The sequence below is a fragment of the Streptomyces sp. NPDC043908 genome (assembly GCF_056435525.1).
Window position 1 is genome coordinate 374,094 of the sequence record NZ_JBWKEI010000005.1, and the last position, 57,671, is coordinate 431,764.

45 protein-coding genes (1 of these 45 only partly in view) are annotated in these 57,671 nt (G+C 74.0%); 22 read left to right on the forward strand and 23 right to left on the reverse strand.

Translation table 11 applies throughout. From position 1 onward, the window contains the following. Positions 1 to 195: 195 nt before the first annotated feature. Together AC069K_RS14580 and AC069K_RS14585 are read right to left on the reverse strand one after the other, a co-directional pair. A complete protein-coding gene (locus AC069K_RS14580; protein WP_365114241.1) occupies positions 196 to 2,082 on the reverse strand; it encodes an AAA family ATPase in 1,887 nt (628 codons plus the stop codon). 360 nt (positions 2,083 to 2,442) lie between these two features. Beyond that, entirely contained in the window at positions 2,443 to 3,072 is a 630-nt protein-coding gene (locus AC069K_RS14585; RefSeq protein WP_478615782.1) for a uridine kinase family protein, read from the reverse strand. 174 nt (positions 3,073 to 3,246) lie between these two features. Between AC069K_RS14585 and AC069K_RS14590 the strand changes: the two genes are divergently transcribed. The 6 genes from AC069K_RS14590 (at position 3,247) to AC069K_RS14615 (ending at position 9,421) form a co-directional block, all read left to right on the forward strand. Next, entirely contained in the window at positions 3,247 to 4,629 is a 1,383-nt protein-coding gene (locus AC069K_RS14590) for a peptidase C39 family protein (RefSeq protein ID WP_478615785.1), read from the forward strand. A 91-nt stretch (positions 4,630 to 4,720) separates the two neighbouring features. Continuing rightward, positions 4,721 to 4,882, forward strand: a complete 162-nt coding sequence (locus tag AC069K_RS14595; protein WP_358836246.1) for an SCO1431 family membrane protein — start codon at positions 4,721 to 4,723, stop codon at positions 4,880 to 4,882. 103 nt (positions 4,883 to 4,985) lie between these two features. Next, entirely contained in the window at positions 4,986 to 5,609 is a 624-nt protein-coding gene (locus tag AC069K_RS14600) for a TetR/AcrR family transcriptional regulator (protein WP_478615789.1), read from the forward strand. 244 nt (positions 5,610 to 5,853) lie between these two features. After that, positions 5,854 to 7,026: an acyl-CoA dehydrogenase family protein gene (locus AC069K_RS14605; RefSeq protein WP_358836248.1), complete on the forward strand. Its 1,173-nt coding sequence runs from the start codon at positions 5,854 to 5,856 to the stop codon at positions 7,024 to 7,026. A 107-nt stretch (positions 7,027 to 7,133) separates the two neighbouring features. Beyond that, entirely contained in the window at positions 7,134 to 8,255 is a 1,122-nt protein-coding gene (locus AC069K_RS14610) for an Rv3169 family protein (RefSeq protein ID WP_478615793.1), read from the forward strand. A gap of 59 nt (positions 8,256 to 8,314) precedes the next feature. Next, positions 8,315 to 9,421: a phosphotransferase family protein gene (locus AC069K_RS14615; protein WP_478615796.1), complete on the forward strand. Its 1,107-nt coding sequence runs from the start codon at positions 8,315 to 8,317 to the stop codon at positions 9,419 to 9,421. On the opposite strand, the gene AC069K_RS14620 is transcribed toward AC069K_RS14615, so the two are convergent. Next, positions 9,418 to 9,858: a hypothetical protein gene (locus tag AC069K_RS14620; RefSeq protein WP_478615799.1), complete on the reverse strand. Its 441-nt coding sequence runs from the start codon at positions 9,856 to 9,858 to the stop codon at positions 9,418 to 9,420. The two genes, AC069K_RS14615 and AC069K_RS14620, sit on opposite strands and share 4 nt — an antisense overlap. Positions 9,859 to 10,061: 203 nt before the next feature. Between AC069K_RS14620 and AC069K_RS14625 the strand changes: the two genes are divergently transcribed. From AC069K_RS14625 to fxsA, 4 genes are all read left to right on the forward strand, one after another. Then, positions 10,062 to 10,502, forward strand: coding sequence for an Lrp/AsnC family transcriptional regulator (locus AC069K_RS14625; protein ID WP_067155585.1), 441 nt, complete (start codon positions 10,062 to 10,064; stop codon positions 10,500 to 10,502). Between the two features lie 9 nt (positions 10,503 to 10,511). Beyond that, positions 10,512 to 12,191 carry an amidohydrolase gene (locus tag AC069K_RS14630; protein WP_478615803.1) on the forward strand — a complete coding sequence of 560 codons (1,680 nt, stop codon included), beginning with the start codon at positions 10,512 to 10,514 and terminating at the stop codon, positions 12,189 to 12,191. A 412-nt stretch (positions 12,192 to 12,603) separates the two neighbouring features. After that, a complete protein-coding gene (locus AC069K_RS14635) occupies positions 12,604 to 13,371 on the forward strand; it encodes a polyprenol monophosphomannose synthase (protein WP_358837701.1) in 768 nt (255 codons plus the stop codon). A gap of 82 nt (positions 13,372 to 13,453) precedes the next feature. After that, positions 13,454 to 14,035 carry an FxsA family membrane protein gene (gene fxsA, locus AC069K_RS14640; RefSeq protein WP_478615806.1) on the forward strand — a complete coding sequence of 194 codons (582 nt, stop codon included), beginning with the start codon at positions 13,454 to 13,456 and terminating at the stop codon, positions 14,033 to 14,035. A gap of 139 nt (positions 14,036 to 14,174) precedes the next feature. Here the strand turns inward: fxsA and AC069K_RS14645 are convergent, their stop codons facing one another. The 4 genes from AC069K_RS14645 to yczE form a co-directional block, all read right to left on the reverse strand. Beyond that, the gene (locus tag AC069K_RS14645; RefSeq protein ID WP_067155573.1) at positions 14,175 to 14,549 is read right to left on the reverse strand and encodes an RNA polymerase-binding protein RbpA; all 375 of its coding nucleotides are present in this window, start codon (positions 14,547 to 14,549) and stop codon (positions 14,175 to 14,177) included. A gap of 254 nt (positions 14,550 to 14,803) precedes the next feature. Then, entirely contained in the window at positions 14,804 to 16,156 is a 1,353-nt protein-coding gene (locus AC069K_RS14650) for an MFS transporter (protein ID WP_478615942.1), read from the reverse strand. 56 nt (positions 16,157 to 16,212) lie between these two features. Beyond that, positions 16,213 to 16,977, reverse strand: coding sequence for a glycerophosphodiester phosphodiesterase family protein (locus tag AC069K_RS14655; RefSeq protein WP_478615811.1), 765 nt, complete (start codon positions 16,975 to 16,977; stop codon positions 16,213 to 16,215). Next, positions 16,974 to 17,690: a membrane protein YczE gene (yczE, locus tag AC069K_RS14660; protein WP_478615814.1), complete on the reverse strand. Its 717-nt coding sequence runs from the start codon at positions 17,688 to 17,690 to the stop codon at positions 16,974 to 16,976. Before yczE ends, AC069K_RS14655 begins: the two co-directional genes overlap by 4 nt. A gap of 63 nt (positions 17,691 to 17,753) precedes the next feature. Between yczE and AC069K_RS14665 the strand changes: the two genes are divergently transcribed. Continuing rightward, positions 17,754 to 19,250 carry an SCO1417 family PLP biosynthesis transcription factor gene (locus AC069K_RS14665; RefSeq protein ID WP_365109864.1) on the forward strand — a complete coding sequence of 499 codons (1,497 nt, stop codon included), beginning with the start codon at positions 17,754 to 17,756 and terminating at the stop codon, positions 19,248 to 19,250. Positions 19,251 to 19,476: 226 nt separating this feature from the next. On the opposite strand, the gene AC069K_RS14670 is transcribed toward AC069K_RS14665, so the two are convergent. Together AC069K_RS14670 and AC069K_RS14675 are read right to left on the reverse strand one after the other, a co-directional pair. After that, positions 19,477 to 21,030 carry a hypothetical protein gene (locus AC069K_RS14670; protein WP_365109861.1) on the reverse strand — a complete coding sequence of 518 codons (1,554 nt, stop codon included), beginning with the start codon at positions 21,028 to 21,030 and terminating at the stop codon, positions 19,477 to 19,479. Positions 21,031 to 21,067: 37 nt separating this feature from the next. Then, positions 21,068 to 21,262, reverse strand: coding sequence for a hypothetical protein (locus AC069K_RS14675; RefSeq protein WP_067155558.1), 195 nt, complete (start codon positions 21,260 to 21,262; stop codon positions 21,068 to 21,070). Between the two features lie 320 nt (positions 21,263 to 21,582). Here AC069K_RS14675 and AC069K_RS14680 point away from each other — a divergent pair, with 320 nt between their 5' ends. The 3 genes from AC069K_RS14680 (at position 21,583) to AC069K_RS14690 (ending at position 27,386) form a co-directional block, all read left to right on the forward strand. Then, the gene (locus AC069K_RS14680) at positions 21,583 to 21,975 is read left to right on the forward strand and encodes an ankyrin repeat domain-containing protein (RefSeq protein WP_358836108.1); all 393 of its coding nucleotides are present in this window, start codon (positions 21,583 to 21,585) and stop codon (positions 21,973 to 21,975) included. A gap of 259 nt (positions 21,976 to 22,234) precedes the next feature. Further along, positions 22,235 to 23,653, forward strand: a complete 1,419-nt coding sequence (locus AC069K_RS14685; RefSeq protein ID WP_365109858.1) for a HEAT repeat domain-containing protein — start codon at positions 22,235 to 22,237, stop codon at positions 23,651 to 23,653. 157 nt (positions 23,654 to 23,810) lie between these two features. Further along, positions 23,811 to 27,386 carry a hydantoinase B/oxoprolinase family protein gene (locus AC069K_RS14690; protein WP_478615821.1) on the forward strand — a complete coding sequence of 1,192 codons (3,576 nt, stop codon included), beginning with the start codon at positions 23,811 to 23,813 and terminating at the stop codon, positions 27,384 to 27,386. On the opposite strand, the gene AC069K_RS14695 is transcribed toward AC069K_RS14690, so the two are convergent. From AC069K_RS14695 to AC069K_RS14710, 4 genes are read right to left on the reverse strand one after another with little or no spacing between them, the layout of a single operon-like run. Next, positions 27,374 to 28,267, reverse strand: a complete 894-nt coding sequence (locus AC069K_RS14695; RefSeq protein WP_478615824.1) for a 5-oxoprolinase subunit C family protein — start codon at positions 28,265 to 28,267, stop codon at positions 27,374 to 27,376. The two genes, AC069K_RS14690 and AC069K_RS14695, sit on opposite strands and share 13 nt — an antisense overlap. Next, positions 28,264 to 28,884 carry a 5-oxoprolinase subunit PxpB gene (gene pxpB / locus AC069K_RS14700; protein WP_478615945.1) on the reverse strand — a complete coding sequence of 207 codons (621 nt, stop codon included), beginning with the start codon at positions 28,882 to 28,884 and terminating at the stop codon, positions 28,264 to 28,266. The genes AC069K_RS14695 and pxpB overlap by 4 nt, the downstream gene beginning before the upstream one ends. A 14-nt stretch (positions 28,885 to 28,898) precedes the next feature. Further along, positions 28,899 to 29,669 (reverse strand): LamB/YcsF family protein, encoded by a 771-nt coding sequence (locus AC069K_RS14705; RefSeq protein ID WP_358835709.1) that lies wholly within the window; start codon positions 29,667 to 29,669, stop codon positions 28,899 to 28,901. After that, positions 29,666 to 30,943 (reverse strand): MFS transporter, encoded by a 1,278-nt coding sequence (locus AC069K_RS14710; protein WP_478615828.1) that lies wholly within the window; start codon positions 30,941 to 30,943, stop codon positions 29,666 to 29,668. Before AC069K_RS14710 ends, AC069K_RS14705 begins: the two co-directional genes overlap by 4 nt. A gap of 190 nt (positions 30,944 to 31,133) precedes the next feature. Here AC069K_RS14710 and AC069K_RS14715 point away from each other — a divergent pair, with 190 nt between their 5' ends. From AC069K_RS14715 to AC069K_RS14730, 4 genes are all read left to right on the forward strand, one after another. After that, positions 31,134 to 31,838: a GntR family transcriptional regulator gene (locus AC069K_RS14715; RefSeq protein ID WP_365109847.1), complete on the forward strand. Its 705-nt coding sequence runs from the start codon at positions 31,134 to 31,136 to the stop codon at positions 31,836 to 31,838. Between the two features lie 100 nt (positions 31,839 to 31,938). Continuing rightward, positions 31,939 to 33,462 carry a hypothetical protein gene (locus AC069K_RS14720; RefSeq protein WP_365109844.1) on the forward strand — a complete coding sequence of 508 codons (1,524 nt, stop codon included), beginning with the start codon at positions 31,939 to 31,941 and terminating at the stop codon, positions 33,460 to 33,462. A gap of 461 nt (positions 33,463 to 33,923) precedes the next feature. Continuing rightward, positions 33,924 to 34,769 carry a hypothetical protein gene (locus tag AC069K_RS14725; RefSeq protein ID WP_478615948.1) on the forward strand — a complete coding sequence of 282 codons (846 nt, stop codon included), beginning with the start codon at positions 33,924 to 33,926 and terminating at the stop codon, positions 34,767 to 34,769. Positions 34,770 to 34,824: 55 nt separating this feature from the next. Further along, positions 34,825 to 39,486 carry a hypothetical protein gene (locus AC069K_RS14730; protein WP_478615833.1) on the forward strand — a complete coding sequence of 1,554 codons (4,662 nt, stop codon included), beginning with the start codon at positions 34,825 to 34,827 and terminating at the stop codon, positions 39,484 to 39,486. Between the two features lie 52 nt (positions 39,487 to 39,538). On the opposite strand, the gene AC069K_RS14735 is transcribed toward AC069K_RS14730, so the two are convergent. The 8 genes from AC069K_RS14735 to AC069K_RS14770 all read right to left on the reverse strand — a co-directional run bounded on the left by AC069K_RS14735 (position 39,539) and on the right by AC069K_RS14770 (position 50,766). Beyond that, entirely contained in the window at positions 39,539 to 41,089 is a 1,551-nt protein-coding gene (locus AC069K_RS14735; protein WP_478615951.1) for a GMC family oxidoreductase, read from the reverse strand. 46 nt (positions 41,090 to 41,135) lie between these two features. Beyond that, the gene (locus AC069K_RS14740; RefSeq protein ID WP_365109834.1) at positions 41,136 to 42,731 is read right to left on the reverse strand and encodes an APC family permease; all 1,596 of its coding nucleotides are present in this window, start codon (positions 42,729 to 42,731) and stop codon (positions 41,136 to 41,138) included. Positions 42,732 to 42,833: 102 nt separating this feature from the next. Continuing rightward, positions 42,834 to 44,303 (reverse strand): aldehyde dehydrogenase family protein, encoded by a 1,470-nt coding sequence (locus tag AC069K_RS14745; protein WP_478615836.1) that lies wholly within the window; start codon positions 44,301 to 44,303, stop codon positions 42,834 to 42,836. 113 nt (positions 44,304 to 44,416) lie between these two features. After that, on the reverse strand, positions 44,417 to 45,568 hold the full coding sequence (locus tag AC069K_RS14750; protein ID WP_478615839.1) for an aromatic ring-hydroxylating oxygenase subunit alpha: 1,152 nt from the start codon (positions 45,566 to 45,568) through the stop codon (positions 44,417 to 44,419). Continuing rightward, positions 45,565 to 46,764 carry an N-methyl-L-tryptophan oxidase gene (gene solA, locus AC069K_RS14755; protein ID WP_478615842.1) on the reverse strand — a complete coding sequence of 400 codons (1,200 nt, stop codon included), beginning with the start codon at positions 46,762 to 46,764 and terminating at the stop codon, positions 45,565 to 45,567. The genes AC069K_RS14750 and solA overlap by 4 nt, the downstream gene beginning before the upstream one ends. Before the next feature lie 113 nt (positions 46,765 to 46,877). After that, entirely contained in the window at positions 46,878 to 49,343 is a 2,466-nt protein-coding gene (locus AC069K_RS14760; RefSeq protein ID WP_478615845.1) for a GcvT family protein, read from the reverse strand. 166 nt (positions 49,344 to 49,509) lie between these two features. Next, positions 49,510 to 50,313: an IclR family transcriptional regulator gene (locus AC069K_RS14765; RefSeq protein WP_478615848.1), complete on the reverse strand. Its 804-nt coding sequence runs from the start codon at positions 50,311 to 50,313 to the stop codon at positions 49,510 to 49,512. 18 nt (positions 50,314 to 50,331) lie between these two features. Continuing rightward, complete coding sequence (locus tag AC069K_RS14770) at positions 50,332 to 50,766, reverse strand: hypothetical protein (protein ID WP_358833939.1); 435 nt, start codon at positions 50,764 to 50,766, stop codon at positions 50,332 to 50,334. Positions 50,767 to 51,118: 352 nt separating this feature from the next. On the opposite strand from AC069K_RS14770, the gene AC069K_RS14775 reads away from it, so the two are divergent. The 4 genes from AC069K_RS14775 to AC069K_RS14790 are packed head-to-tail and all read left to right on the forward strand — an operon-like array spanning position 51,119 to position 55,346. Then, a complete protein-coding gene (locus AC069K_RS14775) occupies positions 51,119 to 53,860 on the forward strand; it encodes a nitrate- and nitrite sensing domain-containing protein (RefSeq protein WP_478615851.1) in 2,742 nt (913 codons plus the stop codon). Then, positions 53,857 to 54,297: a roadblock/LC7 domain-containing protein gene (locus AC069K_RS14780; protein WP_478615854.1), complete on the forward strand. Its 441-nt coding sequence runs from the start codon at positions 53,857 to 53,859 to the stop codon at positions 54,295 to 54,297. Before AC069K_RS14775 ends, AC069K_RS14780 begins: the two co-directional genes overlap by 4 nt. Before the next feature lie 10 nt (positions 54,298 to 54,307). Beyond that, positions 54,308 to 54,760, forward strand: coding sequence for a DUF742 domain-containing protein (locus AC069K_RS14785; RefSeq protein ID WP_365109811.1), 453 nt, complete (start codon positions 54,308 to 54,310; stop codon positions 54,758 to 54,760). Next, entirely contained in the window at positions 54,741 to 55,346 is a 606-nt protein-coding gene (locus AC069K_RS14790) for a GTP-binding protein (RefSeq protein WP_365109808.1), read from the forward strand. Before AC069K_RS14785 ends, AC069K_RS14790 begins: the two co-directional genes overlap by 20 nt. 102 nt (positions 55,347 to 55,448) lie before the next feature. Here AC069K_RS14790 and glpK read toward each other — a convergent pair whose 3' ends face one another. Next, positions 55,449 to 56,960: a glycerol kinase GlpK gene (gene glpK, locus AC069K_RS14795; RefSeq protein ID WP_478615859.1), complete on the reverse strand. Its 1,512-nt coding sequence runs from the start codon at positions 56,958 to 56,960 to the stop codon at positions 55,449 to 55,451. 336 nt (positions 56,961 to 57,296) lie between these two features. Continuing rightward, a protein-coding gene (locus AC069K_RS14800) for a lipid-transfer protein (protein ID WP_478615862.1) crosses the window boundary here: on the reverse strand, positions 57,297 to 57,671 show its 3' end. It continues 822 nt past the right edge of the window; only the last 375 of its 1,197 coding nucleotides appear in the window; its start codon lies beyond the right edge, outside the window; it ends in the stop codon at positions 57,297 to 57,299.

Here is a 57,671-nt window from a genome sequence, read left to right on the forward strand (position 1 = left end):
GCTCGGTCTTTGGCTGCGGGTTGTGGGTGGCTGAGCGCGCAGTTCCCCGCGCCCCCAACCGCCCAGGGGCGCGGGGAACTGCGCGAGCAACCCCCACCGGAGCCGCAGGCAAACAAGGGGTCTGGGGGCGAAGCCCCCCAGTATGCGAGCAACCCCCGCCGGAGCGCGGAGCCCCCGGGGCCCTGCCGCGGGGGACTACAGCGGGTCCACCGGGCCGCCTCGGCCCGACAGGACCTCCCCGTACGCTTGCATCAGATCCGGCAGCCGCAGCGTGGACAGGTCCTCGCGCCCCGGCGTCGTCGGATACGCCGACAGCCGCAGGTCCCGGTACGCGCAGCTCTTCTCGTACAGCGTGCGCAGAAAGCGGCCGTTGCCGAGTTCGTCGATCCAGCCCTGGTCCACCACATGGCCGCTGATCGAGCGGAGCTCGTCCAGCGCCTCCTCGTCCCAGCAGTCGCCGTTCTCCGCCGCCAGGACCTCCCCGATCGCGGTGAGCTCCAGGGGGCGGTAGGAGGGGAAGTCCACCCGGGTGGTGAAGCGGGAGGAGAGGCCGGGGTTGGTGGCGAGGAGGCGGTCCATGCCCTCGGGGTAGCCGGCGAGGATGACGACCAGGTGGTCGCGGTTGTCCTCGGCGCGCTTCAGCAGCACCTGGAGCGCCTCGTCGCCGTACGCGTCGCCCTTGCTGTAGCCGGAGTTGGAGAGGCTGTACGCCTCGTCCACGAACAGCACCCCGCCCAGCGCCGAGTCGATCAGCTCGTTCGCCTTGACCGCCGTCTGGCCGAGGAACTCGCCCACCAGGTCGGCCCGTTGCGCCTCGACGAGGTGGTCGCCGCCCAGCAGGCCCAGCGCGTAGAAGACCCGCCCCAGGATGCGTGCGACCGTGGTCTTGCCGGTGCCGCTGGGGCCGGAGAAGACAAAGTGACGTTTCGGCGGCTGGACGGGCAGACCCTGGCCGACCCGTAACCGGGCCATGTTCAGCTGCGCCGACAACGCCTTCACCTGGCGTTTCACCGGCTCCAGGCCCACCATCCGCTCCAGCTCCGCCAGGGCCTGGGCGAGCAGCGCCGAGTCGGTGGGACCGGCCGGCACCGGCGGCGGGGCGGGCTGGGCGGGGACGCCCGCCTTCTGCCGGACGCCGTCGGGCGGCGGAACCACCACCGCCGGACCGGCCAGCGGCACCCGCACCTCGCGTCCCTCCGGCGGTTCGAGCGGGGCGGCCTCGGGCTCGGCGCCGTCCGCGGAGCCGTCCTGGCCGAAGCCGGCCAGCGAGACGGCCGCCAGATCGGCCGGGTCCTCCGGCCCGTACGACCCGTCCAGGACGTCGGACTCGGTGATCGCGGCCAGCCGCGCCGAGGTGTCCATGAACGCCGGGTCGACCCGGTGCACCGCCCGGTACAGCGGAAGGGCGGCGGCGGAGCGGCCGGTGCCCTCGTGGGCGCGGGCCAGCCAGTAGCGCAGCTCCTTGCGCTGGGGCTGCTCGCTGCGGCAGCGCATCAGGGCCGCCGACAGGAGCGGCTCGGCCTGTCCGAACATCTCCAGGCGCACCCGGGCCATCCCGCCGAAGAGCCCGGCCTCGATCCCGAGCAGCGGATCGCCCAGTAACGGCTCGGTGTGCCGCACCAGTTGGTCCCAGTCCTTGACCAGGTACGCCCGGCAGGCGTGCAGGAAGCGGACCTGCGGGTCGGTGTCGACCGGCGGCAGCCCCGCCAGCGCCCGGTCCAGCTCGGGCACATGGCGCCCGTCCAGCCAGTGCGAGGCGTGTGCGAGCAGCAGATCGCGCGGGCTCTCCAGGACCGGCTGGACCCACCAGCCCAGCCAGTACCAGGAGTTGAGGGTGCGCCGGTGCCGGGCGCGCTGTTCGCCGAAGCGTTCCCGGTGGCGGTACATGCGCAGCAGCGCCGTGGTGGTGTCCACCCGCAGCGCGTGCAGTCCCAGCCAGCCGTCGACCATGCCCGGATCCATCCGCACCGCGGCCCGGAACTCCTCCTCGGCCTGCGGGTACGCGCCCATGGTGTACGCGTCGATGCCCCGCAGCCAGGCGAGATCGGCCGGGGCGTGCGCGCCCTGCGTGCCGAAGTCCATCACGTCCCCCACCACCGTGCCCCCGTGCTGAACCGCCAATTCACGGAAGGGAATGACCGAACGGAATTGACGGGAACTGACCGCACCACTCGCATCGTACCTGCGAGGGGGCCCCGGATCTAAGGGTGGCGCGGGGGGATCGAAAGCGTGACGCGGCCGGTGACCGAGGGTGAGCGAAAAGCGCTGACGTGCACGGTGAGAGGGCCGGAAAGGGCAGAACGAAGCCCCCGATCACGGGGGAACAACCGGGGGCTTCGCGTCCGCGGCGGCTCCGGAAAGCCGCACATTCAGAACGTAAGACCTGTACGGCCCCCGGGTCAAGCGGAGTTGGAGGAGTGCGGGGGGCGGTTTTCCGACGGTTCAGCCCAACGGGGGCTTGTCCTCACTCTCCGTGAGGGAACGGTGTGCGGGGGGTGCGAAATCGCGCCTCGGGAGCCACTCGTATCCCTCCTGACACTGCCGTACCAACGCATCCACATACGGAAGGGAGGGATCCGCAGCGAAATGGCGCATCTCCGCCTCCGTCCACTCGTCCCAGAAGCCGGAAAGCGCCGCTCCGTCCCGTCGGCGACCGCGCGCCCAGGACCCCTCGGCGTCCATTTCCATCCACAGCAGCAACGCCAGCCACGGCCGCACCTCGCGCCGGCCCGCCCCGACGCCCTCGATCAGCACCACGGGCGCGGGCGGCAGCGGGACCGGAGGGCCGAACCGGCGCGCGTTCCAGTCGTACGGCGTGACCCGCCCGGCCTCGCCCCGCGCCAGCGGGCCGGCGACCTGCGCGAGCAGCCGGGGCGTCCAGGCGAAGAACTCCTCATGGGTGGCGAGGTCGTCGAGGTGGAGGACCGGCGCCCCGCCGAGCGCGGCGGCCAGCCGTCCGGCGAAGGTGGACTTGCCGGAGCCCGCGTGCCCGTCCACCGCGACCAGCCGGACCGCCCCGCAGGAGGGCGGCAGGGCGCGCACGGCCGCCGCGATGCGGTCGATTTCTGCCATGCCTCCACCCTAGATCGCTGCTCCGGGCGGCCGCGCGAGCCATGCCAGTGGTCCAGACCCATATTGGTGGCGCGGCGCGGCGCGCGTCTCTGGCAGAAGTCGCCCGGGACCCGGGATAGTTGGGCCACGGCCGCGCCCACCCGCTCCATCCTCGTCCGACTGGGGGTCCCGCCCATGACCCGTCCCACCCCGCGCAGAACCGTCCTGGCCGCCGCGCTCGCCGCCGCGGCGGGCACCGCCGTCCCGGCCTCCGCGGTGGCCGCCCCGGCCCCCTCGGCCCCGCGGGCCGCCCCGAGCCGGCCCGGGAAAGGCGTCCCCTCCCTGGTGGACAACCATGCCTGGACCACGCACGCCGACTGGCGCTCGGGCGAGGCCGCCGGGGCGCGGGCCGTGCCGGGGCGCCGCCCGGGCCTGGTCATCGCCCGTCCCGCCGGCCGGATCGACTACACCGACCCGCACACCGGCAAGACGGCCGCCTGGGAGTACGCGAGCTGGACCTCGCCCGAGCACCGCTCGCCCGTCCCGGCCACCGAGGCCGTCGCCCACTGGAACGCGCACACCCCCGCCGGGACCTGGCTCCAGGTCGAGCTGCTCGGCACGTACTCCGACGGCACGGCGACGCCGGCGTACGTGCTGGGCCGCTGGACGGCGGGCGACGGCGACGGCGACATCCGGCGCACCTCCGTCGACGGCCAGAAGGACGGCAGGAGCACGGTCTACACCGACACCTTCGCCATCGACGACGCGGCGAGCGGGCTGCGCCTGGCCTCCTACCGGCTGCGCCTGACCCTCTACCGCGCCCCGGGCACCCGCCTCACCCCCACGGTGTGGCGGCTCGGCGCGATGGCCTCCGACATCCCGGACCGCTTCACGGTGCCCGCCTCCACCCCGGCGTACGCGGGCGAGCTGATCGTCCCCCGGTACTCGCAGGAGATCCACAAGGGCCAGTACCCGCAGTACGACAACGGCGGCGAGGCCTGGTGCAGCCCCACCTCCTCGCAGATGATCGTCGAGTACTGGGACCGCCGGCCCACGGCGGCCGACCTCGCCTGGGTGGATCCGGCCTTCGCCGACCCCCAGGTCTGCCACGCGGCCCGGTACACCTACGACTACCAGTACGGCGGCTGCGGCAACTGGCCCTTCAACGCCGCGTACGCCGCCACGTACCGGGACATGAGCGCGGTGGTCACCCGGCTGCGCTCCCTGAACGACCTGGAGACGCTGGTCCGGGCGGGCATCCCGGCCATCACCTCCCAGTCCTTCCTGAAGACCGAGCTGACCGGCGCCGGGTACGGCACCTCGGGCCATCTGATGACGGTGATCGGCTTCACGGCCGACGGCGACGTGATCGCCAACGACCCGGCCTCCCCGGGCGACCCGGAGGTGCGCCGGGTCTATCTCCGCCGGGAATTCGAGAACATCTGGCTGCGGACCAAGCGGTACAACGCCTCCGGCAAGGTCGTCTCGGGCACCGGCGGGGTCTGCTACCTGTACTGGCCCGCGCACCCGGGAGAGCGGCGGCGCGGGGCGCTGGCCTCGGTGGGCGTCCGGGCGTGACCAACGTCTCCCCCTCACCGGCCGCATCTGCTGGCACTCTGAAATGGCACCCGGGGGGACCGTCCACCGCCAGACGACCGAGTGAGATCCCATGACCCTGCACGCGACCACCGCCGACGACCCGCGCGCCCTGGCCGAGCTCCGCGCCCGCACCGGCGGCCCGGACGACGGTCCCAAGATCCTGGAGCACGTCCTCGGGTGGGTCCTCGTGGTGGTCCTGGCGATGCTGGTCACCCAGACCGGTCTGCTGTGACCCCGGGGCCGGCCTTCCGGGGCCGGCCCGACCCGTCCGGAAGCCCGTAGGGCGGTCTGCCATACTGCCGGGATCCTGTGGCAGTCGGAGACCAGGGACGGACTTGGACAAGAGCCGACAGCGAGGCGCGTCCGGGCGATCGCAGGGCCGTCGCTCCGAACTCATCGCGACGGGGCGGAAGTTGTTCGCCGACACGTCGTACGACGCCTTGTCGATGGACGACATCGCCCGGCACGCCGGGGTGGCCAAGGGCCTCATCTACTACTACTTCACGAGCAAGCGCGGCTACTACCTCGCCATCGTCGAGGACGCGGTGGCCGAGCTGGTCGCCCGCGCCGCCGGCGACACCGAGCTGCCGCGCGCCGACCGCGTCCACCGGACGATGGAGGGCTATCTGCTCTACGCCGAGCACCACCAGGCGGCGTACCGCACGATCGTCACCGGCGGCGTCGGCTTCGACACCCAGGTCCAGGCGATACGCGACGCCGTCCGCGAGGAGCTGATCGCCACCATCGCCGAGGGCGCCTACGGCAGACGGGACGTCCCGGTGCTCGCCCGGCTCGCGCTGCTCGGCTGGATGGGCTCGGTGGAGAGCGTGACCCTGGAGTGGCTGGGGACGGGCGCGCCGGAGCGCGCGACCGTACGCGAACTGCTGGTGCGGATGCTGCGCAGGACCATGGACACCATCGCCGAGTTCGAGCCGGACTGCCCCTCGCCCGGCGCGTGACGCGCGGGTGGCCCGACCGCACGTCCACGGCCGTCCGTTCGTGACCGCCGGATGCGCAATCCGTGATCTTGAAGCCAGTGACGGGACGCGTCCGATCGGGCATACTCACAGCGCCACAGCCACCAGCCTGCGACTTCCGTGATCCGGGAGGGTAGGCATCGGCTGTCCGGCAGAGTCACCGGCGGCGCCGCCACACCCTGCGCGCGCGACCGCCGAAGCGCCCGACAGGGAGGAGAGCGCCGCCATGCCCGACCGCGCCCCGCAGCCGGTGGACCGACAGCTGCCCACCGAGGAGGCCCGGGACCTTGTCGCACTGGTACGCGACATCGTCCAGCGGGAGATCGCCCCTCATGCCGCCGAGCAGGAGGACGCCGGACGCTTTCCGCGCGAGATCTTCTCGCTGCTGTCGGCCTCTGGGCTGCTCGGTCTTCCGTACGACTCCGCGTTCGGCGGCGGTGACCAGCCCTACGAGGTGTACCTCCAGGTCCTCGAAGAGCTCGCCGCCGCCCGTCTGACCGTCGGCCTCGGCGTCAGCGTCCACTCGCTGGCCTGCCACGGCCTCGCGGGCTACGGCACCAAGCAGCAGCAGGCCGACCACCTGCCCGCCATGCTCGGCGGCGGTCTGCTGGGCGCCTACTGCCTCTCCGAACCCGCCTCGGGCTCCGACGCGGCCTCCCTGCGCACCAGAGCGGTCAGGGACGGCGACGACTGGGTCATCACCGGCACCAAGGCCTGGATCACCCACGGCGGGGTCGCCGACTTCTACACCGTTCTCGCCCGCACCGGCGCCGAGGGCTCCCGGGGCATCACGGCCTTCCTGGTCCCCGGCGACGCCGAGGGGCTGACCCCGGCCGCCCCCGAGAAGAAGATGGGCATGAAGGGCTCGCCCACCGCCCAGCTGCACTTCGACGGGGTCCGGGTGCCCGACAGCCGCCGGATCGGCGAGGAGGGCCAGGGCTTCGCGATCGCCCTCTCCGCGCTGGACTCCGGCCGGCTCGGGATCGCCGCCTGCGCCATCGGCGTCGCCCAGGCGGCGCTGGACGAGGCCGTGGCGTACGCGACCGGGCGGCAGCAGTTCGGCCGGCCCATCGCGGACTTCCAGGGCCTGCGGTTCATGCTCGCGGACATGGCCACCCAGATCGAGGCGGGCCGGGCGCTGTACCTGTCGGCCGCGCGGCTGCGGGACGCCGGACGGCCCTTCTCCAAGGAAGCCGCCATGGCCAAGCTCTTCTGCACGGACGCGGCGATGAAGGTCACCACCGACGCCGTCCAGGTGCTCGGCGGCTACGGCTACACCGCCGACTTCCCTGTCGAGCGCCTGATGCGCGAGGCCAAGGTCCTCCAGATCGTCGAGGGCACCAACCAGATCCAGCGCATGGTCGTCGCCCGCCACCTGGCGGGTCCGGAGACCCGCTGACCCCGGCGGGCCCGGGGCGTGCGGATCCGTACGCCCCGGCTCGCGGGGGGCTGGCTTTTCGCGGTTTCTGACGTACCGTCAACTTCCCTGTCGTCCAGGAGGTTGCCGTGTCCCAGGACCGTCCGATCGCACTCGACGAATACCCGATCCACCAGGTCCCGCTCTCCCTGAAGCACGTCGCCACCGGTGACCGCAACGCCTACGACCGCTGCATTTTCCACGTCTTCGACCACCACGGCCGCGCGCTGCTGATCGCGGGCCTCGGCGTCTACCCCAACACCGGGGTCATCGACGCCTACGCCACCCTGCGCCTCGGCGACCGGCTGCACGCCGTCCGCGCCAGCGACGCGCTCACCGACGACCGGATGAACCTCTCGGTGGGCCCGCTGCGCATCACCGTCGACGAGCCGCTGCGCCGCCTCACCCTGCGCTGCGCCCCCGACCCGGCCGACCCCGCCTCGCTCTCGTACGAGATCACCTGGCAGGCGGACTTCCCGGCCGTCTGGGAGCCGCACCACGTCCAGCGGCGCGGCGACCGCCTGACCCTCGAAGGCCGCCGCTTCGTCCAGGCCGGGCACTGCACCGGAACCATCCGCGTCGGCGGCGAGGAGATCGCGGTCGCGGCGGGGGAGTGGACCGGCACCCGGGACCGCAGCTGGGGGGTGCGCCCGATTCCCGGCGAGAGCGACGGACGCGCCGACGAGCACCGGCCCGATGGCTTCCACTGGCTCTGGGTGCCGGTCCGCTTCGACGACCGCTTCCTGATGGTGATCGCCCAGGAGGACGCCGACGGCTACCGCACGCTCAACGAAGCCGTGCTCGTGCGCGAGGGCCACCCGGACGCCCAACTCGGCTGGCCCCGGGCCGACATCGCCTACCGCTCCGGCACCCGCCACCCCGAACGCGCGGTGATCCACCTGACCGACGCCTCCCGCAGGCCGCTGGAGCTGGGCGTCGAGGTCCTCACCTCCTCGCCGCTGGCCGTCGGCGCCGGGTATCCGCCGGCGGACGACTGGCAGCACGGCACCTGGCAGGGGCGCGGCTGGACCGACCGCCGTGTCCACGACCTCTCCGACCCCACCGCCCACCCCCTGGCCGCCTACGGCGTCACCGACCACGCCGCCCGCTTCACCCTCGACGGGCGGACCGGCTACGGGATCTTCGAGCACGGCAGCTTCGGCCGCCACGACCCCAGCGGCTTCGCCTCGTACACCTCCGTCGCGCCCTGACCCCCGCGCCCCGCCCCGCCCCTCCGCGCCCCCTCCGCGCCCCGAGAAGGGAACCGCCCATGGCCACGGCACCACGGCCCCGCACCACCACGCGCGACCCCCAGGAGATCGGCCGCAGGCTCACCCGCTGGCTCGACGCCCGGCTGCCCGGCGCCCGCGTCACCGGCGTCGAGGTCCCCTCCTCCAACGGGATGTCGAGCGAGACCCTGCTCTTCGGCCTCGACCACCCCGACGCGCCGGTGCGCGCCTGCGCCCTGCGGCTCGCCGCCGACCCGGCCGCGTACACCGTCTTCCCGGTCTACGACATGGCCCGCCAGCACCGGGTGATGCGCCTGGTCGCCGAGCTCACCGACGTCCCGGTGCCCCGGGTGCTGTGGCTGGAAGAGGACCCCGCCGCGCTCGGCGCGCCCTTCTTCGTGATGGAGCGCGCGCAGGGGCGCGTACCGCCCGACGTCATGCCCTACACGTACGAGGGGAACTGGCTGCACTCCGCGAGCGACGCCGAGCGCCGGCGGCTGGAGGACGCCACCGTCGCGGTGCTCGCCGGGCTCCACGACCGCTTTCCGGCCGAGGAGGCCGCGTTCCTGCTGCCCCCGGGCGAGGGCTCACCCCTGCGGCGCCACGTGGAGGCCCAACGGGCCTACTACGCCTGGGTGGTGGAGGGACTGACGCCCTCCCCGCTCATCGAGTCCGCCTTCGACTGGCTCGACGCGCACTGGCCCGCCGACGAGGGCCCGGCGGTGCTCTGCTGGGGCGACGCGCGGATCGGCAACATCGTCTACGACGGCTTCGAGCCCGCCGCCGTCCTCGACTGGGAGATGGCGGCGCTCGGCCCGCGCGAACTCGACCTCGGCTGGACCGTCTACCTCCACCGCTTCTTCCAGGATCTGACGGTGAGTTTCGGCCAGCCGGGGCTGCCCGGCTTCCTGACGCGCGACCACATCGAGGCGCGCTACGCGCAGTTGACCGGCCACACGCCCCGCGCGATGGAGTTCCACACGCTCTACGCCGCGCTGCGGCACGCGGTGGTGATGCTCAGGATCGCCTACCGGCAGCTGCACTTCGGCGAGGTCCGGGCCCCCGAGGACCCGGACACGCTGATCCTGCACCGGGCGAGCCTGGAGGCGATGGTGCGGGGAACGTACTGGAGCGGGGGCGCGTCCTAGGCGGCGCGTCGCATGCGCGGGACCCGCATCGGGCGCGAGCCGGGGCCGCCGACGTGCGAGAAGGGCTGGGTGCGCCAGTCCAGGCCCTGCGGGAGCGTCAGGAGCAGCGCGGTGTCCTGCTCCAGCAGGTCCTTGGAGGTGTCCGCGGGCCTGCTCTGGGCGGCGGGACGGCCGGTCCCGGCGCACACCGTCAGGACGAACGGGTTCCAGGGGCTCGGGCACAGCGCGTGCTCCGGCAGCAGCGTCTCGTCCGCGAGGAGCGCGATCGGCTGGGCGCAGTCCGGGCAGATCACCCGGTACATCTCGAAGGTGTCGTAGGCGTCGGCCGCCTCGTCGTCGGTGAACTCGTCCTCGACGTAAGGAGCGACGAGCTCCGGACCGGTGCGTTCGTCGGTGCGTTCATTCGGCACACGTCCGCCGCGCTTCATGTTCTGCATTGGGATTCTCCCCCTCGGGTGGGCTGGCAAGGCGCCGTAGCCGCGACCACAGCAAGCAATTCCCGCCACGCCCCGTCCGTAACCACCCGGACCCCCGCGGCGGCGTCACAAACCTGTGGCATTCGTCACATGCCCGCCGCAGGTGCCCCTTCCGGTCGCCGCGGACTGTGCCGGAGGGGACCCGGGGGAATAGGTTGATCCGCATGGAGGAGCTGGACCGTCAGATCGTGGATCTGCTCGTCAAGGACGGGCGGATGAGCTACACCGACCTGGGCAAGGCCACCGGCCTGTCCACCTCGGCGGTGCACCAGCGGGTACGCCGTCTGGAGCAGCGCGGGGTCATCCGCGGCTATGTCGCGGTCGTGGACCCCGAGGCGGTGGGGCTGCCGCTGACCGCGTTCATCTCGGTCAAGCCCTTCGACCCGAGCGCCCCCGACGACATCGCCGAGCGGCTGGCCGACGTGCCGGAGATAGAGGCGTGCCACAGCGTCGCGGGCGACGAGAACTACATCCTCAAGGTGCGCGTGGCGACCCCGCTGGAGCTGGAGCACCTGCTGACCCGCATCCGCTCGCTGGCCGGCGTCTCCACCCGGACCACCGTCGTTCTCTCGACCCCGTACGAGGCACGGCCGCCGCGTATCTAGGCTGTTCCCATGAGTTCCGAGAGCGCCGCCGCCCTTCCGGCCCGAACCGTCGCCCCGCTGCCCGCGGGCGAGCCCGACCACCGCACCGTGCTGCTGCGCGGCGGGGAGGTCCACAGCCCCGCCGACCCGTTCGCCACGGCGATGGTCGTCGAACGCGGGCACGTCGCCTGGGTCGGCTCCGAGGGCGCGGCCGACGCCTTCGCGGCGGGCGTGGACGAGGTGGTCGACCTCGAAGGGGCGCTGGTCACCCCGGCGTTCACCGATGCGCATGTGCACACCACGGCCACCGGCCTCGCGCTCACCGGCCTCGACCTGTCCACCGCCCGCACCCTCGCGCAGGCCCTGGCGGCGGTACGGGAGTACGCCGCGGCCCGCCCCGGCGACGAGGTGCTGCTCGGCCACGGCTGGGACGCGGCGCGCTGGCCCGAGCGGACCCCGCCCACCCGCGCCGAGCTCGACGAGGCCACCGGCGGGCGCCCCCTGTACCTGCCCCGCATCGACGTGCACTCGGCGGTCGCGAGCACCGCGCTGCTCGACCGGATCCCCGGCGTCACCGGCCTCGACGGTTACCACCCGGACGCCCCGCTGACCGGCGCCGCCCACCACGCGGTGCGGGCCGCCGCCCACGCGGCGATCACCCCCGTCCAGCGCGAGGAGGCCCAGCGGGCCGCGCTGCGCCACGCGGCCTCCCTCGGCATCGGCACCCTGCACGAGTGCGGCGGCCCCGAGATCTCCGACGAGGACGACTTCACATCGCTGCTCGCCCTGGCCCGCGAGGAGGCCGGCCCGCGGGTCTTCGGCTACTGGGCCGAGCAGGTCACCGGGCCCAAGGACGCCGATCGCATCCGCGAACTCGGCGCGCTCGGCGCGGCCGGCGACCTCTTCGTCGACGGCGCGCTCGGCTCCCACACGGCCTGTCTGCACGAGCCGTACGCCGACGCCGCGCACACCGGCACCGCCCATCTGGACGCGGCCGACATCGCCGCCCATGTGACCGCCTGCACCGAGGCCGGGCTCCAGGCCGGGTTCCACGCCATCGGGGACGCCGCCGTGACCGCGGTCGTCGAGGGCGTCCGGGCCGCCGCCGCCAGGGTGGGCCTGGCCCGGATCCGCGCCGCCCGCCACCGCGTCGAGCACGCCGAGATGCTCACCCCCGAGACGATCGCCGCCTTCGCGGAACTCGGCCTCACCGCCTCCGTGCAGCCCGCCTTCGACGCGCTGTGGGGCGGCGAGGAGGGCATGTACGCCGAGCGCCTCGGCGCGGACCGGGCCCGCACCCTGAACCCGTACGCGGCCCTGCTGCGCGCCGGGGTGCCCCTCGCCTTCGGCTCCGACGCGCCGGTCACCCCGTTCGGCCCGTGGGGCACCGTCCGCGCGGCCGCCTTCCACCGCACCCCCGAGCACCGGGTCTCGGTACGCGCCGCCTTCACCGCCCACACCCGGGGCGGCTGGCGCGCCATCGGCCGGGACGACGCGGGCACCCTGGTGCCGGGCGCCCCCGCCGACTACGCGGTCTGGAGCACCGGCGAGCTGATCGTGCAGGCGCCGGACGACCGGGTGGCCCGCTGGTCGACCGACCCGCGCTCGGGCACGCCCGGCCTGCCCGACCTCAGCCCGGGCGCGGCCCTGCCGGTCTGTCTGCGCACGGTGGTCTCCGGCCACACCGTCTTCGTCCGGCCGAACGAGTGACGCAAGGACGTTCCGTACGGCCGTCAGGCTGCCCTCGCCGGGCCGTCGCCACCTGCGGATCTCCCGCGCTGACCTGCGTGTTCGGGACGATTGCGCAGGTCAAACGGCTGTTGACAGAGAGCGGCGGGGGGCCGGTAGGTTCGGCCGGGTCCACCGCAGGACGTCCGGCCGACAGAAGGTTTCTGCCGTCCGGGGGGTCCCCCTGCTCCGCGGGAGCTCGGGGGAGCGTGCGACCCGGATGGGGCCCGGACGTTCAGTAGACAACGGTTCCAGGCGGCCCGCAGCCAGCGGGCCCCCGGCCCGGCCCGAAGGGCGCCGGGCCCCCATTCCGACACCCCGGGACCTCGCGGTGCGGCGGTGCCCCAACCGCTCGCTATGGTGGTGCTCTGCGTACGGACAATAAGGGGCAGCAGTGAACGACGGCGGTCAGAGGCGATACGGCCCGCTCGGCAGAGCCTTGGTGATCATCCCGACCTACAACGAGGCGGAGAACATCAAGCCGATCGTCTCCCGCGTCCGGGAGTCGGTCCCCGAGGCCCACGTCCTGATCGCCGACGACAACAGCCCGGACGGCACCGGCAAGATCGCCGACGAGCTGTCCGCCGAGGACGACCACGTCCACGTGCTGCACCGCAAGGGCAAGGAGGGCCTCGGCGCCGCCTACCTCGCGGGCTTCCGCTGGGGCGTGGAGAAGGGCTACGGCGTCCTGGTCGAGATGGACGCCGACGGCTCCCACCAGCCCGAGGAGCTGCCCCGGCTGCTCACCGCGCTCAAGGGCGCCGACCTGGTCCTCGGCTCGCGCTGGGTGCCGGGCGGCCGGGTGGTGAACTGGCCCAAGCACCGCGAGTTCATCTCCCGGGGCGGCTCGACCTACTCCCGGCTGCTGCTGGGCGTGGACATCCGCGACGTCACGGGCGGCTTCCGGGCCTTCCGCCGCGAGACCCTCGAAGGCCTCGGCCTGGACGAGGTGGCCTCGCAGGGCTACTGCTTCCAGGTCGACCTGGCCCGCCGGGCGGTGGCCGCCGGCTACCACGTGGTCGAGGTGCCCATCACCTTCGTCGAGCGCGAGCGCGGCGACTCCAAGATGAGCAACGACATCATCGTCGAGGCGCTGTGGCGGGTCACCGCCTGGGGCGTCGGCTCGCGCGCCAACAAGCTCATGGGCCGCAAGCCGTCCTGAGCGGGCGACGCCCCCCGGGCCGGGCGGCCGCGCTGACGGATCCCTTACGCCGTCCTGGCACGCGCCCAGGCACACTGGGAGCATGACGACCGGCACTCCGCCCTCCGCCCCGCCCAAGCGCTCCCGTGCGCGTACTCTCGTCCCCCTGGCGATCGCCGCCTGGCTCCTCGCGGAGATCTGGCTGCTGGTCGCGGTGGCGCGCGCCGCCGGGGGACTGACCGTGCTGGCCCTGCTGGTCGCGGGCGCCGTGCTCGGCGGATACGTCATCAAGCGGGCCGGGCGCCGCGCCTTCCGCAACCTCACGGAGACGCTTCAGCGGCAGCAGTCCGGGGCGGCGGATCCCGGCGCCGAACCGCGGTCCGGCGGCGAGGGCAACACCTTCACGATGCTCGGCGGCCTGCTCCTGATGGTGCCGGGACTGCTCTCGGACGTCCTGGGCCTGCTCTGCCTGGTGCCGCCGGTGCGCAAGGCCCTCGGCCGGTACGCGGAGCGCTCGCTGGACAAGCGGATGCGCGCCTCCCGCCCCGGCGGTCTGGGCGCGGCCTTCCAGCAGGCCCGTATCCACCAGCCCGACGGCAAGGTGGTGCGCGGCGAGGTGATCCGCGAGGACGCGGGCTCCTCGCCTTACCACGACGAGCGGGGCCCCCGGCCGCCGCTGACCTGACGGACGGCCCGCCCGGGCCGGCCGCCGCCGCGCCGTGATCCGGCCCGGCGGGCGGCGCACCGGGCACAAGAAGAGGGCCGGTCCCACCGAAACGGTGGGACCGGCCCTCTTCTTCTTGGGCGCTTCGGCGCTTGCGCGCTTAGGCGGACTTGCGGCTGTCGCGCGGATGCACGGCAATGTTCATGGCGCCGGAACGCAGGACCTCCAGCCTCTCGGCCAGAACCTCCTCCAGCTCCTCGCGGGTGCGCCGCTCCATGAGCATGTCCCAGTGCGTACGCGCGGGCTTGCCCTTCTTCTCCTCAGGACCTTCGCCGTCCACCAGGAGTGCCATGGCGCCACACGCCTTGCACTCCCACTCCGGCGGGATGTCTGCCTCCACCGAGAACGGCATCTCGAAGCGATGTCCGTTCTCGCATGCGTACTCCACCGCCTGGCGCGGGGCCAGATCGATGCCGCGGTCGGTCTCGTAGCTGGTCACCACGAGGCGCGTGCCGCGAAGAGCTCGCTCACTCATGAATCGTGCCTCCCGGGCTTGTCGCCCACAGGACAGGTGTCGCTGTCGTCGTCATCCGGTCAACGTCCGGTCGGCGTTAAAGATTCCCGTTGTGGGTCATGTGTCGCCGTCGTGCCGCCCCTTGTTGTACCCACCAGTGCCCGGTTTGTCACATCTGGCAGCAGATGTCACCCAGCGTCTTCACTAGTTGAGCACGCAGTAACGGTCCGCCTGGCAGGCCAAAGGCGTACACTACCGGCCTTTCACTTCAACGTCTAAATCCGCGCCGGAACGGGGTTTCCGGCGGCCGCCACGGCGGCCCTCACCGGGACCCTCGCGAGCAGCACGAAGCCGACCGCGAAGAAGATCACGAGAGAGAGGATGGCATCCCGGTAGCTGCCGGTCAGCTGGTACGCGAGCCCGAACACCAGTGGCCCCAGCCAGCTCAGCCCGCGGTCGCTCATCTCGTAGGCCGAGAAGTATTCGGCCTCCTTGCCGCTCGGCACCAGGTGTGAGAAAAGCGACCGCGACAGCGCCTGGCTGCCGCCGAGGACCGTGCCGATCGCCGCCGCCAGGACGAAGAAGAGCGCGGGCGAGTGCGCGGGCAGGAAGTACCCGGCGCCCAGGATCAGCGCCCACACCGCCAGCGACCCCAGGATCGTGCGCTTGGCGCCGTGGGTCCGCGCGAGCCGCCCCATCCCCAGCGCCCCCGCCACCGCCAGCACCTGCACCAGGAGCACGGCGACGATCAGGGTGTTCTGGTCCAGCCCGAGTTCCTCGGAGCCGTACAGCGACGCCTGCGAGATCACGGTCTGCACGCCGTCGTTGTAGATCAGGTACGCGAGCAGGAAGGCGAGCGTCAGCGGACGCGCGCGCATGTCGCGCAGGGTCGCGACGAGCTGGCGCCAGCCCGCGCCCACCCTGCCCTCGGCCGGTACGTGCCCGGCGGGCGCGCGCCGGTCCCGCAGCCGCCGCAGCGGTACGAGCGTGAAGGCGCCCCACCACACCCCCGCCGACGCCAGGCAGATCCGTACGGCCGTGCCCTCGGACAGCCCGAAGCCGTCGTGGCCCGAGTAGAGGACCAGGTTGAGGATGAGGACGAAGGCGCCCGCGGTGTAACCGAAGGCCCAGCCGCGCGAGGAGACGCGGTCGCGCTCCTCGGGGCCCGCGATCTGCGGCAGATAGGCGTTGTAGAGCACCATCGAGACCGACAGGGCGGCATTGGCGACGATCAGGAGAATCGCGCCGAGCAGATAGCGGTGCCCGTCCAGGAAGAACATGCCGGCCGTGGCCGCGGCACCGGTGTAGGCCGCCACCGCGAGCAGGGGCTTCTTGCGGCCGGTGCGGTCGGCCGCGGCGCCCACCATCGGCATCAGGACCACCGCGAGCACCACCGAGGCGGACACGGCGTACGCGAAGAGGGACCCGGCCCGCACCGGGACGCCCAGCGGGTGCACGAAACCGCGGGCGTCGGCGGCGTCCTTGGCGATCGCCGTCAGATACGGCCCGAGGAACACGGTGAGGACGGTCGTCGAGTAGACCGAGCACGCGAAGTCGTAGAAGTACCAGCCGTGTTGCTCGCGGCGGCGGTCGGCGTCCGGGACCGCCTCCGCGGCGGCCCGGCCCATGGTCTCGGCGGTCAAACCCCGCGCCCTTCCGTTCGTCCTGTGGGCGCGCGCGGAGTTCAGAAGCCGGTTCCCCGGTCGGTCAGTACCTTGCGCAGCGTCTCCAGATGATCGGTCATGATGCCATCCACGCCGAGGGCCAGGAGCCTCGTCATCCGATCGGGATCGTTGACGGTCCACACGTGGACGTGCAGGCCCAGGGCGTGCGCGGTCCTCACGAAGCGCCGGTCCACCACCCGGACGCCGTTCTGGGACTCGGGCACCTGCGCGCACACCGCGCCCCGGCGCAGCGGCGCGGGCAGCCCCAGCGAGCGCAGCCGCAGCGCGGCCACGCCCCGCACCCCGTACGAGGTGGCCAGGCGCGGACCCGCCAGCCGCGCGGCCCGCGCGACCCGGGCCTCGGAGAACGAGCCCACGCACACCCGGTCCCAGGAGCCGGTACGCCGGATCAGCTCCACCAGCGGCACGAGCGCCGACTCGGCCTTCAGATCCACGTTCCAGCGCGCCTCGGGGAACGCGTCGAGGAGCTCCTCGAAGAGCGGCAGCGGCTCCCGGCCCGCCACCCGGGCCTGTGACACCTCGCCCCACGGCAGATCGGCGATCCGGCCCACGGCGTCGGTGACCCGGTCCAGGGTGGAGTCGTGGAAGGCGACCAGACGGCCGTCCGCCGTGGTGTGGACATCGGTCTCGAAGTACCGGAAACCGGCCGCGGCGGCCCGCCCGAAGGCGGCCGCGGTGTTCTCGATGCCGTCCGCGGCCCCGCCGCGGTGGGCGAAGGCGATCGGCGTCGGATGGTCCAGATAGGGGTGGCGTACGCGAGTCACCCGGGCAGTATCGCCTGTGCCGGTGCCTCCCCGGCCGGGGGTCCGGCGGCCGGGGCCGGTTCGCGGGCGGCCTCCGCTTCCCCCGCCGCCTCCGGGATCGCGAAGACCCGCAGGAAGAGCTGGGCGAGCGGGCCGATGGCGAGGGCGTAGGCGACCGTGCCCACACCGAGCGAGCCGCCGAGCAGGAAGCCGGTCACCACGACCGCCACCTCGATCGAGGTGCGCACCAGCCGGATGGAACGGCCGGTGACCCGGTGCAGCCCGGTCATCAGGCCGTCGCGCGGGCCGGGGCCGAACCGCGCCGAGATGTACAGCCCGGTCGCCACGCCGTTGAACAGGATCCCGCCGGCCATCAGCGGGATCTCGACGGCGAGGCCGTGCACGTCCGGCACCAGGGCGAGGGTGGCGTCCATCGCGATGCCGATGGCGAAGACGTTGGAGACCGTGCCCAGGCCCGGGCGCTGGCGCAGCGGGATCCACAGCAGCAGCACCAGCGCGCCCACGATGATCGAGACGACCCCGATGGTCAGCCCGGTGCGCTCGGCGATGCCCTGGTGCAGCACACCCCAGGGTTCGAGCCCGAGCCCGCTGCGCACCAGCAGCGCCGAGCTCACCCCGTACAGCGTGAGGCCGACATAGAGCTGGAGCAGCCTCCGGGTGAGGTGTGCGGACACGTGAGCGTCCCCCTGTCTGGTGGTGGTGGACTGACGCATGACACTCTGTGGCGGGGAATCCTCTCCCAACCATGGCCAATCCGGGGAAGGTGGACTGACTTCATGGCGCAGTGGACCTCGGCGGTCGGACCGGCACAGCTCGCCCGACAGCTCAACGCACAGCAGCAGCCCCGCCCCGCGGGCACCCGCAAGCCGCCCGCCTACCGGGCGCTGGCCGACGGGATCCGGCTCCTCGTCCTCGAAGGCCGGGTGCCGGTGGCCGCGCGCCTGCCCGCCGAGCGGGAGCTGGCCTTGGCGCTCTCGGTCAGCCGCACCACGGTGGCCGCGGCCTACGAGGCGCTGCGTGGCGAGGGCTTCCTGGAGTCCCGCCGGGGCGCGGGCAGCTGGACGGCCGTGCCGGCGGGCAACCCGCTGCCCGCGCGCGGCCTGGAGCCGCTGCCGCCCGAGTCGCTGGGATCCATGATCGACCTGGGGTGCGCGGCGCTGCCCGCGCCGGAGCCGTGGCTGACCCGTTCGGTGCAGGGCGCCCTGGAGGAGCTGCCGCCGTACGCGCACACCCACGGCGACTATCCGGCCGGGCTGCCGGCGCTGCGCCGGATGCTCGCCGAGCGGTACACCGCGCGCGGCATCCCGACCATGCCCGAACAGATCATGGTCACCACCGGGGCGATGGGCGCCATGGACGCCATCTGCCACCTCTTCGCCGGGCGCGGCGAGCGGATCGCGGTGGAGTCGCCCTCGTACGCCAACATCCTCCAGCTGATGCGCGAGGCCGGGGCCCGGCTCGTACCGGTCGCCATGGCCGAGGGGCTCACCGGCTGGGACCTGCCCCTGTGGCGGCAGGTGCTGCGCGACTCCGCGCCCCGGCTCGCCTATGTCGTCGCCGACTTCCACAACCCGACGGGCGCGCTGGCCGACGAGGACCAGCGCCGCGCCCTGGTGGACGCCGCCCGCTCGGCCGGGACCGTGCTCGTCGTCGACGAGACCATGTCCGAACTGTGGCTGGACGAGGGCGTCGACATGCCGCGCCCGGTCTGCGCCTTCGACCCGGCGGGCGCGACGGTGCTCACCGTCGGCTCGGCGAGCAAGGCGTTCTGGGCGGGCATGCGCATCGGCTGGGTGCGGGCGGCCCCCGACGTCATCCGGTCCCTGGTCGCGGCCCGCGCCTACGCCGACCTGGGCACCCCCGTCCTGGAGCAGCTCGCCGTCAAGTGGCTGATGGCCACGGGCGGCTGGGAGCAGGCGGTCGACCTGCGCCGGGCCCAGGCGCGCGAGAACCGCGACGCGCTGGTGGCGGCGGTCCGCCGGGAGCTGCCGGAGTGGGAGTTCGACGTACCGGTGGGCGGGCTCACGCTGTGGGTGCGCACCGGGGGAGTCTCCGGCTCCCGCCTGGCGGAGGTGGGCGAACGGGTCGGGGTACGGGTGCCGTCCGGCCCCCGGTTCGGCGTGGACGGCGCCTTCGAGGGCTATGTGCGCCTCCCCTTCACCGTGAGCGGCCCGGTGGCCGAGGAGGCGGCGGCCCGCCTCGCGGCGGCGGCACGGCTGGTGGAGAAGGGGGCGAGCACGGGGGGCGAGTCGCCGCGGACGTTCGTGGCGTGAGGGGAAGGGGTGCGGGGCCTTGAGGGGTGCCGGGGCGCCCGGAGCCGAGAGGTGCGGCACTCAGGACCGAGGGACGTTCGGGGCACCTGGGGGACGTGTCCGCGCTCCCGGGACCGAGAGGTGCCGGGGGTGCCGGGGCCCGCGAGGGTGCCGGGGCGCCCGGGGCTGACGGGCGCTCGCCGTGGTGCCCCGGGCGTTCACTCGGTCCGTTCGTCGGTGCGGAGGCTCACCCCTCGGCCGGTACCGCCTGCGCGTGCGGGGCCGCCTCCACCGGCAGGTCGCGCTCGGGGAGCAGGTCGAGGACCGCCTGGCGGTGCTGTTCGCTGGTCGCCTCGTCGTACGGGTCCGGGGTCGCCGGGACCTGGAGGCGCAGGACGGGCCCCGTGCCCAGCCGGGCGTAGCCGCGGCCGGGCGGGACGAGCGCGGTCGGGGTGGTGTGCGGCGGAACCCCGAGGACCCACGCGGCCTGGGCGGCGGTGGCGGGGCCGAGCACCACGCGCGCGCGGGTGTGCGTGCGGACCGGCTCGGTCAGCGCCTCCAGGCAGTCGAACTGCTCGGCGACCACCACCGTCACCCCGGCCGCCCGCCCGTGCCGCAGCGGGATCTGGAGCAGCTGCTGCGGCTCGGGCCGCCCGTCGGCGGCGGCCAGGTGCCCGAAGACGCTCGGCCGGTCGAGCAGGATCCACAGCGGCCGCTTGATGTCGTCCGGGGTCGGGTGGCCCGCCTGGCGGGCGCGGTTGGCGGCGATGAGGCGGCGCTCGGTCTCGTGCGCGGCCCACTCCAGCGTGGCCAGCGCCCCGGCGAGGCCGCACTCCACGGCGAGCACGCCCCGGCGCCCGGCCAGGCACGCGTACTCCCCGGTGCCGCTGCCCTCGACCATGAGCACGTCGCCGTACTGGAGCGCCTGGAGGGCGATGGAGCGCAGCAGGGTCGTGGTGCCGCTGCCGGGCTCGCCGACCGCCAGCAGGTGCGGCTCGGTGGAGCGCGGCCCGGTGCGCCAGACGACCGGGGGCGCGTCGCGGACGTCCTCGCCCTCGACGACCGGCACGGTCCGCTGCACCGCGTCGGCGTCGGTGAACCCGAGCACGGTCTCGCCGGGCCCGGCGACGAACCGCTGGGCGGCGATCGCGGTGGGGAGCGCGCCGAGGACGCGCATCACGAGCTGGTTGGCCTCCTCGTCCCACTCGAACCGGTACTCCCGGCCGCGCCCGGACTTGGTGTGCAGCAACTGCTCGATACGGGCGCGCGCCTCGGGCTCGCCGTCCGTGAAGTACGCCGGGTAGCGGATGAGGAGACGGGTGACCCGGCCCGTGTCGTCGAACGCGTACTCGCTGAACGCGGCGGTCCAGTCGCCGCCGTGGGTGAAGAGCGGACCGGGGTCCTCCGGCACCGAGAAGTACGGCACGAGCGCCTCGTAGAGCGCCTGGAGGCGGGCGGCCTCCGCCTCGTCGGGGCCGGTCTTGACGGGGACGCGCACCCGGCCCTTCCAGGCGGCCGCGGCCATCACCGTGATCAGGGCGAGCAGCGGCCCGTACGGGATGAGCGCGACCACCAGGACCACGGCGGCCGCCAGGAACAGCGCGGGACCACGCCGCTCCTTGGGCGTGGCGGTCCACTTGCCGCCCAGGGCGGCGAGGATCAGCCGCAGGCCGCGGGTGATCGTGATGAGCGGATGGAGGACGTCGGTGGCGCTGTCGGCGGCCGTGCGCGCCAGCTCGCGGCTGCGGGCGATCGGCGCGGTCGTGCTGCTCAGAATGCGGGGGAGTGGTCGCCGGGCCACGTCGGTCTCCTGTGGGGGTGGTCGGGGCTGCGGGAGGTCAGAACTTGATCCCGCCCAGCAGGCTGGCCAGGCTCTGGCCCCCGGCCTTGATGCTCGGGGCGATCGCCGTGCCCGCGAGATAGAAGCCGAACAGGGCGCAGACCATGGCGTGCGAGGCCTTGAGGCCGTCTTTCCGGAAGAAGAGGAAGACGATGATGCCGAGCAGGACGACGCCTGAGATGGACAGGATCATGAGGAGTTCTCCTGGGTGGGGGGACAGTCACCATGAGTTCTTCCATGATCACGGGAAGTATCTATGTGATAAAAGGTGCAATCGAGTGAAATCCTCTGATTTTCACTGGAGTGGCGGACAGGGATCCGGGCCGCGGGAGGGACACTGCGCGGCCGGTGGACCGGGTGCTGTTACTCGCGGTGAGCTTTGCCCCGGGCGGACCGGTCCATGTCGGCCGACGGGCAGTACCCTGTCGATTCACTCGTACGGCCCCGACGCCGTACGGGCCAGGTCACAGGCGTTCCGAGGAGCGCCGCACCCGAAGAAAGGCGGTCCGCGCGATGAGCGATGCCCTCGATCCCGAGGTGGTCGAACTGGCGAGCAGGATCTTCGATCTGGCCCGCCGGGGAGAGGCGGAGGCGCTCGCCGCGTACGTGGACGCCGGGGTCTCGCCCGACCTCACCAATGACCAGGGTCACACCCTGGTGATGCTCGCCGCCTACCACGGGCACGCGGAGGCGGTCTCCGCGCTCCTCGCGCGCGGGGCCGACCCCGACCGCGCCAACGACCGCGGCCAGACCCCGCTCGCGGGAGCGGTCTTCAAGGGCGAGCAGGAGGTCGTGAAGGCGCTGCTCACAGGCGGAGCCGATCCTTCCGCCGGAACGCCGTCAGCGCTGGACACCGCACGGATGTTCGGCAAGACGGAACTGCTCGCACTCTTCGGCGACCGCTGAGGTTTGTGCCGGGGTACCCCTGCCTACCTGGTGGGAGAGGCTCGTAAATGTGGTCGCGGTGGCGAAATGCCTGGGTCATCATGACGACGAGCCCCTTCATCAGGGGCAGGGTCCTTACATCGGGGGCCACACGACGAGAGGCAGGAAGATGGTCCACAGCAAGCGGAAGACGGCGGACGGCCGAACATGTTGGCGCGCGGCCTACTAGGGCACGGCACGAATCCCGGTTGCGTCGACAGCTTGATGTGAGGCTACTTCCATGTTTGATCCGGTCATAGCGCCGAGCGGTACGCTGCTCGGCCTGCTGCAGCGGGGCCGCGGCGACGGCACCCTGCACGCGCTCGCCGCCCCGCGCCCAGAAGCCCTGGCGGCCCTGAACCACTGTGTACTGAGCGACCCCCGCCAGGACTGGCAGGTGGAGAACCGCTCCCTGTACTACGCGCGCCTCTACCTGGATCTCGACGGCGGACTCGACGAGATCGAGGCCCATCTCCTCAGCGCCGAGGACGTTCTCGACGCCGACGAGAACCGCACCGGCCTCGCGCTCGCGGTCCTCGGCCACCTCGCCTCCTACGGCAGGCACGACGCGCTGCTGCTGCTGCGCCGCTACGCCGCGGGCGGTGCCAACTGGCGCTGGGCCCTGGACGAGCTCGCGCTGCGTGACGACGACGCGGGACTGCGCGCCCTCGCCGAGCCCGTCCTCGCCCGCTTCCCCCGCACCCCCGAGGGCGACGCCGAGCTGGCCGCCACCGTCCGCGACGCCTTCGAACCCCGGCCCTGGCGGCTGTGGGCCGAGGACACCCGCGCCTCGGTCGGCGCCCGGGTGCGTGCCGCCCGGGAAGCCGGCTCCTTCGACCGCTGGCAGCGTCAGCTGAGGCCGTCCGGGCCGCGTCCCGGCTGGAGCGTCCAGGCCGTCTTCGACTGGGCCCAGGAGGGCCTGGACCGCGGCGCCGACCTCACCCTGCCCGCCGCCCGCTGCCTGGGCGCGGTCGCCGGGCCCGACGACCGCGAAATGATCGTCGAGGCCGCGCGCGCCGGCGCGGACGGCGCCCGCTGCGCCGCCCTGCACTACCTCACCGAGTCACGCGACCCGCGCGTCCTCGACCTCATCGAGGCCGCCGTCGGCGGCGGCTCCCGCACGGTGGCCGAGGCCGCCGTCCAGGCCTTCGAGCGGATGTGCGGACCCGCGGCTGTCGACCGGGCGCGCGGCTGGGTGCACCGGCCCGACGCGCTCGGCGCCGCCGCCGCGGGCGTCCTCGCCTGCCGGGGCGAGGCCGACGACGCCCAGCTGGTGCTGGGCGCGCTGCGCGAGTGCGTGCGCTCCGAGGGGGCCGACGCGCCCCTGCTGCGCCCCCTCGTCGACGGCACCGGACGGCTCGGCATCGGCTGCGCCGCCCCCGTACTGCGGCACCTCTACCGCGAGACCGCCTCCTCCGAGCTGCGCGGCCGCACCGCCCGCGCGCTCGCCGCCACCGACCCCTCCTTCGCCACCGGCTTCGCCGTCGAGTGCCTGTGGGACTGCGAGGAGACCACCCGCGAGGTGGCCGCGCAGTACGCCGAGCTGGTCGACGCGCGCGTGGCGGAGCGGCTGCGGCGCCTGGCCGACGACCCGGCCGAGGAGGCCGAGGTACAGAGCGCCATCCACAACCGGATGGGCCCCGACGCGCCCGCTATATGAGCCGCGGCTCCGTCCGGACGGGCCGGGAGCCCCGGCGGCGGAACACCCTCTCCGAAGAGCCCGGGGGACGCCTTCCGGACGGAGCGGGCGGGGCCGGCGCCGCGCACGCGGTGCTCGGTGCGCCCCCGGGCACGCCCCTCCTTGCCAGAATGGAGGGATGACAGGGCGCTGGGAGTTCTGGGTCGACCGGGGCGGCACCTTCACCGACGTGGTGGGCCGGCGCCCGGACGGACGCCTGGTCAGCCGCAAGCTCCTCTCCCACGACCCGGCGCGGTACCGGGACGCGGCCGTCGCCGGGATCCGGCTCCTGCTGGGGCTCGGGCCCGGCGAGCCCGTCCCCGCCGAGCGGATCGCGGTCGTCAAGATGGGCACCACCGTCGCCACCAACGCCCTGCTGGAGCGGCGCGGCGAGCCGACGGTCCTGGTCGTCACCGAGGGCTTCCGGGACGCCCTGCGGATCGCGTACCAGAACCGGCCGCGCCTGTTCGACCGGCACATCGAGCTGCCGGACGCGGTGTACGAGAAGGTCGTGGAGGTGCCCGAGCGGGTCGACGCGCACGGCGCCGTCGTCCGCCCCCTCGACCTCGCGGCCGCGACCGGGCGGCTGCGCGCCGCCCACGCGGAGGGCTTCCGCAGCGCCGCCGTCGTCCTGACGCACGGCTACCGCCACCCCGGCCACGAGACGGCCGTCGCCGGGGCCGCCAGGGAGCTCGGCTTCACCCAGGTCAGCTGCTCCCACGAGGTGAGTCCGCTGATCAAGCTGGTGCCGCGCGGCGACACCACCGTGGTGGACGCCTACCTCTCGCCGATCCTGCGCCGGTACGTCGACGAGGTCGCGCGGGAACTCCACGGCGTACGGCTGATGTTCCTCCAGTCCAACGGCGGGCTGCGGGAGGCCGCGCACGTCCGGGGCAAGGACGCGGTGCTCTCCGGCCCGGCGGGCGGCGTCGTCGGCATGGCCCGCACCTCCGCACAGGCCGGCCACGCGCGCGTGATCGGCTTCGACATGGGCGGCACCTCCACCGACGTGTCGCACTACGCGGGCGCCTTCGAACGGGACTTCGCCACCCAGGTCGCCGGGGTGCGGATGCGCGCCCCGATGATGACCGTCCACACCGTGGCGGCGGGCGGCGGCTCGGTGCTCCACTTCGACGGCCGGCGCTACCGGGTCGGCCCCGACTCGGCGGGCGCCTCCCCCGGCCCGGCCTGCTACCGGCGCGGCGGCCCGCTCACCGTCACCGACGCCAACGTGATGCTCGGCCGGATCCAGCCCGCCCACTTCCCGGCCGTGTTCGGCCCCGACGGCGACCAGCCGCTCGACGCCGAGGTGGTGCGGGAGCGGTTCGCCGCCCTCGCCCGGCGCACCGGCGGCGGACGCACCGCCGAGGACGTGGCCGCGGGATTCCTGGAGATCGCCGTCCTCAACATGGCGAACGCCGTCAAGAAGATCTCCGTGCAGCGCGGCCACGACGTCACCCGCTACGCCCTGACCAGCTTCGGCGGCGCGGGCGGCCAGCACGCCTGCGCGGTCGCGGACGCGCTCGGCATCGCCACCGTCGTCGTCCCCCCGCTGGCCGGGGTGCTCTCCGCGTACGGGATCGGCCTCGCGGACGCGACCGCGATGCGCGAGCGGTCCGTGGAGGCGGAGCTCGACGGGGCCGGAGCCGGGCGGGCGCGCGAGGCGTGCGCGGAGCTCGCGGCACACACGCGCGCCGAACTGCGCGCCGACGGCCTCGCCGACGAGGCAATCACCACCCACGCGCGCGTCCTGTTGCGCTACGCCGGTACGGACGCGAGCCTGCCCGTCGACCTGGACGCGCCGGACGCCATGAAGGCGGCCTTCGAAGCCGAACACCGCGCGCGGTACGCCTTCACCATGGACAAGCCGCTGGTCGTGGAGGCCGTGTCGGTGGAGGCGGTCGGCGCCGCCGGGCCCCACGGCGCCCCCGCGGCCGGGGAGTACGCGGGGGAGGGGGCGGCCGGGCCCGCGGCCACCGTGTCCATGGTCGTGGCGGGCGAGCGCCGGGAGGTCCCGCTGTACCGGCGCGCCGCCCTGCGGCCCGGCGCCGCCGTCACCGGGCCCGCCATCGTCGCCGAGGCCGACGCCACCACCGTGGTGGACGACGGCTGGCAGGCCGCCGCCGGTGACCTCGGGCACCTGCTGCTGACCCGGGCGCGCCCCCGCCCGGCCCGCACGGCCGTCGGAACGGACGTCGACCCGGTGATGCTGGAGGTCTTCAACAACCTCTTCATGGCGATCGCCGAGCAGATGGGCGTACGCCTGGAGAACACCGCCCACTCCGTCAACATCAAGGAACGCCTCGACTTCTCCTGCGCGCTCTTCGACTCCGAGGGCAACCTGATCGCCAACGCTCCGCACATCCCGGTGCACCTGGGGTCGATGGGCGAGTCCATCAAAGAGGTGCTGCGCCGCGACGAGGGCACCCTGCGGCCCGGTGACGTCTACGCCGTCAACGACCCGTACCACGGAGGCACCCACCTGCCCGACGTCACCGTGGTCACCCCGGTCTTCGACGGCGGCGAGCTGCGGTTCCTGGTGGCCTCGCGCGGCCACCACGCCGAGATCGGCGGCATCACGCCCGGATCCATGCCCGCCTTCAGCCGCACGATCGAGGAGGAGGGCGTCCTCTTCGACAACTGGCTGCTCGTCCGGGACGGCCGGCTGCGCGAGGCCGAGACGCGGGAGCTGCTGACCGGCGCCGCCCACCCCTCGCGCGACCCCGACACCAACCTCGCGGACCTGCGCGCCCAGATCGCCGCCAACGAAAAGGGCATCGCCGAACTGCGGCGCGTGAGCGAGGAGTTCGGTCCCGACGTCGTCCAGGCGTACATGGGCCATGTGCGCGCCAACGCCGAGGAGTCCGTGCGCCGGATCGTGGCCGGGCTGAACGACGGCTCGTACGCGTACGAGACGGACAGCGGCGCGGTGATCCGGGTCGCCGTCACCGTGGACCGCGAGGCGCGCGGCGCGGTCGTGGACTTCGCCGGCACCTCCCCGCAGCAGCCCGGCAACGCCAACGCGCCCCGGTCGGTGGTGATGGCGGCCGTCCTCTACGTCTTCCGGACGCTGGTGGACGACGACATCCCGCTCAACAGCGGCTGTCTGGAGCCGCTGGAGGTACGGGTGCCCCCCGGCTCGATGCTGGCACCCCGCTACCCGGCCGCGACGGTGGCCGGGAACGTCGAGACCTCGCAGGCCGTCACCGGCGCCCTCTACGCGGCCCTGGGAGTCCAGGCCGAGGGCTCGGGCACGATGAACAACGTCACCTTCGGCAACGACCGGGTGCAGTACTACGAGACGGTGGCCAGCGGCTCGGGCGCGGGCGAGGGCTTCGACGGCGCGGACGCCGTACAGACCCATATGACCAACTCGCGCCTCACCGACCCCGAGGTGCTGGAGTGGCGGTACCCGGTGCGGGTGGACGCCTTCTCCGTACGGGAGGGCAGCGGCGGGACGGGCCGGTGGAGCGGCGGCCGCGGGGCCGAGCGCCGGATCCGCTTCCTGGAGCCGATGACGGTGGCCCTGCTGACCGGCCACCGGCGCGTCCCGCCGTACGGCATGGCGGGCGGCGGGCCGGGCGCGCTCGGCGAGAACCTGGTGGAGCGCGCGGACGGCCGCAGCGAGCCGCTGGCCGGCGTGGACACCGTCGAGATGGGCCCCGGGGACGTCCTGGTCGTCCGCACGCCCGGAGGCGGCGGCTACGGCTGCTGAGGGCTGCGCGCGGGGGACCGGCGGACGGGCACGAACCGCAGCGGGGTGCCGGGCGCGGCCTGCGCGGCGGCGGCCAGATCGGCCCCGGCGACCACGCCGAGCACCGGATAGCCGCCGGTGGTGGGATGGTCGGCCAGGAACACCACCGGCCGTCCGTCCGGCGGCACCTGGACCGCTCCCCACACCATGCCCTCGCTCGGCAGCTCGCCGTGGACGGCCCGCTCCAGCGCCGGGCCCTCGGTGCGCAGACCGATGCGGTTGCCGGCGGCGGAGACCCGGTAGCGCCCGCGCGCCAGAGCGTCGAAGGCGTCCGGCGTGAACCAGTCGGCGCGCGGCCCCGGCAGCACCCGCAGCACCAGCTCGGCGGGCGGTCCCGGCGCGGGGGCCGCGTCCACGCGCGCGTGGCGCCCGGCCGGGTGGCCCAGGGGCACCACGGCGCCGTCCGTGAGCGGAGGCGGTCCGAGCCCGGAGAGCAGGTCGGTGGAGCGGCTGCCGAGGACGGGATCGACCGCGATCCCGCCGGCGAACGCCACATAGGAGCGCACCCCCCGTACGGCGGCGCCCGCCTCCAGGACCGCTCCGGCGGGCACCCGCACCGGCGCGCCCCACGCCGCCGGACGCCCGTCGACGGTCACCGGGCAGGGCGCCCCGGTCACCGCGGCCGTCACGTCGCGGCGGGGGCGCACCGCGCATCCGCTCAGCGTCGTCTCCAGGACGGCGGCGCCCGCGGGGTTGCCCACCAGCCGGTTGGCGAGACGGCTCGCGGGCAGATCGAGCGCCCCCGAGCGCGGTACGCCGAGGTGGGCGTGGCCGGGGCGGCCCTCGTCCTGGACCGAGGTGAGCGCACCGGCCCGCACCACGCAGAAGGCCCGGTCCGTCATGCCGCGCCCAGCGGGACGAAGCGCACCCGGGTGCCCGGCGCCAGGAGCGCGGCGGGCTCGCGGCCCGGATCCCACAGGACGGCGTCCGTGGTGCCGACCAGCTGCCAGCCGCCCGGGGACGAGCGCGGATAGACGCCGGTGTACGGGCCCGCCAGCGCGACCGACCCGGCCGGGACCGCGGTCCTCGGCGTGGCCCGGCGGGGGACCGCGTACCGCTCGGGCAGCCCGGTCAGATAGCCGAAGCCGGGCGCGAACCCGCAGAAGGCCACCCGGAAGGCGGTCGCACTGTGGATCCGTACCGCCGCCTCCGGCGAGACGCCCCACTCCGCCGCCACCTCGGCCAGGTCGGGGCCGTCGTAGCGGACCGGGATCTCGACCGTCGCGCCCGCGTCCGCGCGCGGCGGGGCCACCTCCCAGCCGGGCAGCAGCGCCGCGAGCCGCTCCGGGTCGTCCAGGCCGTCGAGCAGGACCGTACGGGCCGCCGGGACGATCTCCCGTACGGGAGGCAGCCGTCCGGCGGCGCGGCGGCGCAGCAGCTCGGCGTGGAGGGCCTCGGCGTCCTCACCGCTCTCCAACTCGACGAGGAGCGCGCGGTCGCCGACCGGCAGCGTCCGCATCGGCAGGGCACGGCTCACGCGAACGCCTCCACCCGCACGCCCGCGCCCTCCAGTTCCGCCCGCACCCGGCGGGCGAGCGAGGCCGCGCCCGGGGTGTCGCCGTGCAGACAGAGCGAACGCGCGCGTACCTCGACGCTCTCGCCCGTGACGGCGACCACCGTCCCGCTGCCCGCCAGCGCGAGCGCGCGCTGGACGACCGCGCGCGGGTGCGTGATGACCGCGCCCTCCTGGCCGCGCGGGACGAGGGTGGCGCGCGCGGTGTAGGCGCGGTCCGCGAACGCCTCGGTGACGACCGGCAGTCCGGCCTTCGCGGCCCGCTCCAGCAGGCGCGAGCCGGGCAGCCCGAGCACCGGCACCGCGCCGGCCGCCAGGCACACCCCCTCGACGACGGCCGCCGCCTGCTCCTCGTCGTGGACGACGCGGTTGTAGAGCGCGCCGTGCGGCTTCACATAGGAGACCCGGCTGCCGGCGGCCCGCGCGAAGACCTCCAACGCGCCTATCTGGTAGGCGACCTCGGCGGCCAGCTCGTCCGGCGGCACGTCCATGCTGCGCCTGCCGAAACCGGCCAGGTCGCGGTAGGAGACCTGGGCGCCGATCCGCACCCCGCGCTCGACCGCGAGCGCGCACACGCGCCGCATGGTGGCCGCGTCGCCCGCGTGGAAGCCGCAGGCGACGTTGGCGCTGGTGACGACGGACAGCAACTGCTCGTCGTCGGTCAGCCGCCAGCGCCCGAAGCCCTCGCCGAGGTCGGCGTTGAGGTCGATACGGGACGGGGTCGGGGTCACAGCAGCTCCTTGCCGCGGGTCTCGGGCAGCCCGAACAGGGCGACGACGGCCAGCGCGTAGCCGACCGCGCCCAGGGTCAGCGCGCCGCCCACGCCCCAGCTGTCGGAGAGGTAGCCCACGAAGGTGGGCAGGAAGGCGCCGACGGCCCGGCCGCTGTTGTACGTGAAGCCCTGGCCGGTCCCGCGTACCGCCGTCGGATAGAGCTCGCTGAGGAACGAGCCGAACCCGCTGAAGATCGCGGACATGCAGAACCCCAGCGGGAAGCCGAGGACGAGCAGCAGGGTGTTCGCGCCGGACGGGATGTGCGTGTAGACCAGGATGCACAACGCGGACAGCACGGCGAAGAGCTGGATGTTCCGCTTGCGGCCCAGCCGGTCGCTGAGGACGCCGCCGGTGAGGTAGCCGAGGAACGCGCCGGAGATCAGGAACGTCAGATAGCCGCCGGTGCCGACGACGGTCAGCCCGCGGTCGGTCTTGAGGTAGGTCGGCACCCAGGTGGCGAGCGTGTAGTAGCCGCCCTGGACCCCGGTGGAGAGCAGCGTCGCGAAGAAGGTGGCGCGCAGCAGGTCCTTCTTGAAGATGGCGGCGAAGGAGCCGCGGGTGGAGTCGGCGGCGCGCCGCGCGGCGGCCTCGGGGGCGTCGGTGACGTTGCGCCGGATGTAGATCACCAGGAGGGCGGGCAGCGCGCCCGTCCAGAACATCACGCGCCAGGCGGTGTCGGCGTCCACGTAGTGGAAGACCAGGGTGTAGACGAGGACGGCCAGCGCCCAGCCCGCCGCCCAGGCGCTCTGCACCGCGCCCAGCGTCCGCCCGCGGTCCTTGGCCGAGGCGTACTCGGCGACCAGGATCGCGCCGACCGCCCACTCGCCGCCGAAGCCGAAGCCCTGGAGGGCGCGGCAGACCATCAGCGTCTCGTACGTGGGCGCGAAGCCGCAGGCCACGGTGAACACCGCGTAGGTGATGACGGTGATCATCAGGGCCTTCACCCGGCCGATGCGGTCGGCCAGGATCCCCGCGAGCGCGCCGCCGACCGCCGAGACCACCAGGGTCACGGTGGTGAGCAGACCGGTCTGGCCGTGGTCGAGGCCGAAGTACGCGCCGATCGCGACCATGCTCAGCGGCAGCGTGAAGTAGTCGTAGGAGTCGAGGGCGTAGCCGCCGAACGCGCCGCCGAAGGCGTGCCGGCCGCGCGGGCCGAGGGCGCGCAGCCAGCCGAACGGGCCGCCGAATGCGGGCAGTTCGTCCTGTTTCGGCCGGTCCTGGGTCGTGCTCATCTGCACCTCGCAGGGGGAGGGGGGAGGGTGCGGTCGAGAGCGGAGGGGTGGGGGGCTCCGGGGTGACGCCCAAGCTAGAGGATCGTTGAACAATCCGACAAGAGCCGTGTCGGTCCGTTCTTCCGCGACGGCGCTTCTACGATGGCGGGCAGTGCGCCGCCGGAAAGCCCGGCGGGGGAGTGAGGTTGCCGTGGGGACCACCGGGTCCGGGGCCGGCGGGCTGGCGGACGACCGCCCGCTGCTCGGCCGCACCAGTACCGCCGAGCGGGTCGCGGACATCCTGCGCGGCCGGATCGCGGAGGGCTACTTCCCGCCGGGCGAACGCCTCGCGGAGGACGCCATCGGCAAGGCGCTCGGGGTCTCGCGCAACACCCTGCGCGAGGCGTTCCGGCTGCTGACCCACGAGCGGCTGCTGGTCCACGAGCTCAACCGGGGCGTGTTCGTACGGATCCTGGCCGTCGAGGACGTCGAGGACATCTACCGCACCCGGCGCCTGGTCGAGTGCGCCGTCGTCCGGGGCCTCGGCGCGCCCCCGTACGCGCTCGGACCGCTGGACGCGGCGGTGGCGGCCGGGGAGCGGGCGGCCCGCCGCCACGACTGGCGGGGCGTCTCCACCGCCAACATCCACTTCCACCGGGAGCTGGTGGCCCTCGCGGGCAGCGCGCGCACGGACGAGCTGATGCGCGGGGTCCTGGCCGAACTGCGGCTCGCCTTCCATGTGGTGGACGACCCCAAACTGCTCCATCAGCCCTATCTCATACGGAACCGGGAGATTCTGGAGGCGCTGCGGGCGGGCGAGCGGACCGGCGCGGTCCGGTTGCTGGCCGACTATCTCGACGACTCCCGCGAGCAGTTGGTGGAGGCGTACGCGGGGCTGGTGGCGGACGACGCGTGACGGCCGGGCCGAGCGGTGACCCGGCGGCGCCAGGGGCTGCCGGGCGGTCGTATCTGCGCCGTTTCGACCGTTGTCAGTGCGAGGACCTAATCTGTGCAGCGTGACTTCGCCTGCCTCGACGGAACCCGTTCCGCCCCAGCTCAGCGCGGGGCCGCGCCCCGCACCGGGCCCGGCCGCCGACGAGGGGCTGGCGCGTCGGCTGCGCGCGCTCGCCTGCACCGCCCCGCTGCACGACCTGGACGTGCGCAAGGCGAACCTGGCCGGTGAGTACTCGGTCTACGCGATGGCCGAGGTCGCCCTCGCCTCGATCGACCTCGTCACGCTCAACATGGACTTCGACACCGGCGCCGACCACGAGCAGATCGTGGCCCGGCTGATCCCGCGCGTCGCCGCCCAGGCGCCGGGCCGCCCGGCCGCGGAGCACGAGCGGGTGGCCCGCTGGGTCCTGGAGAACCTGATCAACGTCGGCAGCGTGGACCGCGGCTTCCGCGCGGTGTACGGGACGTTCAGCCCGGACGGCGTCTATGTGCGCCGGGACTACGACTTCAAGCTGATCGAGGAGGTCCCCGGATACGGGGGCAGCGTCTATCTGCGCACCACCGACGAGGCCGTGAACGTGCTGGTGGGCGCGCTCGACACGGATGTCACCAGCGCCCAGATCGCCGCCGAGGTGAAGCTGGAGGTGCTGATCAGCCGGGGCCGCCTCGCCGACGCCCAGCTCGCCGCCGAGCAGGCCCGCTACCGCACCGTGCAGTACGCGGAGACCCTGCGCCGCACCCTGGAGGCGACGCGGCGCAACGTCCGCGCGGTCGACTGGCTCAACGCCGTCCCGGACATGATCGCGGAGGCGCTGGAGCACGTGGCCGACCGCTACCGGCACGAGAACGCGATCCTCACCAACATCCGCAAGGCGCGCGACGAGGCGGAGGAGCCCGAGAACAAGCGGCGGGCCGCCGAGCTCGTCGACATCGTCAAGGACTGCATCCGGCGCCATACGCAGTTGCAGTCGCGTCTGCTGGAGGCCGGCCCGCTGTTCCGGGCCGAGCAGGACCGCCAGGCGTTCGCGCGCCCGGCCGCCCGCACCGGCCTCGACCTCTACGGGCAGCTGGTCGCGCCCCTGCTGCCGCTGCCGGTGGAGGACGCGTCGCGGGTGACGGACGCCTTCTTCGCGCGCGGGACGGGGCTGCGGACGCCGGTCTCCGTGCGGGTCGCCGACCTCGTCGACATACTGCTGACGCCGCCGATGGAGCGGGAGCACCTCGGCGCGGAGATGCCCGAGCCCGATCTGATCGCCACGCCGGACGACAGCCGCTTCAGCGAGGAGCAGCTGGCGGCGGCGATGGAGCTGCTCGACCTGGAGCACGACGCCCCGCGCCGCCTCTCGGGCCTCCTCGCCGAGGCGCGCGCCCTCGACCCCGACCTGCCGTACCTGGTCGCCCTGCTCGCGGTCCACGCGGCGAGTCCCCCGGTCGGCACGGCCTACCGCCAGGGCGAGGAGCGCCTGCTGTTCGCCGTGGACGACGGGACGCTGCTGGACGACCCGGAGTTCGGCGGGGCGGATCTGATCGTGGGGACGGCGCGGCTGGACGCGGCGGGGATGGCGGCGGACCGGGAGGCGGCGTGATGTCCCCCGCCCCGCCCCCTCCCGAGACCCTCCGGGGGTGGGGGAGAGCGGTTCCCCGGGGGCTTCGCGCCCGGACCCCGTTGCGGGGCCTTCGGCCGGCTCTTGTGTCGAGCTGCGGGCCGGTGGGGGCTGGCCGCGCGGTTCCCCGCGCCGCTGAAGGAACGGGGCGCCGCCCCGGCCCCCGCTCCTCAAACGCCCGAGGGGCTGGCGGTGGCTGGGGCCGCAGTCGCCCAAGGGGCGCGGGGAACCGCGCGACCGGCCCCCACCGGACCCGCGGACGAACACCGGCCCCCCAGGCCGCCCGCCCAGGGCTCTAGGGAAGGGGCGGGGTGGGGCCGCCCGCCGCAGGCGCCCCCCACCCCGCACCGCACCCCCACCGCACAACCACCCCCCCAAGGAGCAGACCCGTGACCGACCACCACCCCGAGCACGAGCCCGAGGCCGGCGACGGTCCCGTTGAGGTGCCCCGGGACGGGGACGAGCGGCGGATCACTCCGGGCGACGCCGCCGACGCCGCCCGCCTCGTCGCCTTCGGCCTCCAGCCCAAACTGCTCCCCGCCCGCGACGCGGAGTACGCGGAACTGCTCCGCCGCCACCGCGAGGACCCGGCCTTCGCGCGGCTCGCGGACGCCGTCGCCGCCGGGCTCGGCCTCGTCGTCCTGGAGGTCTCCCCCCGCGCCGGCATGGCCGTGACCGCCGCCGAGGACTCCGTCTTCGCCGTCCGCATGGGCGACTACGCCCGCCGCGCCGCCACCGACTCCGCCGACCGCTTCCTGCACGGCCTCGCCCACCTCGCCGTGGCCGCCCTGGCCTTCCCCCGCCCCGAGGACCTGGCCGACGACGGCTACATCGGGCGGATCACCGTCAACGGGGTCGACGCGTTCGTCCGCCAGGCCTGCCGCCGGCTGGAGGAGAAGGCCGCCGAGCAGGGCGAGAACACCGACCCCGAGACCGGCGCCCCTGGCCTGGAGGCCGCCTGGCGCATCTACGCCCGGCGCAGCTCGACCGGCGCCACCAAGGACGCCCGCCGCCTGGCCGGCTCCACCACCGGCATCGTGGCCAAGGCCGTCGCGTTCCTCACCGAGTCCGGCTTCCTCCAGCGGACCGGCGACGACGCGGGCGGCGCCTACCGCACCACCGCCCGCTACCAGCTCCAGGTCCGTGACATGGCCGGCAGTGCCGCCCTCGCCGAGCTCCTGGAGCTCGGCGTCGTCGCGGTCAGCGACGGCAGCGCGACCCTCCTGCCGCCCCCGGACGGCGACGACCTCGACCTGGCCGCCGACGCCGGGCTCCCCTTCCACGCCTGACCGGCACCCGTACGCCCCCCACGCCCATCCGCCGCCACATCCACGAGAGTCCGCCATGTACGAGCTGTCCCGGGTCCGCCTCTACTCGATCGGTCCCGCCGGTGCGCGCTACGCCGACACCGTGCTGGACCTGCGAGGCGTGGGCGCGCCCGTGCCCCACCCGGCGCCCGCCCAGGCGGAGTTCTTCGAGGACGAGCCGGTCGGGCCGCCCCGCCGCCCCGCCCCCGCGGGCGTGCTCTTCCTGGAGAACGGCGGCGGCAAGTCCGTCCTGCTCAAGCTGATCTTCTCGGTGATGCTGCCCGGCCACCGCAACACCCTCGGCGGCGCCAGCTCCGGCGTGCTGCGCAAGTTCCTGCTCGCCGACGACTGCGGCCACGTCGCCCTGGAGTGGCAGCACACCCTCACCGGCGAGCTGGTCGTCGTCGGCAAGGTCAGCGAGTGGCGCGGCCGGCAGGTCTCCAACGACCCGCGGAAGTTCGCCGAGGCCTGGTACTCGTTCCGGCCCGGCCCCGGCCTCAGCCTGGACTCGCTGCCGGTCGCCGAGTCCAGCGCGATGCGCCCCTCGGCCGAGGGCGCGTCCGGCGCCCAGGGCAGGCGCCGCACCATGAAGGGTTTCCGCGACGCGGTCACCGAGGCGGGCAAGGCCTATCCCCACCTCGACGTGGTGTGGGAGGAGATCCACGACCGCTGGAACGAGCACCTGGGCGACCTGGGCCTGGACCCCGAACTCTTCCGCTACCAGCGCGAGATGAACGCGGACGAGGGCGAGGCGGCCGGTCTCTTCGCGGTCAAGAAGGACTCCGACTTCACCGACCTGCTGCTGCGCGCGGTCACCGACACCCGTGACACCGACGGCCTCGCGGACCTGGTCAGCGGCTTCGGCAACAAGCTGGGCCGACGCGCCGAGCTGACCGCGGAACGCGACTTCACCGCGGGCTCGGTGGACCTGCTCACCAAGATCGTCGAGGCCGCCGAGGCCCGCTCCCGCGCGCGCGACATCCACGCAGGCGCCGAGCGCCGTACCCGTACGCTCGCGCGCAGGCTCTCCGCGCGCGCCGCCCAGGAGCGCGGGCGCGCCACCGACCTCGCGGGCCGGGTCACCGCCGCCGCGCACACCGTCACCGAGGCCGAGCAGGCCCGCGGCCGCAGTGCCCTGATCGCCTCCGAACTCGCCTACCGCCACGCCTCCCTGGCGCTCGCCGTCGCCGAGAAGGCCGCCACCGCCCAGCGCCGCGAGCTGGCCGACGCCCGTACGCTGCACTCCGCCTGGCAGGCCGCCGAGGCGGTGCTGCGGCACCGGGCCGCCGCCGACCGCTCCGCGCGCGTGGCCGCCGCGATCCGCGAGGCCGAGCGGGACGCGGCGCCCGCGCTCGCCGCCCGCGCCACCGCCGCCGCCGATCTCGTACGGGCCCTGCACACCGCCGCCGAGGACGGCGAGCGGGTCGCGGCCGAGGAGGAGGAGCGCTCCGCCGCGCTCCAGGAGGCGAGCGAGGCGGCCCACCGCGACGCCACGGCCGCCGCCACCGACGCCCAGCGCGCCCGCAGCGAGGCCGGGCATCTGCGCCAGCGCCTGGCCGAGGTCGAGCAGGAGACCGCCGAGGCCGTGCGCGCGGGCTGGCTGGACGACAGCGCCCCCGACGCCGACCCGGCCAGGGCCGCGCTCGCCGCCAGCGACGCCGAGAAGACCGCGGTCGCCGCCTGGGACACGGCCCGCGAGAGCGCCCGTACGACCGCCGACCGCGCCCGCGAGGCCGCCGCCACCGAGGCGCGCGCCGAACTGGCCGCCGCCCGCGCCCAGGACGCGGCCGAGGCGGCGGGCAACGCCTACGACGCCGAGCGCCGCGCCGCCGAGTCCATCGCCTCCGAAGAGCGCCTCGCCGAGCTCCTGGGCCTGCCGTCCGCCCCGGCGGCCGGGGTCCCGCAGCCGCGCAACGCGACCATGTACGCGGCGGAGGCCGTCCACGCGGCGGTCCGCGGCACGCCCGCCTCCTTCGCCCCGGACGGCGCGGACACCCCGCTGACCGCCGAGGAGCTGGACCGCCAGGCCGACGAGCTGCGCCGGCTCCTCGACCAGAACATCGCCTCCGCCGAGCGGCAGCTCTTCGAGCTGCGGACCGCCGCCGCCGACGACTCCCGCATCCTCGGCGCGCTCGGCGACGGCGGCCTGCTGCCGCCGGGCCCCGACGTGCTGGCCACCGTGGAGTACCTGGGCGAGCACGGCATCCCCGCCCTGCCGGGCTGGCGCTACCTCGCCCAGGCCGTCGACCCCGCCGACCACGCGGCGGTGCTCGCGGCCCGGCCCGAGCTGGTCGACGGTGTGGTGATCACCGACCCCGCCTCGCACGTGCGGGCCCGCGAGGTGCTGGCCGGGGCCGCGCTGCTGCCCCGCTCGGCGGTCGCCGTCGGCACCGCGGCCGCGCTGCTCGCCCCGGTGCCCCGGCAGGGCGAGGGCGCGGCGGACAGCGAGGTCTTCCTCGTCCCGCCGAACCCCGCCATGCACGACGAGCACGCCGCCGACGAGGAGCGGCAGGCGCTGCGCACCCGCGCCGCCGCCCGCGACGAGGAGATCCGCGCCCTGGCCGCCCGCCTCGCCGGTGACCGGAGCATCGCCGCGCGGCTCGGCTCCTGGCGCGCCGACTGCCCGCCCGGGATGCTCGACGAGCTCGCCACGGCCGCCCACGGCGCGCGCGAGGCGGCCAGGACCGCCCTGGAGGAGCTGGCCGAGGCCCGTACGGCACGGGCGGAGGCCGATGAGGCCGCCGCCGAGGCCGCCCGCGTGCGCGACGAGCGCCAGGAGGCCGCCCAGCGCGCCCGCCGCGCCGCCGACGCGCTGGCCGGGCTCGCCTTCCGGCTGCGCGAGCGCGCGGGCTGGCAGGCCACCCTGCGCGAGCTGGTGGACGAGGCCGCCGAGTCCGAGGCCCGCGCCCAGTCCCTCCTGGAGCGCGCCCGGGCCGCCGACGAGGACCGCCGCGGCGCCCAGCGCGCCGCCGACGACGCCCACCGCACGGCCCGCGCGCTGCGCGCCGAGCGCGCCGAGATCGCGGGCGCCCCGGAGAACCTGCCGGAGCCGGACGCGGATGCGCCCAGGACCGCGCTGCCCGCTCTGCGCGAGGCCTACCGCGCCGCGTCGCAGTTGTACGAGAAGGTCGGCGTCGGCGCCGACCTGCGCGCCGAGCAGGCCCGTGCGGAGAGCGACGAGAGCGCCGCGCTCGCCGAGCTGGACCGGCTCACCAACAAGGTCCGCACCCGCGCCGCCCAGCTCCTGGAGGGCACCGACGGCGCCGACGGCCCGTCCCGGCAGGCCGCCGCCGCCCGCGCCGAGTCCCTCGTACAGCTCCTGGAGACCAGGGCGTCGGCGGCGAGCGAGCAGCTGGGCCGGCTGCGCGGCGAGGCCGAGCGCCTGGCCCCCGAGGACGGCGCGGCGCACACCGAGCTGCCCGAGGAGCTGGTGCCCGGCGACGCCGAGCAGGCCCAGGCCCTGCTGCGTACGGCCACGGGGGAACTCGCCGCGCGCACCGACGCGCTGGAGACCTCGCGCGCCGCGCACGCCGAGCTCCTGACGGCCCACCGCGCCGCCGAGGACGCGGCCGGGGGCTTCGAGGAGACGGCCGCGCTCCTGCGCGACCTGCTCCGCGACCACCAGCAGGACGAGGACGAGCAGGAGCCCGAGCCGTTCCCCGGCGACCTCGCCGAGGCGCGGCGGTCGGCAGCCGAGGCGCGGCGTTCGCTGCGCGGTTGCGCGGGAGACCTGTCGGCCGCCGAGGCCGCCGTCCGCGAGGCCTCGGACATCCTGGTCCGGCACGCGAACGCGACCCGCTACGAGCAGGTGCGCACCCCCGCCCGCCAGCAGATCCGGGAGCTGCCCGCCGCCGCGCTGCCCGAGCACGCGGCGGCGTGGGCGGCGGCGTTCGCGCCCCGGCTGCGGGTCCTCACCGACGAGCTGGAGCAGCTGGAGCGCAACCGGGACTCGATCGTGGACCGGCTGCGCGGGCTCGTGGAGTCGGCGCTGACCACGCTGCGTTCGGCCCAGCGGCTCTCGCAGCTGCCGGAGGGGCTCGGCGAGTGGTCGGGGCAGGAGTTCCTGCGGATCCGCTTCGAGGAGCCCGACCAGGCGACGCTGACCGAGCGCCTGGGCGAGGTCATCGACGAGGCCACGCGCGCGGCCGTGAAGAAGAACGCGGACATGCGCCGGGACGGGATGTCCCTGCTGCTGCGGGGAGTCCAGGCCGCCCTCGAACCGCGCGGCATCGCCGTGGAGATCCTCAAGCCGGACGCGGTGCTGCGCGCCGAGCGCGTCCCGGTCGGGCAGATGGGCGATGTGTTCTCCGGCGGGCAGCTGCTCACCGCGGCGATCGCGCTGTACTGCACGATGGCCGCCCTGCGCAGCAACGACCGGGGCCGCGACAAGCACCGCCACGCGGGCACGCTGTTCCTGGACAACCCCATCGGCCGGGCCAACGCCACGTACCTCCTGGAGCTCCAGCGGGCCGTGTCGGACGCGCTGGGCGTGCAGCTCCTGTACACCACGGGCCTGTTCGACACCACGGCGCTCGCGGAGTTCCCGCTGGTCATCCGGTTGCGCAATGACGCGGACCTGCGGGCGGGGCTGAAGTACATCAGCGTCGAGGAGCACCTGCGGCCGGGCCTGCCCGCCGACCCCGACGGGTCGGTGCACGGGGAGATCATTGCGACCCGGATGTTCCGGAAGCCGGCGTGAGAAAAGGGGGGCGCCGCGGCGCCCCCCTTTTCTCACGCTCCCGCGGCCCCGCTCAGGCCGCGTCGGCCTTCATCATGTCCGCGCACTTCTCGCCGATCATCATCGTCGTGATGCACGGGTTGACGGTGACCAGCTCCGGCATCACCGAACCGTCGGCGACGCGCAGGCCGCTGACGCCCTTGACGCGCAGCCGGGCGTCGAGCGGCGCCATCGCGTCGTCGTCGGCGCCCATCTTCACCGTGCACGCCGGGTGGTAGACGGTGTTGTGCGTGGTGCGGATGTACTCGAACAGCTCGTCGTCGGTGCGCACGTCCGGTCCGGGCGCCAGCTCCGCGCCCGCCCAGTCCGCGAGCGCGGGCTGCGCCACGATCTGGCGGGCGAGCTTCAGCCCGTACGTCATCACCCGTACGTCGTGCTCATGGGTGAAGTAGCGCGGGTCGACCATCGGCTTGTCCCGGTAGTCGCGGGTGCGCAGCCGCACCGTGCCGCGCGACTTGGCGTGCGTGACGTTGGGCGTCAGACAGAACGCGTTCTCGCTGGTCGGGTAGCCGTGGCGGGTGGTGTTCATGTCGAACGGCACCGAGCCGTAGTGGAACATCAGGTCCGGCCGGTCCAGGCCCGGCTCGGTGTCGGCGAAGATCCCGATCTCCCACCACTGGTTGGAGCGGGTCGGCATCGGCCGCTTGGCGTCCCACATGATGACGCCCTCGGGGTGGTCCTGCAGGTTCTCGCCGACGCCGGGGGAGTGCACCAGCGTCGGGACGCCCACCTCGCGCAGATGGTCGGCGGGGCCGATGCCGGAGAGCATCAGCAGCTTGGGCGTGTCGATCGAGCCGCAGCTGACGACGACCTCGCGCCGCGCCGAGACGGTACGGGTGTGGATCAGGTCCGGGTCCAGGTACTCCACGCCCGTGCAGCGCCGGTCCTCGCCGATCACCAGCCGCTTGGCGCGGATCCCGGTCCGTACGGTCAGATTGGGGCGCTTGCCGATGATCGGGTGCAGATACGCGACCGACGACGACTGGCGGATGTTGTTCTCGTCGGAGTTGATCTGGAACCAGTTGGCGCCTCTGATCACCGTACGGCCGGTGTTGAAGGGCGTGGTGGGGATGCCCGTCTGGGCGCACGCGTCGAGCAGGGCGCTGCCGCAGGGGTCCTCGCCCTTGATGGTGCGCAGCTTCACCGGGCCGCTGCGGCCGTGGTGCTCGCCCGGCGCGTCGTTGTTCTCCAGCCGTTTGTAGAGCGGGAAGACGTCCTCGGCGCCCCAGCCCGTACAGCCCTCGGCCGCCCAGCCGTCCAGGTCCTCGGCGGGCGCCCAGAAGGCTATGCAGGAGTTGTGCGAGGAGCAGCCGCCGAGCACCTTGGCGCGGGCGTGGCGCATCATGCTGTTGCCGCGCTCCTGCGGCTCGACCGGGTAGTCCCAGTCGTAGCCGGATTCGAGGAGCCCCATCCAGCGCTCCAGGCGCAGCACGTTGTCGTCGCCGACGTCCGAGGGACCGGCTTCCAGGACGCACACCGTCACCGAGGGGTCCTCGCTGAGGCGGGCCGCGACAACGTTGCCCGCGGTGCCGCCGCCGACGACGACGTAGTCGAACTCGTCCATGGCCACGGGGGTGTTGGCCTCGTTCATGATTGCTTCGCTCCTTGCGTCAGCCGGTGGCGGCGGCGGGGTTGCCGGGGGTGGTGGCGGGGTCGGTGTCCTGCTTCTCGGCGGCGTGGTCCGCGAGGACGCCGGTGCGGTGGCGCTGGACGAACCAGTAGTAGGCGAACCCGCCGACGGTGACGGCGCCGACGAACAGCACACCGCCCCAGCGCAGGTACCAGTGGTAGGGGGCGGCCGCGTTGTAGACGGCGGCGCGCGGCCACAGCAGGTTGACCGTCATGCCCGTGCCCCACAGCACCGCGAGGATGTTGACGGGCAGACCGAAGCGGCCGAGCGAGAAGCGTCCCGGGGCGGGCTGCCAGGTGCCGCGCAGCCTGCGGACCAGCATGGGCAGCGTGACCAGCAGATACGCCACGTAGATCATGATGATCGCGATGCTGGTGACGACCGAGAAGATCTGCGGCTGCTTGATGTTGACCAGCAGGATGCCGATGGCGACGACCCCGCAGACCACGGCGGGCGCGATCGGGGTCTGGAAGCGCGGGCTGATCCGCGCGAGCCGGCTGCCGCCGGGCAGGTTGTTGTCCCGGGCCATCGCGAACATCAGCCGGATGCCGGCGGTGTGCACGGCGAGTTCGCAGACGACGACCGCGATCACCACGCACCACAGCAGGGCCTGGCCCATGGTGTCGCCGAGCGTGCTCAGGACCACGTACTGCAGGCCGTCCACGGAGAGTTCGGGCGCGCTCAGGTCGGGGGTGGCGAGCAGCGCGCACAGCAGGATGAGGCCGCCGATGACGAACGAGGCGATCAGCGCCCGCAGGATCGCGCGCGGCGCGTTGCGGCTGGGGTCGACGGCCTCCTCGCCGAGCGAGGACGCGGTGTCGAAGCCGTACATGACGTACGCGGAGGCGAGCGAGGCGGTGAGGAAGGCGCCGAAGTAGCCCAGGTTCTGGCCGGCGCCGATGCCGTGGGTCTCCACGATGGCGCTGGGGCCCCGGGTGATGTGCGCGGCCAGCAGGATCACCAGGATCACGGCGGCGACCAGCTCGATGAAGACGCCGGCGGTGTTGATCCGTGCCATCAGCTTGACGCCGAACGCGTTGACCAGCGTGGTGAAGAGGATCAGCCCGCAGGCGAGCACCACGGCGTTGGCCGCCGCGTCGTACTTCCCGCTGCCGTCGCCCACGAACTGGAACCACGAGGAGATCTGGGGGAGCGTCAGCTGGAGGGCCAGGGCGACGGCGGCCAGCGACACCATGCTCGCCAGCGTCATCATCCAGCCGGCCAGCCAGCCGACGTGCGGACCGCCCAGGTTCTTGGCCCAGTTGTAGACCGATCCGGCCACCGGGTAGCGGGCGGCCAGCTCGCAGAAGCAGAGCGCCACCATCAACTGGCCGACGAAGACCAGCGGCCAGGACCACCAGTAGGCCGGCCCGCCGAGGCTGACGCCGAAGTAGAACATCTGGAACGTGCCGGTCAGGATCGAGATGTAGCTGATTCCGGCGGCGAAGGTGTGGAAGTTGCCGAGGGTGCGCTTGAGGCCCGGCTTGTACCCGAGTTCGGCGAGCGCGGCGTCATCGGCGTCGGCGCCCGCCCGGGCTGGGGAGGGAGAGGGCGGCGGGGGACTGGTGGCGGTCATCGGGGATCACTCCTCGTACGGGATCGCGCGGCGGTGGGACGGGGGACGTACCGGTCGGACGGCCGCGGTGAGCGGGGCCGTCCGGTGCCGGGGCGGGGCCGTTCAGTCGAACCAGCGCTGCGGGCGCGGGTCGGTGTTGCGCCAGATGTGCTTGATCTCCTGGTACTCGGCGAGCCCGGCGAGCCCGAGCTCGCGGCCCGTCCCCGACTGCTTCATCCCGCCCCACTCGGCCTGCGGGACGTACGGGTGGAAGTCGTTGATCCACACCGTGCCCGCGCGCAGCCCGGCCGCCACGCGTCGCGCGCGTGCCTCGTCTCGGGTCCACACCGCTCCGGCCAGGCCGTAGACCGTGTCATTGGCCAGGGCGAGGGCCTCGTCCTCGTCGTGGAAGCGCTCCACGGTCAGCACCGGCCCGAACGACTCCAGACGGACCACGGACATCGAGGCCGTGCACTCGTCCAGGACCGTGGGCAGGTAGTAGTGGCCGTTCGCCAGCGCCGGGTCGTCGGGGCGCGCGCCGCCGCAGCGCAGCACCGCGCCCTCGGCGAGCCCGTCCGCGACGTACGCCTCGACCTTCGCGAGATGGGCGGCGGAGATCAGCGGACCGGAGCGGGCCTGCTCGTCGAAGGGGCCGCCGAGCCTGATCTGCCGTGCGCGGCGCACCACTTCGTCGACGAAGCGGTCGTGCAGCGAGTCCTCGACCAGCAGGCGCGCGCCCGCCGAGCAGACCTGGCCGGAGTGCAGGAACACGGCGGTCAGCGCGTAGTCGACGGCCGTGTCGAAGTCGGCGTCGGCGAAGACGATGTTGGGGTTCTTGCCGCCGAGCTCCAGCGCGGTGCGCTTGACGGTGGCCGCGGCCGACGCCATCACCCGCTTCCCGGTGGACAGTCCGCCGGTGAACGACACCAGGTCCACACGCGCGTCCTCGGTCAGCGGCGCGCCGACCGCGGGGCCGGTGCCGAGGACCAGGTTGGCGACGCCCTCCGGCAGCCCGGCCTCGGTGAGCAGCCGCATCAGGATGATCGCGGTGTGCGGGGTCAGCTCGCTGGGCTTGAGGACGAAGGTGTTGCCCGCGCCGATGGCGGGGGCGACCTTCCACGCGGTCTGGAGCAGCGGGTAGTTCCACGGCGTGATCAGCGCGCAGACGCCCACCGGCTCGACGACGGTACGGCTGTCGGTCTCCGGGTTGCCGGTGTCCACGACCCGGCCCGGGTCCTGGGCGGCGACCTGGTGGCCGAAGTGGCGGAAGCAGTTGGCGATGTCGGCCATGTCGTACTCCGACTCGACCAGCCGCTTGCCGGTGTCCAGCGACTCGGCGCGGGCCAGCGCGGCGGCGTCACGCTCGATGAGCCCGGCGACGCGCAGCAGGAGCGCGGCCCGCTCGGCGGCCGTCGTCCGGGGCCAGGGGCCGCGGTCGAAGGCCTCGCGGGCGGCGGCCACCGCCGCGGCCGCGTCCTTGGGACCCCCCTCGTCGACCACGGCGACCGGCGAGCCGTCCGCGGGACAGCGGATCTCGCGGGTCTCCCCGTCGACGGCGGCGCTCCACCGGCCACCGATGAACAAATCAGGCATGACGCTCCTCGACTTCTGGTCACGAACAGAGGCGCCGCTACCCAGGCGGGCACACTTCAGGCCTGTGACGATGCCGATAGTTTGGGCGGCGGAACAGCGCGTGAGCCGCGGTTTCAGGGGCCGCCCGAGTCCGCGCCCAGGCGGTCGAGGACCCAGGTATGGAACGCACGGATGTGGTGTTCGCTGGGCACCAGGACGCCTCCGTCGCGGTACGCCCGCGAGTCCATGGCCGGCTGGGTGCGCTCGCACGCCTCGAAGTCCTGGAGGTTGACGCGGTGGAACAGCTCCACCGACCGTGAGACGTCGGCGCCGTCCGCCACGACCCGTGGCGCGTACAGCCAGTCGCACTCGACGACCGTGCGGTCCACGGCCCGCGGGAACATCCGGTGGACGATCACGTGGTCGGGCACCAGGTTCACGAACACCTGCGGTTTCACGGTGATCGCGTAGTAGCGGCGGTCCTGCTCGTCCGCGAGGCCCGCCAGGCGCGCGAAGCCCGCGCCGCCGTCCACGGTGAACCCCTCGGCGCCGCGCGCGAACGCGGCGCCGTGGCCCACGTAGTACTGCGCGGCGAATCCCTTGGCGAACTCCGGCAGCACATGGGTGAGTTCGGGGTGGATGGTCGCGCAGTGGTAGCACTCCATGAAGTTCTCGACGATCAGCTTCCAGTTGGCGGCCACGTCGTACGAGACGCGGCGGCCCAGGGCGAGGTCCGCGGCCCCGTAGCGCTCCACCGCCGCCGGGTCGCCCAGGCGCTCGGTGGCGGCGCCGACCACGGTGTCCTCGAACGACGGCGGCTCGTCGGCCGGGCACACCCACACGTAGCCGAGCCACTCGCGCAGCGCGACCGGCAGCAGCCCGCGCTCCCCGCGGTCCACGTCCGGCATCCGCGCCAGGTTCGGCGCCGCCACCAGCCGGCCGTCCAGGTCGTACGTCCACGCGTGGTACGGGCACTGCAAGGTGCGCCGGACCGTACCGCTCTCCTCGGCGCACACCCGGGCGCCCCGGTGCCGGCACACGTTGAGGAACGCGCGCAGGGCGCCCTCGCGGGTCCGCACCACCAGCACGTTCTCGCGGCCCACCTGGACCGTGCGGAAGGCGCCGGGCCGGTCGAGGTCGGCGGCGCGCACCGCGCAGAACCACAGCGCCTCGAAGATCCGCTCCTGCTCGCGGGCGAAGACGGCCGGGTCGCAGTAGAAGCGGCCGGGCAGCGTCCGCAGGAGGCTCGGCGCGGCCTCGGTGGCCTCAGTGGCCTCGGCGGTCATCGCGAGCCCCCACCGGCGCCCGGGCCGGCCCCGGCGGGCGTGCCGGCGGCGAACCTGAGCGGGTCGAAGAGCCCGATCGGATGGGCCGTGGCGCCCTCCAGGGCCAGATCGGCGAGGATCTCGCCGACCACCGGTACGAACTTGAAGCCGTGCCCCGAGAAACCGCAGGCCACCGTGGTGGTCTCCGGGTGGGCGGGGTGCCGGGCGATCACGAAGTGCTCGTCCGGAGTGTTGGAGTACATGCAGGTCACGGCCCGCAGGAACGTTCCCGGCAGGGTGGGGGCCACCCGGCGCATGGCCGCCGCCATGTCCTCGGCCTCGGCCGCGGTGACCGTACGGTCGATGGTCGCCGGGGTGCAGGGGGCGCCGTTCTTGCGGAAGAAGGCGGTCTTCACGCCGCCGGAGGGCCCGTCGACGGCCGGGAAGCCGTACACCTGGACCCCGTCCGCCTCCTCCCACACGAAGACCGGCTGGCGCTCGGGGAGGAACGGCCCGATGCCGCCCCGGGGCTCGAACCAGTACATGACCTGCCGCTCGACGCGGACCGGCACCCCGAGGTCCGCCAGCAGCTCCGGCGCCCAGGCCCCCGGACAGACCACCAGCTGCCCCGCCGTGTAGTGGCGCCCGGCCGTGTGGACGCGGACCCCCCGCCCGCCCGGCAACTCCTCCCAGCCGGTCACCGGCTCCTCGAAGCGCAGCTCGGCCCCCGCCTTGGCGGCGAGGTGGAGATGGGCCGCCACCGTGGCCTCCGGCCGCAGCAGCCCGGCCCGCGCCTCGTAGAGGGCCACCTCGTCGTCGAGCGGGCTCATGGCCGGGAAGCGGCGCCGGATCTCCCGGGCGTCCAGCATCTCGTGCGGCAGGTCCCACGCGCGGGCCGAGCGCACCGCCCCCGCGACCGTCCGGCAGTCGGGACGGCCCACCATCATCCCGCCGCACAGCAGCGCGATCTCGTGCCCGGAGTCCCGCTCGACCTGCTCGTACAGCTCGTACGCCCGCAGCAGCAGCGGTACGTACGCCGGGTCCTCGAAGTAGGACTGCCGGGTGATCCGCGAACCGCCGTGGCTGGAGCCGTGCGCGTGCGCCGGGCCGAACCGCTCCAGGCCGAGGACGCGCACCCCGCGCGCGGCGAGGTGCCGGGCGGCGGCGGAACCCATGCCGCCGAGGCCGAGGACGATCACGTCGTACGTCGGAGCCATGTTTCCTCCCGGAGGGTCGGTGTCCGGCCGGACCCGCCGTGCGGGATACCGGCCGGCGCGGTGCCGTTCCACGGATGAGCCCTTCGGCGCCCGGAACCGCCGGGCGCGGGCCCTCACCGCAAGAGGTGGGTCATCCGCGGGTCGAACAGGGGCTCCTCGGCGACGGTCGCGGGCACCTTCTCGCCGAAGTACTCCACCTGGACCGCCGTGCCCGGAGCCGTCACGGGCAGCCACGCGTACGCCACGCACCGGCCGACCGTGTAGCCGTACGCGGCGCTGGTGACGTGACCGGCGGGCACACCGTCGACCAGCACCGGCTCGTTCCCGAGGACCACCGCCGAGCGGGAGTCCAGGGTCAGGCAGGTGAGTTTGCGGGTGAGCGCCGCCGGATCGCCCAGCGCGGCGCGGCCGACGAACTCGCCCTTGTCCGGCCGGACCGCGAAGCCCAGCCCCGCTTCGTAGGGGGTGTGCTCGCTCGTCATGTCGCGGCCCCAGGCGCGGTAGCCCTTCTCCAGGCGCAGCGACTCGAACGCGCCGCGCCCCGCCGCGACCACGTCGAGCCGCCGCCCTGCCTCCCAGAGCGTGTCCCACAGCCGCAGCCCGAGGTCGGCGCTCGTGTACAGCTCCCAGCCCAGCTCACCGACGTAGCTCAGCCGCAGGGCCGTGACCGGCACATTTCCGAGGACCGTCTCCTTCGCCCGGAAGTAGCCGAACGCGCTGTGCGAGAAGTCGTCGCGGGTCAGGGGCTGGACCAGGTCGCGGGCGAGCGGGCCCCACACGCCGACGCAGCAGGTGCCGGAGGTGACGTCCCGGACGGTGACGGTGTCCGGCGCGTGCGCGAGCAGCCGGTCCAGGTCGGCGGGGGAGTTGGCGCCCACCTGGAAGCGGTCGGGAGCCAGCCGCGCCACGGTCAGATCGGAGAGGATCCCGCCCGCGTCGTCCAGCATGAGCGTGTACGTCACCGAACCGGGCTTCTTCTCCAGCTGGTTGGTCGTCATCCGCTGGAGGAACGCGAGCGCGCCGCGTCCGGTCACCTCCAGGCGCCGCAGCGGCGTCATGTCGTAGAGCGCCACCCGCTCCCGGGTCGCCTTGGCCTCCGCCGCCGCGACCGGCGACCAGTACCGCGCGGACCAGGCGTCGCGTACGGGGAGGTGCAGCCCGTCCACCAGGGGCGCGTTCGCCTCGTACCAGTGCGGCCGCTCCCAGCCGCCGCCCTCCAGGAAGTAAGCGCCCAGCGCGCACTGGCGTCCATGGAAGGGGCTCGTCCGCAGCGGGCGCGGGCTCTGCGGCGGCTGGAGCGGATGGACGACGTCGTACACCTCGACGAAGCTCCGCGCCGAGCGCTCCTCCACGTACCGGTCCGTGAGCTGGACGTCCTCGAAGCGCCGGATGTCGCAGGCGTGCACGTCGAGCGAGGGGCGCCCGTGCGTCATCCACTCGGCGACCGCCCTGGCCGCCCCCGCCGCGTGCGTCACCCACACCGCCTCGGCCAGCCAGAACCCGCGCAGCTCGCGGGACTCGCCCAGCAGCGGCATCCCGTCCGGCGTGAAGGAGAAGACGCCGTTGAAGCCGTCCGCGACCGCGCTGTCCGCGAGTTCGGGCAGCAGCGCCGCCGCGTCCTGCCAGCTCGGGGCGAAGTCCTCGGGGGTGAAGGCGAGCGAGGAGGGCATGACCGGCGCGTCGTCGTACGCCGGGACCGCCCACGGGTCCACCGGCAGCGGCCGGTGGGCGTACGAGCCGATGCCGAGCCGCACCCCTTCCGCGTCCGCGTGCGTACGGAAGTACAGGTCGCGGTCCTGGTGGCGCAGGATGGGCAGGGCGGCGGCCGCACGTTCGGTGAGCCCGGGCAGCGGGGCGGTCCGCGCGTACTGGTGGGCGAGCGGCAGGAGCGGCACCGCCACGCCGGCCATCCGTCCGATCACCGGGCCCCAGAAGCCGGCCGCCGAGACCACCAGATCGGCCGGGAAGCGGCCCCGGTCGGTGACGACCGCGGTGACCCGGCCGTCCTCCTGCTCGACGGCGGTGACCGTGTGGCGCGCCAGGAACCGGGCGCCGCGGGCCCGGGCGCGGGCCTGGAGCGCCTGACAGGCGAGCAGCGCGTCGGCGAGCCCGTCGTCGGGGGTGTGGAAGCCGCCCAGGACCTTCTCCCCGGCGAGCAGCGGCCACAGCGCAACGCACTGGTGCGCGCTGAGCAGAGCGCCCCGCACACCCCAGGAGGCGGCGAGTCCCGCCTTGCGGTGCAGATCGGCCCAGCGCTCCGGTGTGGTGGCGACCTCCAGGCCGCCCACCGCCCGGAAGCAGGGCTCGCCCGCCACGCTGAGCCCGCGGAGGGTGTCGGCCGTGTACGTGCCGAAGGCCGTCATCGTCCGCGAGACATGCGTCCGGAAGACCAGACCGGGCGCGTGCGAGGTGGAACCGCCGGGTGCGGGCAGCGGCCCCTGCTCCACGACGGTGACGTGCGACCAGCCACGCGCGGTGAGCTCGTCGGCGAGCGAACAGCCCACGATCCCGGCGCCGATGATCACTACGCGCGCGTGGGCGGGGTCGGGGGCGGGGGTGGTGCGGACCTCGTGAGACACGGCCTCACCCTCCTGTTGCGCAGAGCACTACCGGTTGCGCGATGTGAGACATCCTGAGGACGGCCCAGGAGAGCGTCAAGAGGGGCGGACCGGCCGTGGCCCAGGGGCCCGCGACCGACGAGTCCGCCTGGCCGAAAACGTGTATGACGCGAGGTCAGGGCCGGTGTTACCCGGGATGGCCCATGCGACGCGAGAGGTCCCGGGCGGCTTCCCGGACGTGCTCGGCCATCTCCGGGAGCACCCTCCCCGGCAGCCGGTACACCGGGCCCGAGACGCCGATCGCGCCGATCACCGAGCCGTCGTGGCCGCGCACCGCCGCCCCCAGGGCGTTGAGCCCGTCCTCCAGTTCCTCGGCCGTCCGCGCGTACCCCCGCTCCACCACCTCGGCCAGCTCGGCGCGCAGGACGGCCGGATCCGTGACCGTGTGCGCGGTGAAGCGCGCCAGCCCCTGGCCGAGCAGGGCCTCGCGGCGCTCCTCGGGAAGGTGGGCGAGCAGAGCCTTGCCGCTCGCCGTCGCGTGCAGCGGGGTGCGCCGGCCCAGCCAGTCGAAGGCCGTGACGGCCGCCGCGCCCCGCGCCTGCGTGATGTTGACGGCCGCGTCACCGTCGAGCACGGCGACGTTGGCGGTCTCGCCCGTGGCCTCCGCGAGCGCGCGGCAGACCGGCACGCCCTCCTGCGAGATGTCCAGCCGCACGGCCGCCGCTCCGGCCAGCCGCAGCACCCCGGTCCCCAGGAAGTACTTCCCCCGCTCCTTCTCCTGGCCGACCAGGCCGCGCTTCTCCAGCGCGTCCAGCAGCCGGAACGCGGTGGACTTGTGCACCCCCAACTCATCGGCGACTGCGGTGACTCCGGCCTCGCCGAGCCGGGCCAGCGCCTCCAGCACGCTGACCGCGCGATCGACCGACCGCAGCGACCCGGCGCCGCCCCGGCGTCTGCCCGCGGCCGCGTCCGGCTCCCGCACCTCACCCACCCGCACTCCTCGGGGCCGCTATGCCCGGGAGAGGCTGCCCGCCTTGTGCTGCCGTATGCGGCCGGTCCCCGACGGCTCGGCCGACCTGGCCGCCAGGCGCACCCGCCTGCGCTCCCTGCGCCGCTCGCGCGCGGTGCTGCTCGGCACCGACACCACGCCGTTGCGCTGGTTCCACACCTGGCGGGTGACCCACACGTCGAGGACCGCCCAGGTCGCCACGACCGTGCTCGCCACACTGCTGAGGACCATCGGGAAGGCGAGCCAGGAGCCCGCCATCGTGCACAGGAACGCGATCACCGCCTGGATCAGGGTGCAGGCGACGATCAGCACCGACCGCACGGCCGCGTCCCTGATCGGGTCGGGCAGCCGTGGCCGCACCGCGGGCTCCTCCACCCACAGCGGCGGCAGTTCACCCCCTCGCGCACCCCGAGCCGCCTCACCGTCCGCACACATGCCTTCAGTGCCCATGCATACTCCCTCCCCACCATCGGCGCATCAATGCCTGCCGATTCGCACGGGTCCGTACATCCCCGTCTCAACCCCCGTACAGAAGGACGAACGGAACTGCCGCAGGATTCCCGGGATGTGCGGGGAAGGCAGAATTCCAGCCAACCGGCCCGGTAGGGGAACCAGCGGGCCGGGGGACGTACTCGGCCACAGCCGGTAGGTGATCTCCCGTAATACCAGGACAACCCATGGTCAACTCCCTTGAGCACGGCCGAAAATCGTCCGGACGCGCCTTCGAGTCGGCTGTGTGGCAGTAGTAGGCTCACGCCGTTTGTTGACGGTTGATCTGGGGGAGGCCATGCGCTTTCGCGGGAAGTCCATCCGCAGGAAGATCGTGGCGTTGCTGCTGGTGCCGCTCGTCTCCCTCACCGCCCTGTGGGGATTCACGACCTACATCACCGGCCGCGAGGCCAACGAGCTGCTGAACGTCACGTACATCGTGGACAAGGTCGGCTCCCCGATGGAGGACACCGTCCAGGTCATCCAGGAGGAACGCCGCCAGACGCTCGTCTACCTGGCCGACCAGCGGGCCGCCGACGCGCTCGCCGCGCTCCAGGGACGGCGCCGGGACACCGACCGCGCCGTGGCGAAGATTCGTTCCGCCGCCCGTGACTCCCAGGTCCGCGACGATCTGCGCCCGGCGGCCAAGGCCCGGCTGAAGACCGTCCTCGAGGCGTTCGACGGCATCGGCGACCTGCGCCGCCAGGTCGACCGGCGCAGCGTCAACCGCACCCGGGCGCTGGAGGCGTACAGCGGGGTCATCGAACCCTGCTACACCTTCCTCACCAACCTCCACGCGCTCGAGAACGTGGACATGGACAAGCAGGGCCGCGCGGTCGTCGGCCTCGCCCGCGCCCGCGAGATGCTGGCCCGCGAGGACGCCCTGGTCGCCTCCGCGCTGGTCGCCCCGCCCCAGTTCACCTGGAACGAACTGCGCGAGGTGGTCAACCTGGTGGCCAACCGCACGCTCCTGTACGAGATCAGCCTGGAGAACCTGCCCGGCGGCGAGCGCGAGATCTTCGAGCGCTTCTGGGCCGCCGCCGGCTCCGAGTCGCTGCGTGCCGCCGAGCAGAGCATCATCACCGCCGGCCCCACCAAGAACCCGCGGGTCGACCTGGCCCGCTGGCAGCAGACGGCCACCCCGCTGCTCGGCCGTCTCTCGCAGGCCGTCTCGGACGCCGACGACCGCTACCGCGACCGTGTCCACCCGGTCGCCTTCAACGTCCTTATCAAGGCCGGTGTCGCGGGCGTCCTCGGCTTCCTCGCGCTCGTCTTCTCGCTCTTCCTCTCCGTCCGCATCGGCCGCGAACTGATCCGCGACCTCACCCGTCTGCGCAAGGAGGCGCACGAGGTGTCCGGCGTGCGCCTGCCGAGCGTCATGCGCCGCCTCGCCGCCGGTGAACACGTCGACGTCGAGACCGAGGCGCCGCGCCTGGACTTCGAGAAGGACGAGGTCGGCCAGGTCGGCCAGGCCCTCAACACCCTCCAGCGGGCCGCCGTCGAGGCGGCCGTCAAACAGGCCGACATGCGGCGCGGAGTGGCCGAGGTCTTCGTCAACCTGGCCCGCCGCAACCAGGTCCTGCTCCACCGCCAGCTCACGCTCCTGGACACCATGGAGCGCCGCACCGAGGACACCGACGAGCTCGCCGACCTCTTCCGCCTCGACCACCTCACCACCCGTATGCGCCGCCACGCCGAGGGCCTGGTGATCCTCTCCGGCGCCGCGCCCTCCCGGCAGTGGCGCAAGCCCGTCCAGCTGATGGACGTGGTCCGGGCGGCCGTGGCCGAGGTCGAGGACTACGAGCGCATCGAGGTCCGCAGGCTGCCCCGGCTCGGCGTGGGCGGCCCGGCCGTCGCCGACCTCACCCACCTGGTGGCCGAACTCCTGGAGAACGCCACGGTGTTCTCGCCCCCGCACACCGCCGTCCAGGTGCACGGCGAGCGAGTGGCCAACGGCTTCACCCTGGAGATCCACGACCGGGGCCTGGGCATGACGCCCGAAGCGCTCCTCGACGCCAATCTGCGCCTCGCGGAGACCCCCGAGTTCGAGCTCTCCGACACCGACCGGCTCGGCCTTTTCGTGGTCAGCCGGCTCGCCCAGCGGCAGAACGTCCGCGTCTCGCTCCAGCCCTCCCCGTACGGCGGCACCACCGCCGTCGTCTTCATCCCGGCCGCCCTGCTCACCGACGCGCCGGACACCAACGGCACCGGCTTCCGCCTCGACCGCAAGGCCGCGGCCCAGGGCGACGCGGCCGGACGCCGTGAGCGGGACGCCGGCCCCCGCGTACTCTCCCCGCTCCCGCTGGGCGCCCCCGACCGCGCCCTGCTCGACGGCCCCGTGGAACTGGAGGCTCCGGTGGACCCGTTGGAGCTGGACGCCCCGAACGGCGTGGGCGAGCGCGACGCCGTACGCGGGGGCTTCCTCGGCGCGGCCCGCGCGTTCCCGGGCGAGCGCCGTCAGCACCAGCAGACGGCCGACGAGGGCGCGCCCGCCCACGCCTCCGGCCCCGTGCCGCTGCCCCGGCGCCGTCCGCCCGCGCCGACGCTGGTCAGCGACCACGGCCGCCGGGTCGACGACCAGCCGGGCCGCGACCACCCCTCGCCGGCGGCGGAGCCGTTCCGGGCCGCCGGTCCTGGCCTGGAGCGGCGGCGGGCCGACGCGCTGCGCGCCAGCGGGCTCGTCCCCGCCCCGGCGCCCGAGCCGCTGCGGCGGCCCGCCCCCGCCCCCGGCCGCGAGAGCGCCGACGGCGCCGCCGCGCAGGGTGCCCTGCCCCGCCGGGTCCGCCAGGCCAGCCTCGCCCCGCAGCTCAAGGAGACCTCCGCCCGGCCCGCGGACCGCACCGGGCCGGACGGCCCGGGCGCTCAGCCGCAGCCCGAGCGCGACGCCGAGGAAGTGCGCGACCGTATGGCGTCGATGCAGCGCGGCTGGCAGCGCGGGCGCCGGCACAACGCGATGACCAGCGCAGAGACCACAGCCGACGGGCCCGACCAGGCCCTCGGCGACGTACGACGCAACACATCGGAGGGGGACGGTCGATGACCGCACCGAAGTCCGCAGCACACGACGTCATGGGGAAGGGCGCCGGGGAACTCAACTGGTTGCTGGACGAGCTGGTCGACCGGGTCGGCGCCATCCGCAAGGCGCTCGTCCTGTCCAGTGACGGCCTGCCCACCGGCACGTCGGGAGACCTGACGCGGGAGGACGGCGAACACCTGGCCGCCGTCGCCTCCGGCTTCCACAGCCTCGCCAAGGGCGTCGGGCGCCACTTCGACGTGGGCGGCGTTCGCCAGACCGTCGTGGAGCTCGACGACGCCTTCCTGTTCGTGACGGCCGCGGGGGACGGCAGCTGTCTGGCCGTCCTGGCCGACGCCGAGGCCGACGTCGGCCAGGTGGCGTACGAGATGACCCTGATGGTCAAGCGGGTCGGGGCCCACCTCACCACGGCACCACGGACCGGCCTGCCCACCGCAGGGTGAGCGCGACGGTATGAGTGACGCAGACCAGCGGGCGCCGGCCGGCGGCCCGCAGCAGCCGGACCGGGTGCCGCGGCAGTCGCCGCCCCGGCAGCACCACTGGTTCGACGACGACGCCGGACCGGTGGTGCGGCCGTACGCGATGACCCGCGGCCGCACCAGCAGCGTCGGCCAGCACCGGCTCGACCTGATCGCGGTGGTGGTGCCCGAACCGGCCGCCGACGACCCGGGGCGGGACCACTCGCTCTCGCCCGAACACGTCGAGATCGTCGAACGCTGCGTCGGCACCCCGCAGTCCATCGCCGAACTCGCCGCCGGACTCGACCTTCCCGTCGGCGTGGTCCGCGTCCTGGTGGGCGATCTCGTCCAGGACCAGCTGGTGCACGTCTCCCGACCCGTTCCGCCGGCCGAGCTGCCGGACGAGTCCCTTCTCCGCGAGGTGATCAATGGCCTTCGGGCGCTCTAGCCGCAGGAAGCGGCCCGTCGAACCGGTGACCCTGAAGATCCTGGTGGCGGGCGGCTTCGGCGTCGGCAAGACCACGCTGGTGGGCGCGGTCAGCGAGATCCGGCCGCTGCGCACCGAGGAGCGGCTCAGCGAGGCCGGGCGGCCCGTCGACGACGTGGCGGGGGTGGAGACCAAGAGCACCACCACCGTCGCGATGGACTTCGGGCGCATCACGCTCCGCGAGGACCTGGTGCTCTACCTCTTCGGCACGCCCGGCCAGGACCGCTTCTGGTTCCTCTGGGACGAGCTGGCGCAGGGAGCCCTGGGCGCGGTGGTCCTCGCGGACACCCGCCGCCTGGAGGACTCCTTCGCGGCGATCGACTACTTCGAACGCCGCGGGCTGCCCTTCACGGTGGCCGTCAACTGCTTCGACGAGGCCGCCCGCTACCCCGCCGACGCGGTGCGCTCCGCACTCGACCTCGACCCCGAGGTGCCGCTGATGATGACGGACGCGCGCGACCGCGAGGCCGTCAAGGACGTCCTGGTCGCGGTCGTGGAGCACGCGATGGTCCTCTCCGAGCGCCGCCGCCGCACGGTCTCGGTCTGACGCGCGCGCGTCCCGGACGCGTGGACACGGCCCGTACCCCCGCCGACCGGGGTACGGGCCGTGCGCTGTGAGGGAGCGGCCGCGGCCCCGGAGCCCGGGCGGCTAGGGCGCGCCCTCCTCGTGCCAGCCCAGGCTCCGCTCCACCGCCTTGCGCCACCTGCCGTACTCGCGCTCGCGCGCCCCGGCCTCCATGGCGGGCCGCCACTCCACGTCCTGGCGCCAGTGCGCCTTGAGTTCGTCGAGGCCCGCCCACACCCCGGTGGCGAGCCCGGCGGCGTAGGCCGCGCCCAGACAGGTCGTCTCGGAGACCTTCGGCCGGATCACCGGCACGCCGAGGACGTCCGCCTGGTGCTGCATCAGGAGCCCGTTGACGGTCATGCCGCCGTCGACCTTGAGCGAGGTGATCCGCACGCCGGAGTCCTGGTACATCGCGTCCACCACCTCGCGCGTCTGCCAGCTGGTGGCCTCCAGGACCGCCCGGGCCAGATGCGCCTTGGTGACGTACCGGGTCAGCCCGGTGACGACACCGCGCGCGTCCGAGCGCCAGTAGGGCGCGAACAGGCCGGAGAAGGCGGGGACGATGTAGGCGCCGCCGTTGTCCTCGACGCTCGCGGCGAGCGTCTCGATCTCCGCGGCGGTGCGGATGAGGCCGAGCTGGTCGCGGAACCACTGGACCAGGGCGCCGGTGACGGCGATCGAGCCCTCCAGGCAGTAGACCGGCGCCTGCTCACCGATCTTGTAGCCGACGGTGGTGATCAGGCCGTTCTTGGACGGAACGGGGCGGCTGCCGGTGTTGAGCAGCAGGAAACTCCCGGTCCCGTACGTGTTCTTGGCCGTGCCGGTGTCGTAGCAGGCCTGTCCGAAGACCGCCGCCTGCTGGTCGCCGAGCGCGGCGGCCACCGGCACACCGGCCAGCCGCCCGACCGCCGTCCCGTACACCTCCGCCGAGGACCGGATCTCCGGAAGGATCGCCTCCGGTAGGTTCATCGCGGCCAGGATCGCGGGGTCCCATTGGAGGGTCTCCAGGTTCATCAGCATGGTCCGCGAGGCGTTGGTGACATCGGTGACGTGCACCCCGCCGTCCGTGCCCCCGGTCAGGTTCCAGATCAGCCAGGAGTCGATGGTCCCGAACGCGATCTCGCCGCGCTCGGCACGGGCGCGCAGTCCGGGTACGTCGTCGAGCAGCCAGGCCGCCTTGGGGCCGGAGAAGTAGCTCGCCAGCGGCAGTCCCGTGGCGTCCCGGAAGCGGTCCTGGCCGTGCTCGGCGCCGAGCCGGGCGCAGAGTGCGGAGGTGCGGGTGTCCTGCCAGACGACGGCGTTGTGCACCGGCTTGCCGGTCGCCCGGTCCCAGAGCACCGTCGTCTCGCGCTGGTTGGTGATGCCCAGCGCGCTCAGCTCGTCGGCGCGCATCCCGGCCTTGGCCAGCGCTCCCGCGACCACCGCCTGCACCTTGGACCAGATCTCGGTGGCGTCGTGCTCGACCCAGCCGGGCCTGGGGAAGATCTGGCGGTGCTCGCGCTGGTCCACGGCGACGACGGCGCCGCTCCGGTCGAAGATGATGCAGCGGCTGGAGGTGGTGCCCTGGTCGATGGCTGCGACGAACTTCTCCGTCATGGCTACCCCTAGGTCTGGAGGCTGCGCGGGCCGGGATCGCGGGCCGGTCCGACCGGGGTACGGCCCCGGCCCCGGTGCAGGGTGGGCGCTGTGCGTGGCTGCGGGGCCGGGGACGAGGGCCCGCCGGCCTCCGCCCGGCGTGCGTGACGAGCGTGCCCGTCCGGCGGAATCGCCCCGTGGGGGAGCGGCCCGGCGGTCGCGTACGGGGCACGCGGCCGGGGGCCGGGGAACGGCGACGCCGGGAGACAACGGGAAGTGTTCACCGGCCGTGACGGACCGTCAAGGTTGCCGGCAGCACCGGTCGGCGGGGGTACGCGGCGGCCCGCGGCCCGGAGTTCAGCGCACCGCGATCACCGACGAGCCGTGCCCGAACAGGCCCTGGTTCGCGGTCATCCCCACCCGCGCCCCGGTGATCTGCCGCTCTCCCGCCGTGCCGCGCAACTGCCAGGTCAGCTCGCAGACCTGGGCGATCGCCTGGGCGGGCACCGCCTCGCCGAACGAGGCGAGACCGCCGCTCGCGTTGACCGGAACGCGCCCCCCGAGCGCCGTCACGCCTTCCCGTACGAGCTTCGCGCCTTCACCGGCGCCGCACAGCCCCAGATCCTCGTACCACTCCAGCTCCAGCGCCGTCGACAGGTCGTACACCTCCGCCAGCGACAGGTCCTCGGGCCCGATCCCCGCTTCCTCATAGGCGGCCCGCGCGATGGAGGC

What these genes read in the sequence shown, in the direction of transcription:
- AC069K_RS14695 (WP_478615824.1), bottom strand. Translation starts at nt 28,267, where the DNA reads ATGACGGACCGGGCCTTCTGCGTGGTGCGGGCCGGTGCGCTCACCTCG.
- AC069K_RS14580 (WP_365114241.1), bottom strand. Translation starts at nt 2,082, where the DNA reads ATGGACTTCGGCACGCAGGGCGCGCACGCCCCGGCCGATCTCGCCTGG.
- AC069K_RS14595 (WP_358836246.1), top strand. Translation starts at nt 4,721, where the DNA reads ATGACCCTGCACGCGACCACCGCCGACGACCCGCGCGCCCTGGCCGAG.
- AC069K_RS14615 (WP_478615796.1), top strand. Translation starts at nt 8,315, where the DNA reads ATGGCCACGGCACCACGGCCCCGCACCACCACGCGCGACCCCCAGGAG.
- AC069K_RS14730 (WP_478615833.1), top strand. Translation starts at nt 34,825, where the DNA reads ATGTACGAGCTGTCCCGGGTCCGCCTCTACTCGATCGGTCCCGCCGGT.
- yczE (WP_478615814.1), bottom strand. Translation starts at nt 17,690, where the DNA reads ATGCGTCAGTCCACCACCACCAGACAGGGGGACGCTCACGTGTCCGCA.
- solA (WP_478615842.1), bottom strand. Translation starts at nt 46,764, where the DNA reads ATGGCTCCGACGTACGACGTGATCGTCCTCGGCCTCGGCGGCATGGGT.
- AC069K_RS14645 (WP_067155573.1), bottom strand. Translation starts at nt 14,549, where the DNA reads ATGAGTGAGCGAGCTCTTCGCGGCACGCGCCTCGTGGTGACCAGCTAC.
- AC069K_RS14690 (WP_478615821.1), top strand. Translation starts at nt 23,811, where the DNA reads ATGACAGGGCGCTGGGAGTTCTGGGTCGACCGGGGCGGCACCTTCACC.
- AC069K_RS14620 (WP_478615799.1), bottom strand. Translation starts at nt 9,858, where the DNA reads ATGCAGAACATGAAGCGCGGCGGACGTGTGCCGAATGAACGCACCGAC.
- AC069K_RS14780 (WP_478615854.1), top strand. Translation starts at nt 53,857, where the DNA reads ATGACCGCACCGAAGTCCGCAGCACACGACGTCATGGGGAAGGGCGCC.
- AC069K_RS14710 (WP_478615828.1), bottom strand. Translation starts at nt 30,943, where the DNA reads ATGAGCACGACCCAGGACCGGCCGAAACAGGACGAACTGCCCGCATTC.
- AC069K_RS14680 (WP_358836108.1), top strand. Translation starts at nt 21,583, where the DNA reads ATGAGCGATGCCCTCGATCCCGAGGTGGTCGAACTGGCGAGCAGGATC.
- AC069K_RS14735 (WP_478615951.1), bottom strand. Translation starts at nt 41,089, where the DNA reads ATGGACGAGTTCGACTACGTCGTCGTCGGCGGCGGCACCGCGGGCAAC.
- AC069K_RS14605 (WP_358836248.1), top strand. Translation starts at nt 5,854, where the DNA reads ATGCCCGACCGCGCCCCGCAGCCGGTGGACCGACAGCTGCCCACCGAG.
- pxpB (WP_478615945.1), bottom strand. Translation starts at nt 28,884, where the DNA reads ATGCGGACGCTGCCGGTCGGCGACCGCGCGCTCCTCGTCGAGTTGGAG.
- AC069K_RS14625 (WP_067155585.1), top strand. Translation starts at nt 10,062, where the DNA reads ATGGAGGAGCTGGACCGTCAGATCGTGGATCTGCTCGTCAAGGACGGG.
- AC069K_RS14785 (WP_365109811.1), top strand. Translation starts at nt 54,308, where the DNA reads ATGAGTGACGCAGACCAGCGGGCGCCGGCCGGCGGCCCGCAGCAGCCG.
- AC069K_RS14775 (WP_478615851.1), top strand. Translation starts at nt 51,119, where the DNA reads ATGCGCTTTCGCGGGAAGTCCATCCGCAGGAAGATCGTGGCGTTGCTG.
- AC069K_RS14745 (WP_478615836.1), bottom strand. Translation starts at nt 44,303, where the DNA reads ATGCCTGATTTGTTCATCGGTGGCCGGTGGAGCGCCGCCGTCGACGGG.
- AC069K_RS14650 (WP_478615942.1), bottom strand. Translation starts at nt 16,156, where the DNA reads ATGGGCCGGGCCGCCGCGGAGGCGGTCCCGGACGCCGACCGCCGCCGC.
- AC069K_RS14675 (WP_067155558.1), bottom strand. Translation starts at nt 21,262, where the DNA reads ATGATCCTGTCCATCTCAGGCGTCGTCCTGCTCGGCATCATCGTCTTC.
- AC069K_RS14685 (WP_365109858.1), top strand. Translation starts at nt 22,235, where the DNA reads ATGTTTGATCCGGTCATAGCGCCGAGCGGTACGCTGCTCGGCCTGCTG.
- AC069K_RS14590 (WP_478615785.1), top strand. Translation starts at nt 3,247, where the DNA reads ATGACCCGTCCCACCCCGCGCAGAACCGTCCTGGCCGCCGCGCTCGCC.
- AC069K_RS14740 (WP_365109834.1), bottom strand. Translation starts at nt 42,731, where the DNA reads ATGACCGCCACCAGTCCCCCGCCGCCCTCTCCCTCCCCAGCCCGGGCG.
- AC069K_RS14770 (WP_358833939.1), bottom strand. Translation starts at nt 50,766, where the DNA reads ATGTGTGCGGACGGTGAGGCGGCTCGGGGTGCGCGAGGGGGTGAACTG.
- AC069K_RS14585 (WP_478615782.1), bottom strand. Translation starts at nt 3,072, where the DNA reads ATGGCAGAAATCGACCGCATCGCGGCGGCCGTGCGCGCCCTGCCGCCC.
- fxsA (WP_478615806.1), top strand. Translation starts at nt 13,454, where the DNA reads ATGACGACCGGCACTCCGCCCTCCGCCCCGCCCAAGCGCTCCCGTGCG.
- glpK (WP_478615859.1), bottom strand. Translation starts at nt 56,960, where the DNA reads ATGACGGAGAAGTTCGTCGCAGCCATCGACCAGGGCACCACCTCCAGC.
- AC069K_RS14630 (WP_478615803.1), top strand. Translation starts at nt 10,512, where the DNA reads ATGAGTTCCGAGAGCGCCGCCGCCCTTCCGGCCCGAACCGTCGCCCCG.
- AC069K_RS14790 (WP_365109808.1), top strand. Translation starts at nt 54,741, where the DNA reads ATGGCCTTCGGGCGCTCTAGCCGCAGGAAGCGGCCCGTCGAACCGGTG.
- AC069K_RS14750 (WP_478615839.1), bottom strand. Translation starts at nt 45,568, where the DNA reads ATGACCGCCGAGGCCACTGAGGCCACCGAGGCCGCGCCGAGCCTCCTG.
- AC069K_RS14665 (WP_365109864.1), top strand. Translation starts at nt 17,754, where the DNA reads ATGGCGCAGTGGACCTCGGCGGTCGGACCGGCACAGCTCGCCCGACAG.